43 protein-coding genes and 1 pseudogene are annotated in these 47,882 nt (G+C 42.2%); 26 read left to right on the top strand and 18 right to left on the bottom strand.

All coding sequences use genetic code 11. The features are described 5' to 3' along the window. Window positions 1–265 precede the first annotated feature (265 nt). From PN457_RS03365 to PN457_RS03325, 9 genes are all read right to left on the bottom strand, one after another. Window positions 266–625 carry a hypothetical protein gene (locus tag PN457_RS03365; protein WP_271731323.1) on the bottom strand — a complete coding sequence of 120 codons (360 nt, stop codon included), beginning with the start codon at window positions 623–625 and terminating at the stop codon, window positions 266–268. Between the two features lie 82 nt (window positions 626–707). Then, complete coding sequence (gene cysS / locus PN457_RS03360) at window positions 708–2,153, bottom strand: cysteine--tRNA ligase (protein WP_271731322.1); 1,446 nt, start codon at window positions 2,151–2,153, stop codon at window positions 708–710. 6 nt (window positions 2,154–2,159) lie between these two features. Then, window positions 2,160–2,507 (bottom strand): phosphoribosyl-AMP cyclohydrolase, encoded by a 348-nt coding sequence (gene hisI / locus PN457_RS03355; protein WP_271731321.1) that lies wholly within the window; start codon window positions 2,505–2,507, stop codon window positions 2,160–2,162. A 165-nt stretch (window positions 2,508–2,672) separates the two neighbouring features. Beyond that, complete coding sequence (gene folE, locus PN457_RS03350; protein ID WP_271731320.1) at window positions 2,673–3,323, bottom strand: GTP cyclohydrolase I FolE; 651 nt, start codon at window positions 3,321–3,323, stop codon at window positions 2,673–2,675. A gap of 119 nt (window positions 3,324–3,442) precedes the next feature. Continuing rightward, window positions 3,443–4,477 (bottom strand): CobW family GTP-binding protein, encoded by a 1,035-nt coding sequence (locus PN457_RS03345; RefSeq protein ID WP_271731319.1) that lies wholly within the window; start codon window positions 4,475–4,477, stop codon window positions 3,443–3,445. A gap of 115 nt (window positions 4,478–4,592) precedes the next feature. After that, window positions 4,593–6,446, bottom strand: coding sequence for a threonine--tRNA ligase (gene thrS, locus PN457_RS03340; RefSeq protein ID WP_271731318.1), 1,854 nt, complete (start codon window positions 6,444–6,446; stop codon window positions 4,593–4,595). A gap of 168 nt (window positions 6,447–6,614) precedes the next feature. Further along, window positions 6,615–7,871, bottom strand: a complete 1,257-nt coding sequence (gene csx2 / locus PN457_RS03335) for a TIGR02221 family CRISPR-associated protein (protein WP_271731317.1) — start codon at window positions 7,869–7,871, stop codon at window positions 6,615–6,617. Window positions 7,872–7,952: 81 nt separating this feature from the next. Beyond that, complete coding sequence (locus PN457_RS03330) at window positions 7,953–8,879, bottom strand: CRISPR-associated protein Csx3 (protein WP_271731316.1); 927 nt, start codon at window positions 8,877–8,879, stop codon at window positions 7,953–7,955. 12 nt (window positions 8,880–8,891) lie between these two features. Then, complete coding sequence (locus PN457_RS03325; RefSeq protein ID WP_271731315.1) at window positions 8,892–9,197, bottom strand: CRISPR-associated protein Csx3; 306 nt, start codon at window positions 9,195–9,197, stop codon at window positions 8,892–8,894. Between the two features lie 41 nt (window positions 9,198–9,238). Between PN457_RS03325 and PN457_RS03320 the strand changes: the two genes are divergently transcribed. Both PN457_RS03320 and PN457_RS03315 read left to right on the top strand, forming a co-directional pair. After that, window positions 9,239–10,669 (top strand): TIGR03985 family CRISPR-associated protein, encoded by a 1,431-nt coding sequence (locus PN457_RS03320; protein WP_334310745.1) that lies wholly within the window; start codon window positions 9,239–9,241, stop codon window positions 10,667–10,669. Further along, window positions 10,632–10,862 carry a hypothetical protein gene (locus tag PN457_RS03315; RefSeq protein ID WP_271731314.1) on the top strand — a complete coding sequence of 77 codons (231 nt, stop codon included), beginning with the start codon at window positions 10,632–10,634 and terminating at the stop codon, window positions 10,860–10,862. Before PN457_RS03320 ends, PN457_RS03315 begins: the two co-directional genes overlap by 38 nt. Window positions 10,863–10,989: 127 nt before the next feature. Here PN457_RS03315 and crn3 read toward each other — a convergent pair whose 3' ends face one another. Then, entirely contained in the window at window positions 10,990–11,889 is a 900-nt protein-coding gene (crn3, locus tag PN457_RS03310; protein ID WP_271731313.1) for a CRISPR-associated ring nuclease Crn3/Csx3, read from the bottom strand. 927 nt (window positions 11,890–12,816) lie between these two features. Here crn3 and PN457_RS03305 point away from each other — a divergent pair. Both PN457_RS03305 and PN457_RS03300 read left to right on the top strand, forming a co-directional pair. After that, window positions 12,817–13,124, top strand: a pseudogene (locus tag PN457_RS03305) (glutaredoxin family protein). 33 nt (window positions 13,125–13,157) lie between these two features. Beyond that, the gene (locus tag PN457_RS03300; RefSeq protein ID WP_271731310.1) at window positions 13,158–14,645 is read left to right on the top strand and encodes a UDP-N-acetylmuramoyl-L-alanyl-D-glutamate--2,6-diaminopimelate ligase; all 1,488 of its coding nucleotides are present in this window, start codon (window positions 13,158–13,160) and stop codon (window positions 14,643–14,645) included. A gap of 8 nt (window positions 14,646–14,653) precedes the next feature. Here PN457_RS03300 and PN457_RS03295 read toward each other — a convergent pair whose 3' ends face one another. Further along, window positions 14,654–16,093: a sensor histidine kinase gene (locus PN457_RS03295; protein ID WP_271731309.1), complete on the bottom strand. Its 1,440-nt coding sequence runs from the start codon at window positions 16,091–16,093 to the stop codon at window positions 14,654–14,656. Window positions 16,094–16,228: 135 nt separating this feature from the next. Next, on the bottom strand, window positions 16,229–17,035 hold the full coding sequence (locus PN457_RS03290; RefSeq protein ID WP_271731308.1) for an ion transporter: 807 nt from the start codon (window positions 17,033–17,035) through the stop codon (window positions 16,229–16,231). An 80-nt stretch (window positions 17,036–17,115) separates the two neighbouring features. Here PN457_RS03290 and PN457_RS03285 point away from each other — a divergent pair, with 80 nt between their 5' ends. From PN457_RS03285 to PN457_RS03270, 4 genes are all read left to right on the top strand, one after another. Then, on the top strand, window positions 17,116–17,541 hold the full coding sequence (locus PN457_RS03285) for a nucleoside deaminase (protein ID WP_271731307.1): 426 nt from the start codon (window positions 17,116–17,118) through the stop codon (window positions 17,539–17,541). A 373-nt stretch (window positions 17,542–17,914) separates the two neighbouring features. Next, on the top strand, window positions 17,915–18,376 hold the full coding sequence (locus PN457_RS03280; RefSeq protein ID WP_271731327.1) for a P pilus assembly/Cpx signaling pathway, periplasmic inhibitor/zinc-resistance associated protein: 462 nt from the start codon (window positions 17,915–17,917) through the stop codon (window positions 18,374–18,376). 74 nt (window positions 18,377–18,450) lie between these two features. After that, on the top strand, window positions 18,451–18,705 hold the full coding sequence (gene sipA, locus PN457_RS03275) for a regulatory protein SipA (protein WP_271731306.1): 255 nt from the start codon (window positions 18,451–18,453) through the stop codon (window positions 18,703–18,705). Between the two features lie 32 nt (window positions 18,706–18,737). Further along, the gene (locus tag PN457_RS03270; RefSeq protein ID WP_271731305.1) at window positions 18,738–19,316 is read left to right on the top strand and encodes a peroxiredoxin; all 579 of its coding nucleotides are present in this window, start codon (window positions 18,738–18,740) and stop codon (window positions 19,314–19,316) included. 69 nt (window positions 19,317–19,385) lie between these two features. Here the strand turns inward: PN457_RS03270 and hetF are convergent, their stop codons facing one another. Next, a complete protein-coding gene (gene hetF, locus PN457_RS03265) occupies window positions 19,386–21,881 on the bottom strand; it encodes a cell division protein HetF (protein ID WP_271731303.1) in 2,496 nt (831 codons plus the stop codon). A gap of 2,140 nt (window positions 21,882–24,021) precedes the next feature. Between hetF and PN457_RS03260 the strand changes: the two genes are divergently transcribed. Next, window positions 24,022–24,342, top strand: a complete 321-nt coding sequence (locus tag PN457_RS03260) for a thioredoxin family protein (RefSeq protein WP_271731325.1) — start codon at window positions 24,022–24,024, stop codon at window positions 24,340–24,342. Here the strand turns inward: PN457_RS03260 and PN457_RS03255 are convergent. Together PN457_RS03255 and PN457_RS03250 are read right to left on the bottom strand one after the other, a co-directional pair. Beyond that, complete coding sequence (locus tag PN457_RS03255; protein ID WP_271731302.1) at window positions 24,307–24,549, bottom strand: DUF5818 domain-containing protein; 243 nt, start codon at window positions 24,547–24,549, stop codon at window positions 24,307–24,309. The genes PN457_RS03260 and PN457_RS03255 overlap by 36 nt on opposite strands. A gap of 67 nt (window positions 24,550–24,616) precedes the next feature. After that, on the bottom strand, window positions 24,617–26,461 hold the full coding sequence (locus PN457_RS03250) for a S8 family peptidase (RefSeq protein ID WP_271731301.1): 1,845 nt from the start codon (window positions 26,459–26,461) through the stop codon (window positions 24,617–24,619). Window positions 26,462–26,566: 105 nt separating this feature from the next. On the opposite strand from PN457_RS03250, the gene PN457_RS03245 reads away from it, so the two are divergent. The 7 genes from PN457_RS03245 to PN457_RS03215 all read left to right on the top strand — a co-directional run bounded on the left by PN457_RS03245 (window position 26,567) and on the right by PN457_RS03215 (window position 30,789). After that, entirely contained in the window at window positions 26,567–26,998 is a 432-nt protein-coding gene (locus PN457_RS03245) for a hypothetical protein (protein WP_271731300.1), read from the top strand. Between the two features lie 30 nt (window positions 26,999–27,028). Continuing rightward, entirely contained in the window at window positions 27,029–27,877 is an 849-nt protein-coding gene (thiD, locus tag PN457_RS03240) for a bifunctional hydroxymethylpyrimidine kinase/phosphomethylpyrimidine kinase (protein ID WP_271731299.1), read from the top strand. A gap of 24 nt (window positions 27,878–27,901) precedes the next feature. Beyond that, window positions 27,902–28,444: a hypothetical protein gene (locus tag PN457_RS03235; protein WP_271731297.1), complete on the top strand. Its 543-nt coding sequence runs from the start codon at window positions 27,902–27,904 to the stop codon at window positions 28,442–28,444. A gap of 165 nt (window positions 28,445–28,609) precedes the next feature. Next, window positions 28,610–28,948 (top strand): P-II family nitrogen regulator, encoded by a 339-nt coding sequence (locus tag PN457_RS03230; protein WP_271731296.1) that lies wholly within the window; start codon window positions 28,610–28,612, stop codon window positions 28,946–28,948. A 446-nt stretch (window positions 28,949–29,394) separates the two neighbouring features. Beyond that, on the top strand, window positions 29,395–29,607 hold the full coding sequence (locus PN457_RS03225; RefSeq protein ID WP_271731295.1) for a hypothetical protein: 213 nt from the start codon (window positions 29,395–29,397) through the stop codon (window positions 29,605–29,607). A gap of 500 nt (window positions 29,608–30,107) precedes the next feature. After that, complete coding sequence (locus PN457_RS03220) at window positions 30,108–30,374, top strand: hypothetical protein (RefSeq protein ID WP_271731294.1); 267 nt, start codon at window positions 30,108–30,110, stop codon at window positions 30,372–30,374. Then, on the top strand, window positions 30,367–30,789 hold the full coding sequence (locus PN457_RS03215; RefSeq protein WP_271731293.1) for a type II toxin-antitoxin system VapC family toxin: 423 nt from the start codon (window positions 30,367–30,369) through the stop codon (window positions 30,787–30,789). Before PN457_RS03220 ends, PN457_RS03215 begins: the two co-directional genes overlap by 8 nt. A 278-nt stretch (window positions 30,790–31,067) precedes the next feature. On the opposite strand, the gene PN457_RS03210 is transcribed toward PN457_RS03215, so the two are convergent. Continuing rightward, window positions 31,068–31,289, bottom strand: coding sequence for a DUF4327 family protein (locus PN457_RS03210; protein ID WP_271731292.1), 222 nt, complete (start codon window positions 31,287–31,289; stop codon window positions 31,068–31,070). A gap of 567 nt (window positions 31,290–31,856) precedes the next feature. Here PN457_RS03210 and PN457_RS03205 point away from each other — a divergent pair. From PN457_RS03205 to PN457_RS03175, 7 genes are all read left to right on the top strand, one after another. Beyond that, entirely contained in the window at window positions 31,857–33,758 is a 1,902-nt protein-coding gene (locus PN457_RS03205; protein WP_271731291.1) for a CheR family methyltransferase, read from the top strand. Between the two features lie 10 nt (window positions 33,759–33,768). Next, the gene (locus PN457_RS03200) at window positions 33,769–35,862 is read left to right on the top strand and encodes a hybrid sensor histidine kinase/response regulator (protein WP_271731290.1); all 2,094 of its coding nucleotides are present in this window, start codon (window positions 33,769–33,771) and stop codon (window positions 35,860–35,862) included. 72 nt (window positions 35,863–35,934) lie between these two features. Further along, entirely contained in the window at window positions 35,935–36,300 is a 366-nt protein-coding gene (locus PN457_RS03195) for a ferredoxin thioredoxin reductase catalytic beta subunit (protein WP_271731289.1), read from the top strand. Beyond that, window positions 36,297–36,683 (top strand): DUF309 domain-containing protein, encoded by a 387-nt coding sequence (locus tag PN457_RS03190; RefSeq protein WP_271731288.1) that lies wholly within the window; start codon window positions 36,297–36,299, stop codon window positions 36,681–36,683. Before PN457_RS03195 ends, PN457_RS03190 begins: the two co-directional genes overlap by 4 nt. 263 nt (window positions 36,684–36,946) lie before the next feature. Continuing rightward, window positions 36,947–37,402, top strand: a complete 456-nt coding sequence (locus PN457_RS03185) for an LptA/OstA family protein (protein WP_417006589.1) — start codon at window positions 36,947–36,949, stop codon at window positions 37,400–37,402. A gap of 36 nt (window positions 37,403–37,438) precedes the next feature. Continuing rightward, entirely contained in the window at window positions 37,439–38,167 is a 729-nt protein-coding gene (gene lptB, locus PN457_RS03180) for an LPS export ABC transporter ATP-binding protein (RefSeq protein WP_271731287.1), read from the top strand. A gap of 101 nt (window positions 38,168–38,268) precedes the next feature. Then, window positions 38,269–39,384: an LptF/LptG family permease gene (locus PN457_RS03175; protein WP_271731285.1), complete on the top strand. Its 1,116-nt coding sequence runs from the start codon at window positions 38,269–38,271 to the stop codon at window positions 39,382–39,384. Window positions 39,385–39,396: 12 nt separating this feature from the next. Here the strand turns inward: PN457_RS03175 and PN457_RS03170 are convergent, their stop codons facing one another. After that, window positions 39,397–40,812, bottom strand: a complete 1,416-nt coding sequence (locus PN457_RS03170) for a carotenoid oxygenase family protein (RefSeq protein WP_271731284.1) — start codon at window positions 40,810–40,812, stop codon at window positions 39,397–39,399. A 628-nt stretch (window positions 40,813–41,440) separates the two neighbouring features. Here PN457_RS03170 and PN457_RS03165 point away from each other — a divergent pair. The 3 genes from PN457_RS03165 (at window position 41,441) to PN457_RS03155 (ending at window position 47,273) form a co-directional block, all read left to right on the top strand. Next, window positions 41,441–42,637 (top strand): RNA-guided endonuclease InsQ/TnpB family protein, encoded by a 1,197-nt coding sequence (locus tag PN457_RS03165; RefSeq protein ID WP_271731283.1) that lies wholly within the window; start codon window positions 41,441–41,443, stop codon window positions 42,635–42,637. Between the two features lie 83 nt (window positions 42,638–42,720). Next, complete coding sequence (era, locus tag PN457_RS03160; RefSeq protein ID WP_271731282.1) at window positions 42,721–43,695, top strand: GTPase Era; 975 nt, start codon at window positions 42,721–42,723, stop codon at window positions 43,693–43,695. Window positions 43,696–43,751: 56 nt separating this feature from the next. Then, window positions 43,752–47,273, top strand: a complete 3,522-nt coding sequence (locus PN457_RS03155; RefSeq protein ID WP_271731281.1) for a helicase-related protein — start codon at window positions 43,752–43,754, stop codon at window positions 47,271–47,273. Window positions 47,274–47,508: 235 nt separating this feature from the next. On the opposite strand, the gene PN457_RS03150 is transcribed toward PN457_RS03155, so the two are convergent. After that, a partial coding sequence (locus PN457_RS03150; RefSeq protein ID WP_271731280.1) for a DUF4351 domain-containing protein occupies window positions 47,509–47,882 on the bottom strand: 374 nt, incomplete at its 5' end.

The following is a 47,882-nucleotide window of genomic DNA, read 5'->3' as shown; positions in this document are numbered from 1 at the left end:
CTTAGTAAGAAAAATAGCCCATTAAAAGACCATTGTCCGTATAAAATCTTCCTTGTCCACTTTCCTTCCTTGTCTTCGGTAGTCTTGCCTTCACAGATCATATTAAAAACCTACCCTTGTAAGGAAGGGGGTGGGGTCAAATAATATTCGATACACTAATCATGAATTGACAAACAACCTCTGGGAACTCTCAAGAGTTTTCCTCATCCTCAATTACCCAACCCCTCTCCTTAGCAAGGAAAGGGGAGAGTTTTTCAACAGATGTCTAATAAACTAAGGGTGACATACCGCGCATTTGACGCAAAGCATTAATACACTGTGGACAGTCACAGTTAAATAAGTCAACCGCCATATCACTTTCTTCAATATTAAACCCTAGCAAGGGAACTTCATTTTCATCGCTAGAAAACTCTACTCCGGGTTGATATTCAGGGATTTTAGCCAATACAGAAGCTCTCACACACACAGGACGCCATATATGGTCATTTTGTATGCAGCTGAGTTTGTCTGTGTTGTCTGGTTCTGTTTCTGCGGCCTGGGCTTGATTTGCCATTGCTCCCATAGCGAGAATTGAGCTAACTAGCATGGGAGTAGAAAGTAAACTCAGTATAGTCTTTTTATTCATCGGGGTTCCTTGTAAAACAATCTAAAACGATCCTGACTGCTGAGATTATCCGATTAAATCTTACGATTTAAGTAAATCTTAATCAGGAATGCCAACGAGTCGTACCATCTGGTTGATCGATTAAAGTAACGCCGAGTTCCTGTAATTTTTGACGAATGCGATCGCCCTCCGCAAAATTCTTAGATTTACGGGCTGTTTGTCGCTGTTGGATTAAAACTTCAATTTCCCCATCAGTTAACCTGCTAGGGGCGACAGTGGGGGCTTCTGGTGCTGCTTCCAGTCCTAATACCCCAGCTAAGGTGACTAAAGTTTGCCATTGCTGCTGAATTTCTCCTGGGGTCAGGTCTGTTTTTCCTTGGTGAGTTAACAGATTACTTTGACGGCGTAACTCCTTAGCCAGTTCAAATAAAACCGCCAATCCTCCCGGTGTATTAAAGTCATCATCCATAGACCCTTGAAAACTCTCGATATAGGGATTAGGGATTAACTCTTTCCCGGTTTCCAGTCCCAGCTTGTCACCGTACTGATAGCCAAACAGTAACCCTTCCTTGAGGGTTTTCCAGGCATTTTCCGCCGAGGCGATCGCCTCTTTAGTAAAATCCAAAGGGCGGCGATAGTGTCCCTGTAGGATAAACAATCTTACCACCATCGGGTCAACACCTTGATCCAGCAACTCTCGAATTGTGGTAAAATTCCCCAAAGACTTAGACATTTTCTCACCATTCACCGTTACCATACCATTGTGTATCCAGTAACGCGCCAACGGTTTACCAGTCACCACTTCCGATTGGGCGATTTCATTTTCATGGTGGGGGAATACTAAATCACCACCACCGCCGTGAATATCAATAGTATCCCCTAGTAATGACCTGACCATAGCCGAACATTCAATGTGCCATCCTGGACGACCTGAACCCCAAGGTGAACTCCATGCTGGCTCCCCCGGTTTAGCCCCTTTCCACAGAGCAAAATCCGCCGAGTTTTGTTTTTTCTGTCCTGATGGGTCTTCTACATCTACCCGCCCACTAGCCCCGGCTTGCATATCTGACACATCCCGCCCTGACAGTTTACCATATTCACAGAATTTATGCACATTGTAATAAACATCACCATTGGTGGCGTAGGCATAACCTTTTTTTTCTAATTCCTGAATTAATTGGTGAATACTGCTGATATTTTCCGTTACACGGGGATATGCTGAAGCATCCATCACATTTAACCGTCTGATATCCTCAAAGTAAGCATCTATGTAGCGTTGGGAAACTTCCTCCATGGAAGTTCCTTCTAAATTAGCGCGGTTAAGAATTTTATCATCAATGTCGGTAAAGTTTTGCACATATTCAACCTCGTAACCGCGCCATTGAAAATACCGGCGTACTACGTCCCAACCTATATAAGAGCGTGCATGACCCAGATGACAGTAATCGTATACCGTGACACCACAGCAATACATTTTCACCTTACCAGGTTCTTGGGGTTGGAATGGTTCTTTTTTATGGGTGAGGGTATTGTAGATGGTCAGGGTCATAATTAATTAGTAATTAGTCATTTGTACAGAATTAAAGAAACAGCTTCTCGCCCCTGTGTGACAAGCAATGTCACCGATTTGCTCAACTTTGATCAAGATAGTGTCGCCGTCACAGTCATACAAAAATTCTTTGACTTTTTGAATGTGCCCAGATGTAGCCCCTTTGTGCCACAATTGGGAACGCGAGCGACTCCAGTAATGTGCTTCACCTGTGGCGAGGGTTTTTTCTAGGGATTCCTGATTCATCCACGCCATCATTAACACCGTACCATCTTTATAGTCTTGGGCGATCGCCGGAATTAATCCTTGACTATTAAATTGTAATTCTGAAATTACCATAGTTTCTCTCCTCACTGAATTTTCACATTAGAGTATTTAATCAATTTATTTAATACTTAAGCAAAAATACTTTTTATGGTATATTCAGTTACATTCTATTTTGATTCATGTAGAGACAAGAATTCTCCCATCTCTACACTTACTACCGCAGCTATATAGATACAGCCCTATGATAACTATTTAATGAAAGTTAGCACTATGGCGGATTAAATTCATAAATTCTTCGCGAGTCCGACCATCTTCAGCGAAAATTCCCCGCATAGCACTGCTAACAGTCCAAGAACCGGGTTTTTGCACCCCGCGCATCACCATACACATATGGGTTGCTTCCACTACTACCGCCACACCTTGGGGTTTGAGTAGTCTTTGCAATGCGTCAGCAATTTGGGTAGTCAGACGTTCCTGTACTTGTAAACGTCGGGCGTACATTTCGCAAATGCGGGCTATTTTAGATAAACCGATGACTTTACCATTAGGTATATAAGCCACGTGAGCGCGGCCAATGATCGGTAGGATATGATGCTCACAGGAACTGAAAATATCGATGTCCCGAACCAACACCATTTCATTGGCGTCTTCTGTAAATACTGCACCATTGAGCAGTTCATCCAAAGATTCAGTGTATCCCTTTGTAAGAAATTTCAAGGCTTTCATCACTCTTTTGGGAGTGTCTTTGAGTCCTTCGCGGTCTGGATCTTCACCTAATCCAATCAACAAAGTCCGTACAGCCTGCATCATTTCTGCTTCTGTTACTTTTGGTTGCTTTTGAGCAACTAAAGACGATAGTACCTGATCGGCAGAAGTTAGATCGGGACGAATCGATAAAGTCATTTTTTGAGTTTTATAAGGAATGTTTTACTGAAGTGGTCAGTTGTTCAGATGTCGGTTGTGATTTACCGCTGACTTACCCTGACTCATGAATGAGTGTAACATAACTTTACACCCTCTCATCATATCAAACATTTATGCAAATGAGAGTTAATTTCACTAGGGTTCAAATTTCTCCCAATAAAAACGAGTTGATTTTTACGTGGACTACACCAGTTGTCAGCGTGTAAATTATAACGTGGTCCGCTGAGTTGAAAAATATGGCGTAAATCACTATCATCAAACCACAGTATACCTTTAGCACGAAATACACCCGGTGGCATTTCCTCAGTCAGAAAAGCTTCAAACCTGTGAACATCAAAGGGGCGATCGCTCTGGAAGGAAATAGAAACAAACCCATCATTATCTAAATGATCTGAGTGATGATGGTGATGTTCATGGTGATGATGGTGATGATGGTGATCATGCCCCTTGTGTTCATCTTCTTCTACAATTGAGAGATAATCTTGTTTAGGTGTTAAATCTGTATCTAAAAGTAATGGTAACGGCACCTCTCCATATTGAGTGTGCAAAATTTTTGCCCCAGCTTTGACCTCATAGATGTAGTCTTCCACTTCTTGAAGTTTAGCAGGAGTTGCCAAGTCAACCTTATTGAGAAGAATAATATCACCATACGTGATTTGCTTCAAAGCCGATTCACTTTGAAAATGTTCAGCGTCAAAAGCTTCTGCATCCACCAAAGTAATAATAGAATCGAGGTTAGTTAAATCTCTGAGTTCCGTACCTAAAAACGTGAGGATAATCGGTAGCGGGTCAGCTACCCCAGTAGTTTCAATCACCAAATAGTCAATACGGTCTTCTCTTTCTAATACCCGATAAACAGCATCAACCAAACCATCATTAATGGTACAACAAATACAACCATTACTGAGTTCCATCATGTCTTCATCTATAGAAACCAGCAATTGGCTATCAATATTAATATCCCCAAATTCATTCACCAAAACAGCAACTTTTAAATCTTGTTTATTTTTGAGGATTTGATTTAGGAGTGTAGTTTTACCACTTCCTAAAAATCCAGTAATCAGAGTTACCGGCATTCCCCGCTTAGGAATCTCCGGTATAATCTTTGTTTGAGATGGTGTGAAACTAGTCATATGATCTGTGTTGGTGATCAAGTAAGTTTTGTCATTCCTGGGGGGTAGAATACCAACCCCATAAGATGTATAATTTTCAGGATTGAAAGGATTATCCGCACAAAGAGTGAAAAATCTAGATTAAGCCCTTAGAAGCGATCGCTTCCTGTAGCCGTGGTAAAATTTCATCGATGGTCAATACACCTAAATCGCCATTTTGTCTAGTGCGGATACTCAAAGTCTGATTTTCCACTTCCTTTTTACCGATAACCGCCACTACGGGGATTTTTTCTAATTCAGCTGTGCGGATTTGCTTACCCAGTCGTTCACCACTATAATCTACTTCTACCCGCATCCCGGACTGTTTGAAAGTAGTAGCGACAGATTGCGCATATTCGCGGACATCATCACTAACGGGTAAAAGTCTGATTTGTACTGGTGCTAACCATAGAGGAAAATCCCCAGCATAGTTTTCGATTAATATCCCAAAAAATCGCTCTAAAGAACCAAAGATAGCCCGATGAATCATAATTGGTCTTTGGCGATCGCCTTCTGGGGTAACATATTCCATATTAAAGCGTTCCGGTAAGTTAAAATCAACTTGAATAGTGGAACATTGCCAACTACGACCAATGGCATCTTTAATTTTAATGTCGATTTTAGGGCCATAAAACGCCCCACCACCTTCATCAATAAGATAGTCCCAACCCTTAGTATCTAATGCTTGTTTAAGTGCAGCAGTAGCTAACTCCCAAACATGATCATTTCCCACTGATTTCTCAGGACGGGTAGATAAATTAACTTCGTAATTAGTAAAGCCAAAGTCTGACAAAATCTGTTCTGTGAGATTTAAAACTCCCAGAATTTCCGGTGCTATTTGTGCAGGTAAACAGAAAATATGACCATCATCTTGAGTAAATCCCCTTACCCGCATCAAACCGTGTAAAGCACCAGAACGTTCATAACGATAAACAGTACCCAGTTCACACATCCGAATGGGTAGCTCTCGGTAGGAGTGGAGTTGATGCTTATAGGTGAGGACGTGGAAAGGACAATTCATCGGTTTGAGTTGATATGCTTGTTGTTCCACATCAATGGAATCAAACATATTTTCTCTATAGAAATCAAAGTGACCCGATGTTTTCCACAGTTCCAAATTAGCTACATGGGGGGTATATAGTAGTTGATAGTCGGCTTCTAAGTGCGATCGCTTCCAGTAATCTTCAATGATATGGCGGATTTGCGCCCCTTTAGGATGCCAAAAAACTAACCCACCACCAGCATCTTCTTGAATACTAAATAAATTCAAATCTTGACCGAGTTTTCTGTGGTCACGCCGTAATGCTTCCTCTCGTTGTTTTAAATAAGCTTGTAAATCTTCTGGAGTTTCCCAAGCTGTACCATAAATGCGTTGTAGCATCGGCTGAGTTTCATCACCTTGCCAATATGCACCCGCCACATTTAATAATTTAAAAGCATCGGGGTGAATTTCCCCGGTAAAGTTGATATGGGGTCCAGCGCACAAGTCCCACCAAGAGTTATGATTAACCATCCCCCCTGATGCAACTGTAAATAATGACGGTTCAGGCTGCACAGGAACATCAGGACTACCGATAAAATAACGGGTAATAATTTCATCTAGGGGGATGCGTGCTAAAATATCCCCTTTGTAAGTTTCCCCCAAGTTAGTAATTTCTGTTTGAATTTCCCCACGTTGTACCTCTTCGCGGATGATGGGTAAATTAGCCTGAATAACCCGCCGCATTTCCAAGGTAATTTTTTCCAAGTCCTCCGGGGTAAAACTCACAGGAGCATCAAAATCATAATAAAAGCCTGTTTCTGTCACCGGTCCAGTTGCTACCTTAGTCCCTGAAAATAGCTTCTGTACAACCATAGCCAAAATGTGGGCGCAGGTGTGACGAATCCTGATGAGCTGTTCATGGTCTTGCTGGTGCAGTTTCTCCTCAGACCGGATGATTGAACTAACCATAGCCGTAAAATAATGATAACCGTTATCATTATATCCCACAATTAACCAGATGAGATTAATCTTTCCTGAAAATCATCCCCAAATCAGGATGGTGGAGCGATCGCCCACCAGAGTATAAATTATAACGGCAAAATCAGGCATTTCTAGATCATTAACTCAGAAGTAGTTTTACACAGTTTCATCCTGCAAATTCCAGACCTTTGCAATGGCTTCAAGTTCCTTAATAATCAATTCCGTTTGATGCAAAATATTTTGGGCATTTTTAGGATTTTTCCGAAATCCTGCGTGTAACACATCATTACGCAGATTAGCCAAGTTTAATTCACCACCCCAAAGTCTGTTTAATTGTTTCTTTTTTTCCTTGGGAATATTAGACCATTCTACCAGATATTGAGATTCCTTAATAAGGATACCATCTTTATCCTTAATTTTACCTCCAGTTAATAATAGTTCCATTTCCTCCCTATATCCTTTATCTAATGGATCTAACTGAAAGTGATAACATAACAAAGAAGGTAGCCATTCCCGCGCCATAGATAAGGCTTGAACAATTTGTCCTTTCGCCGCGTACCACTCGACAATTTTCAATTGTCGTAATAAAGATGATTGTGGGTAATAGCGATAATCTGTTGAGTTAAACAAGCCAAAACTACCATAATCTTTTTCTACACGCTGCAACAAAGCTGCAAATGGTGGTACAGTTTGAGAAACCATTGGTGCTGCTGCTGCAATACGTTCAGGTAATATTGCTGATTCTTGAATAACATCCATGGGACGTAAAAGCTGTAAACCTTGTGCAATTCCTTCGATACTGACTGCTAAATCCTTAGCTGTAGAGTCACCTTGATCAAGTAAGCTTGCTAATGCTTGTCCATTTCCTGTTTTAATGAACTGGTCAGTAGCAGTCGTCCACTCCAATAAGCTAACTATGGGTAAAAGGTCAAATATAGGGGTTTTATTATTAGTTTTGGCATCAAATGCACCATATATTAGGCCTTGAATCTCGACTTGACGGACAACACGTAAATAACTAACAGCAATTAATGCTAAAACAGGTAGAGAACGAAAGCCATTTGTAATGTCAAATACTACTCTATCACCCTCTTCTAAACAGTCCGTTAACATTTCAAATAGTTTCCAGATATCTGAGGTACTGTGTCCTTCAGGTACATTATTTATTGGTTGTAAATTAACTTTATCGCCAAGTTTCTTCTTGAGTGTTTCCCAACTAGATTCCGTCTCATTATCTGGAATACCTGTAGCTGCTGTATTCGTCAATAAAACATAAAGAGTATCAGGTTGGTAAAATTCTACTAAAGCTTCTTGAATAAATTTAGTTTTATATTCCCCAGGAGCAATGGGATTAAGGTAAGTAGTTTCTTGATAACCTCTTTTGTTAAAGCCGAGAAATGAAATCGCCTTCATAATATTGAGTCCTTGATTCTTATTTTTTTTTACAGAAGTTTGTCCCATATCCAAATAAGTTTGAGTAGTAAGCTTGCTAACTTACTCTCTTCTACACAACCCCACCAAAACCTGCGCCAAAGCCTGTACCATGGGACGAAAAGAAACATCTTCTCCCCGTTCCAGGTGATGAATACTACCAGTTAACAAAGGAGATTTTGTAAAAATTTTATCTTCCTTACCATCGTAGTCACTATAAAGATTAGCAACAATCTGTATATTTAAATCACGACAAAACTCTTCCCAAAGGGGAACTTCCTCCTTACCCTTATCCCCAGCTAAAATCACCGCATGAGTAGCTTCACGCATAATCAGCCGATTTTCTGGTGTAATTTTACCACCCACATCAATGATATTTAGTGGTGTATTGGCACTCCGTACCCAGCCCGCCGCTTTAATGGCAAACTCTGGGGTAAACTTAGCCTTGTAGTCTTGTTTTAGTTTTCTGGCTAAATCAATATCTCGCCGCGCAGCATCGGAAAACCAAGCACCTTCCCCATCTGGACAAGCAGTAATCACATAAGGATAAGGTGCGCCGGGAATATTGCCAATTGCCTGTTTCAAACCTTTACGCAGACAAGATTTACCAGATTGGGGCGGACCACACAATACAACTTTGAGATTTTGTTTACTTTTGTGGGTTTCACTGGTTTCAATCACTTCACCCAACCGATAAGCTGGAGTATGGGTAGCAACAACAATGTAAGTTTTATATCCTGGCTTACCAATTTTGGGGTCAAAAATGGCGATCGCACCATACAATTGAGATATCTTATGAGAGATGAGATAACTTACCGCCACAGAAGCAGGTCCATCAATCTTAAGTAATTTTCCCCCCGTAATTTCCCCCGATGCAAGCATTTGATCTAAACGCGCTCCCGCATCCCTAACAATTTGGTCACCGTGAGCAGGTTTACCAAACCTCACCTTTAACACATCCTCATCCAGACTAATGTGATAGCTAGTCATAACTTTAATCTCTCACTTAATCAAATCGCCCAATTTATACTCAGGATTATGTGTAATACAAACCACATATTTACCTAACTTGGGGTCAAAACAAGCGATCGCACCATAAAGATGAGCCAGTTTATGAGCTAAAACAAACGCCACCGGTACAGAAATAGGTCCATTAATCCTCAACAGTGGACCACCTCCTAGTTCCTCTGAATCTTGCATTTCCTGCAGTCGCGCCGCCGCATCCTGAATAATTTGGTCATTTTGAGCAGTTTCCCCAAAACTCACCCGCAAAATGTTCTCTTTCAAAGCAATTCTATAACTAGTCATCTGTGCACACTGTTGGGTCAATAGGTATATCATACATCCCAGTGGAAGCAGCCAATTCCAATATGTTGTATGCTGGTCTTAGCAATGAATCTACTCAATCAGTGTTTAAGCCAACTTTTGTAGACACTCCCCAAATAGAACTGCTGCAATGGTTAGCACGCGGTTCTCTCAAACAAAACCTCCCCAGAGCAATTCGTTTATGGGTGTGGTTACGTTATTTGTATGGACAAGACCCCTTAGCGCTGAGTAATTCCTTTACCTTTGCTCAGTGGCGGGATGCTTTTTTTACTTCCACCCACCCCAAAGGGGAAGCAATTCCTCAGTTACATGATGTAAACTGTCCTTGTAGTAAAACCACTGCTACATGGTTATTACAAGCGGGAATTGTCAAATCACAATGGCAAAAGTCCCTGTTAACTCACACTGGTATTTCTGAACCTAAATTAAATGAAATATTACAACAAAGACTATTTGGCGTTACACGTCGTTCCTTACAAGCAGACCTAGAAATTCTCGCCGAAATAGGATGGTTAGAATATCGACAACAGAAATATCATCGGGTCAAAAAATTCCCCTCTCGTCCCATGATCACCACATCTGGGACTAGCGACGAATTGAACTTTCTCAATCAAGAAGATTTAGCCGCGATCGCTCAAAATCATTCCCAGATGATCCGTAGCGTACAGCGATTTTGCTTTCAACTTGACTATGTAATCCCCCGTAAGACTATAGACTTAGTTGATGATTGGCAACATCAATTACGGGAAATCTGGGAACAAGAGCCAGTACCACCTCTAGAATTAACTTACAACAGCGCCAGACTTAAACACACTGTGCAATCTATAGTTTACCCAGTATGTATCTATTATGTCCAACGAGCAGTTTACCTTTGCGCCTTAGGCGAAAGTCCTGACCGCAAAACTGATTGGTATAACTATCGACTAGACCGGATTCACCATATTACACCCATAGACTGGACAAATCCATCTATTCCCCAGGTTTTACAACAACGCTACTACAACGGTAATTTACCCAGTCCCGATGAAATTGAACGGGAAATGTCTCAAGCTTGGGGATTTGATTTTTATTTACCCTCCCGACTGATGCTGTTGCGATTTGACCGAGACCACCATGACCGCTACATTCGGGATACTGTTCGTCATCGGACCTTTGAGGCCGTTACCTATCAGGAAGCAAAATATTTAATTCAACAACATACATCAGTACTCGAACAACAAGCATTACTGCAAGTTCTCAATCAGCGCTCCTCACAAGATGCTTACTACCGTGTGCAATATCGCCATCTAGATTACAACGTCAGTATGCGTATACGCGCCTGGCGACCAAAAGCTGAAGTTATTATGCCTCTAGATTTACGCCAAAGTATCGGGGCTGATGTCGCCGCTGAATATTTGCTCTATCTGGGTCAAGAAAATGATCAACACCCCAAAATTAACGGTAAAAGCAGATAAGTTACATAATGCCAGATCATTACTTGCAGATTCTCGCCAATATGGTAGTAAGATATGGCAGGAGTTCCAATTTGGTAAAGAGGGTACTCTCTGGTTTTACCAAGAGTTATTACAGATTTACATCACCACCGGCTCAGATTTTTTAACTGAGGAATTTTCACGAGTAGTTAATTATTTATCTCAGGAAGGTTAGTTTTCAGTTTAAAGCCTGTTGCATTTGCTGTAAAACTCATTTCCCCAAGCCAAACACCAAGCGATCGCCATTGTCATAAAACCAGTATCTTGCATTTGACACTCCCCTAGGTTAGATTAATGTGAATTTATTTATTTAAAAGTATTAATCTTCTCAACCGTTTTAAAAAAGCTTGGGGAACAGCAGCAGGTTCTCCCGGTATCCACGGCCCAGCAGTCATTTCTAAATAGGGTTTCTGCTGATGAATGATTTCCATGGGAGTCAGCACACTATTAATCACACCGATGGGTTTTAAATTACCACGCTCGCCACAAAATTCATGCCAAGCATCAATAGCTTGACTATGGCAACTGATAATCAGATAATGACTACAAGCCTCTAAAATCGGTAACTTTTGCGGTTGTTCCACCCCCCCCACATCCACAATTACCAAAGACTTCTCCCGTCGTAACTGAAGGATAACCTGAGAATGGTAGGGGAAAAACTCATCTGTCAAAGAACCGCGATCGCCCCTATTAACAGCCTCCGTACCCAAATCTAACAGGTAATTACCCTCACCATCCCAACGGGCGCGTTGCAGATATATATCAGGAGTTTCACAAGACAAAGCTGTAAACAAAGCATGAGAAAACACACTTTTACCACTATTTGGTGGTCCGACAATCATTAACGCTGGACATAATTGCTGGTGGTAACAATAAGGGGGATGTATATCAATTACTTCCCCAATGTCAACCACATCACAGTTAGTTGCTACCACCACCGCACCTAAATGCGGTTCATAACAAGCTACCCAAGCCGTAAACTGTAGTTTGTCAGTTAGGTAAGCATACAACCAAATGGGGGCGCGTCCAGAAATTACCACACCAGCAGTAGTATCAATACCAGATGGTAACTCTAAATCTATTAAATCTCCTGGTTCAATCAGGCCATCGCTTTTGGTTGAAGAAATTAATAAAAATTGGTATTTCTTACCTTGCTTAATCACTGGTTCACTTAACTGTAATCGACCCCCGTCCTGAGTCATCAGCCTTTTTCCTTTTTTGCAGTCTGGGTAAAACTACATCAGCATCATCAATATTTTCGGAATCTCAACGCGGTACACTACCAGTTTTTTCGCCACAAATAAACCCATAAACAAAATATCCTCTCTTGAAATCAGTTCATTATTACACACCCATGGAAGAGGACTATTCCAATTTTTTAAAGTTTGTATAAATTAATCTCATAAAAGTATTATTTGCGTAATAATCACCACATTCCCCCAAGGGGACGGAAATCACAAACCCCACTGTTACTAATGAAAAATGCCCACAGGCGCGGGCATTAAGTAGGCTTTCTGTCACTTTTATTGGCTACAATCATGTTGGATCATGATGCTTTTATTCTTCTGGATTTTCCCAAATAAATCAAGTACTTAAAACTGTAATTTTAGACATAAATAGCGAAATTATATCTTTTTATTTATTCATTCTCCAGATGACAATAGAGCCAAACTTAGAATTTATGTGACAACTCTAGTATCTGCTGATTGTCTTTGAAAATTTCCGGTAATTATCTGGCGATAATTGTAATTATATCACAAAGATGAATTGGTATTTACCACTACCATAAACATCCCGTTGACCAGCAAACATTTCACGACAAAACTGAGATATTTATGTCAATTAACCTGGAGAATTGCCGGGAATTTTATATTAAAACTATAAGTATGGTCAGGTTGAAAACCCCAGGTATTCCCAGTCTTGGGGTTTTACTTTTTTCCCCATTCCCCATTCCCAATTACCCCCAATGCTCAAGATTAGCCGAAAGATAGATGAAATTAGATCACCAATTGCCTTATATTATCGCTCAAACAAAGAGCGTCAGGTTTGAGGGTGTATCTGCTAGCCAGAGTAATCTGAATCCGCTCCGTTAAGATAGAGTTTAACTACCCTATCAATGTTTTCAGAAAATGCGATTGATTTTATACAGCAAGCCCGGATGTCATTTGTGTGAGGGTTTACAAGAAAAGTTAGAACAACTCGAAAACCTCAATTGTGAGTTAGAAGTTCGGGATATTACCACTCGTGAAGACTGGTTCTTGGCTTATCAGTATGAAATACCGGTTCTTTGTTTATGTAACCACACAGGAGCAGAAGACACCGAGGGAGGGGTAATTGAGGAGCGTTTACCACGTCCTTCTCCCCGTGCTAGTGTGCAGCAGTTAGCCCAAATGTTGGGTAAGTATTTATCCATTTAGAAAAAAATAATGCAGAATAAGCGCAAGAGATTTGTGTGACGAGGTGCACTAAAATGAAATTGCGTGAACTACTGGCGGTTGTGGATGGTGTTAATTACTCTTTTGTCCCTGATGTAGAAGTCAAGGGCTTAAAGACTAATTCTCATGCTTGTAGTATGGGTGATTTATTCATTGGAATGCCGGGAACCCGGGTAGATGGTGGGGATTTTTGGCCCAGCGCCATCGCCTCCGGTGCTGTAGCGGCCATTGTTTCACCCCAAGCATTACAAAACAATCCTCCCACACAAGGGGCTGTGGTTGTCAGTGCTGCGGATATGACTAAAGCCTGCGCCCAATTAGCGGCAGCTTTTTACGGTCATCCAGGCAAAAAACTCCAGCTGGTGGGTGTAACTGGCACTAATGGTAAAACTACTACTAGTCATTTAGTGGAATTTTTCCTCAGTCAAGCTCATCTACCTGTGGCTTTGATGGGAACTCTTTACACTCGTTGGCCTGGTTTTGAACAAACTGCCCTCCACACCACACCCTTTGCAGTGGAATTACAAGAACAGCTAGCAGCAGCCGTGAATGCCGGTTGTGAGTTTGGTAGCATGGAAGTTAGTTCCCATGCTTTAGCCCAAGGTCGAGTTTTAGGGTGTGAGTTTGAGGTGGGGGTGTTTACTAATCTCACTCAAGACCATTTGGACTATCACAGGGATATGGAGGATTATTTTGCTGCCAAGGCTTTATTATTTACTCCCGAATATCTCAAGGGACGCGCAATAATTAATGCTGATGATGCCTACGGTCAGCGTTTAATTGCGTCTCTAAGTATATCAGGACAGGTGTGGAGTTACAGTGTTAATAATCACAGCGCCGATTTGTACATGAGTAATTTAATGTACGAACCTAATGGTGTCAGCGGTATCTTACATACCCCAACGGGTAATGTGGCTTTTCGTTCTCCTTTGGTGGGGCAGTATAATTTAGAGAATCTTTTGGCAGCTGTGGGTGCGGTTTTACATTTAGGACTAGATTTACACTTGCTGGCTGCGGCTATACCACAGTTTCCTGGGGTTCCCGGACGCATGGAACGCGTACTTAGTCCTGAAAAAGAAATCACCGTAATTGTGGATTATGCCCACACCCCTGATAGTTTGGAAAATTTGCTCAAAGCAGCACGGCCGTTTATTCCCGGGAAGATGATCTGCGTGTTTGGCTGTGGAGGCGATCGCGATCGCACTAAGCGCCCTAAAATGGGTAAAATTGCCGCCGAATTAGCAGATATAGCCGTTGTCACCTCAGATAATCCCCGGACAGAAGACCCAGAACGGATTTTACAAGATGTTTTAGCAGGAATTCCTCATACGGCTCAACCAATAGTAATATGCGATCGCGCTACAGCTATTCGCACTGCCATTTTACAAGCCCAACCCGGCGATGGAGTCTTATTAGCTGGTAAAGGTCACGAAGACTACCAAATTCTCGGCACTGAAAAAATCCACTTTGACGACCGAGAACACGCACGGGAAGCTTTACAAGAAAGACTCAAGACCCGTTGATCTCAAAATCAAACACCTAGCTTCTTCTTACTGCTGACTTCCAAAGGTAAGAAAATAGTTAAAACTTCTCCGTAGTGTTGGCGTTGGCGGACAATCAGTTTACCGCCAATAGCCTGAAATAGATGCTTTGTGGCAGCAAGATTTAAAGTAATCGTACCGGTTTCGGGTTGAAACATCAGTAATTGCCCCAAGGCCTTGCGAATTGGTGGTGTAACATTACCCGTGGCCACGCTAGTACCTTGACAATGTAATTGGGGTGATAATTGTAACTTCAGTTGATCCCCCGCTGGAATCACCTGCACTTGAATATGACTTCCTGGGGGTAAACTGCGGGTGAAATTCTCCATCAACCCCGTGAGTACCTGATCTAACATATTGGGATTACTCACCACTGTTGGTAATTGCTGCGGTAAAACTACATCTAAAGTCAAATTTCGCCGATGTGCCGCTTGTTGCCAACGAGGGACACTCTGCCGCAGTACCTGATCTAAGGACATGGGTGTGAGTTGACTACTTGCAGATTTCACCGCCGGAGAAGTTTCTAATTCTGCGGCTTTAAACAATAACTCCATGCGGTCAATTTGCTCGGTACACTCGTGATCAATAATTTCTAAGCGATTAGTAACTTTAGCTGGTAAATCTTGCCGTTTGAGTAGTAAGCGAGTCAGGGTGCGAATAGTCGTTAAAGGTGTCCGCACTTCGTGAGCAAAAGCTTGGAGTAATTCTACATCGGGTACTGGGGATGGCTTGGGGGCTACCCTTTCCTTTTCAGCATCTGCAGTCTCTTCTAATACTTCTTTATTGGCGGGGAATGCTGTTAATTCCTCCAGTAACAACCTGCTAAACTCCATGATCATCCGGTAATCTGGTGTGATTGCAGCATAGTTTTCAACTAATGTCTCCAGTTCGGCGCTAAATTCTGGATTACTCAGCATTACCCTCGCACTCAGCGATCGCCAAGCTTGCTCTACCACTTCCGGCTCAAAGGAAAATGAAAATGTTTTATTACCTCTGTGATCTTCTGCCAAAACCAACACTAATCTCAATTTTTCTGTAAAAACTAAGCAAAATCTCTCTCTTACCAGTGGATCTGCTGGTAGTAAAGGTAGTACTGTTTTCTGGGGAGCCATTTCTTGACCTCCTGTAGCAATCACACCAGGCCTCTGAAATGGCATCAATGCCAAGGGGTTAAATGGCTGCGCTGTAAATGTGACACTTTGCAAGCTCTGATTTAATTTTGCCTGAGTAAATAAAGGTGCTGGTGCTGCTAATACTAAGCCTTTAGTCCCATCAAGTGAAGCAGTTGCTAAACTGTTGATCAGTAGTTGTTCCGTTGCAGCCACACTCACCCGCCACTGTCGCTCTGCTTTGGTTGGTGAGCATTCAGCCACAGTTGCCTGACTGGCAGCTACAATTTCACTCAGGCTTGGCAAGATCCATTGATACACAGGTATTCACCCCTTAATTGAAGAGCGACGGCAGCGTTTAAATTAGACATTTGACTACTACCTATGAGGTTATATTCTTTTGTGTACTCGCAACAGTAGTATAACCGAACATTATAGGGGCAATTTCCCCTGTTATCAGTTCAATTCCCAGATTGTCAACTCACCCTTGAGTAACTCAGTCCCACACCGTTTACAAAACTTAGCATCTACATCATGGAATGCTAAACCGCAACCAGAACAAACTATTTCTAGCTGATTAGCACTTTTCACCAATCGCTTAATTAAGTCCCCTACTTGCCAAGGAATTAAAGAAATACCTGTCAAAATCATTAATACTGTCAGCAAGCGACCTAATTCTGAAATCGGGGTCAAATCCCCAAATCCCACTGTTGTCATCGTCACCACCGAAAAATAAAACGCATCCAAAAATGTGCCAAAAACATCAGGGTTGACTGGATGTTCTACCTGATAAATTAAGCCAGAGTAAATAAATATAATGGCAAATAAAGTAAATAAAATTCTGGCTAATATTTCCCCATCTTCCGTAGTGATAGTACCAAATAAAAATGGTCTATCTATTAATTTAATTAACCTTAAAATTCTAAAACAGCGCAAGAGGCGAATAAACCTCAAATCAACTCCCCCTATAAAAAATGTTAAAATTGCTATTAAGTCAATAGTTGCGTAAAAACTAAAAATATAGTTAAATTTATTTTCAGCACTCCACAGGCGCACTGCATATTCTCCAGCAAAAAATATCAGGATTACAATGTCAAGAACATTTAAATCCATGAGAATATCCTCAGGAATATTATAAGTCTCAGCGACAAACATACCTGATGAGAGTACCACCAAAACCATAAGTGTTAAATTAATCGCTTTACCTGTTGGTGTTTCTAGGTCTTTTAAGTAAAATTCTGTTTGTTTTCTGCTTACTAACATATTCAACACCTTTGACAAAAGACAAATAAAAGTTAAATAGGATATGATGAGAATTTATCATTAATAAATGACTAATTCCGATGCAACCAGAAGATTTTATGCGCCTAGCACTCCAAGAAGCTCAAAAAGGAGATGCTCCTTATGGTGCTGTAATTGTTAAAAACCAAGAAGTTGTCGCTGTCGCTCATAATACCGTCAATCGAGATAGCGACCCATCAGCCCATGCAGAAATTAACGTGATTCGCCGCTTAACAGCTAAACTTAAAAGCCCTTCCTTAGCAGGTTATACAATATATACCACTGGTGAACCTTGTCCTATGTGTGCTACGGCCTGCGTGTGGGCGGGGATATCTGAAATTGTCTATGGTGCTTCCATTCAAGATTTAGTCTCGGTGAATCAATCACAAATTCTTATATCCTGTGAACAGGTAATTACTCAATCATTCAGAAATATTAAAATCACAGGCGGGATTTTAAAGCATGAATGTTTGGCATTATTTAATTGAGCAAAATATCTTTTGAGAATTGTTAATATTTTTAACAAGGCTCTAAATAAGCTAAAAATCTGTTAGCCACAATAGCCGCTTGAGTGCGATCGCTTAAGCTTAAGCGGTTAAACAAACTGGCGGACAACTGCGATCGCCAGTAATACCCACTCCAAATACAGCAAAAACCGAAAAGGATGATTATTAATTGTAATAGGGCGATTCATACAGATACTTTATAGGCTTACCGTAGTGTACAGGGAATTACCCATGATATTTTGCATTACTCCTAGTGACTTTAGTCATGGGTGTAACCATGACTTTATGCTCATCTCACTTTCATAGGGGATTTATTATCATGGTGACATCAAGCCAAGATACTACAAGAGATATTATGAAACTTAAACCATTATCCCTACTAGCTGCAGCAATTGCCTTAACTGTAACTACAATACCTGTTGCTGTTCAAGCGCAAACCAGAACCTCTTCACCCATAGAAGTAGCACAAACACCTAGAACACAAAGAGGTCAAAAAGGTGATTGGGGTTGGCGGCGCTTGAATTTGACAGATACCCAAAAAGCTCAAATGCAAGCCATTAAAAGCAACACCCACGCTCAAATCGAAGCAATTCTTACCCCAGAACAAAAAGCAACATTGACCGATAATCGAGGAAAATGGGGTTGGGCTAAGTTAAATCTAACTGAACAACAGAAAACCCAAATGCGCCAAATCCGGGAATCTTCTCAACAACAGATGTTAGCACTTCTGACCCCAGAGCAACGGCAACAAATGCAGGAAATGCGCCAAAATATGCGATCGCGCCGTCAGCAAGGCAATTTCCCAAATAGAGAATAAAAAATTAACTCAATACCTAGTAAAAGTTAGGAGTTATGAGTTATGAGTTAGTCAAGACTCCTAGCTTGATAAACATGACTCCAGAATTCGCCATTGGTAGTAAGGTCAGAGTTGTAGCACTACCGCCCTACGTCAAAACCGCAGATCCCATGCCCACGCTGCGCCCCCCTGATGTGATTTCTTTAGGGGAAGAAGGTACATTAATTGACCGAAAACCCGGAGGATATTGGGTTATACACTTTACTAAGGGCAATTTTTTGTTGGATAGCCAATATATTGAAAGCACAGATATCCCACCCGCAGCTCACCAGGGTAACCAAGAATTGTAAACTTGTGTAAAGTTGTCATTTTGGTCAGCACCATGATTTCTCGGCGCAATTTTTTCAATCTATTACTTGTCAGCTGTTTTGCCCTCATCAGTTGGCTGCATCTTACCCCAGCGGCCCATGCAATGGGTGGTAAACTTCCGGCCATCAATCAGCCCGCACCAGAGTTTACTTTGCCCACCAATACAGGTGATGGTACAGTTTCTCTTTCCGATTGGCGGGGTAAGTGGGTAGTCCTGTATTTTTATCCCCAGGATTTTACCTCCGGTTGCACTATTGAAGCTCGTCGTTTTCAGCAAGACCTACCCAAATACATAAATAAAAACGTTCAGATTATTGGCGTGAGTGCCGATGATGTTGATTCCCACGCCGAATTTTGTGATTCCCATGGGTTGAAATTTCCCCTATTAGCTGATACCACTGGGGCTGTGAGTAAGGCTTATGGTTCTTGGCTCGGTGTTGTATCCATGCGCCATAGTTTCATCATTGATCCCGAAGGAATTTTGCGTGAGATTTTCCTGAAGGTCAACCCCTCAATTCACAGTACAGAAGTTCTGGCGCAACTGGAAAAGTTGCAATCTCAGACTATCCCAGTCCAGCTATCAGCTTCTTAGTCCTGAAGAATCCATCCCTCAACCTAACTTTTGACCGGATTTTGACGGTTAACTGTCAAATTGTAACCGTCAATTTTCTTCACCTTTTTCCTGCAGGAGCGATCGCCACTTCGACAGGGCTTCTTTTGACCACAACCAATTCTGAATCAATTCATTACTCTGGAAATTCACTGGTTGATTGGCGATTACCATATCTCTCAACTTCACAGCCTCATTAACATATTGTCTTTGTTTATTAATAGAAGGTTGATTATATGCAGATGTATACATCCCCAGCGCTAATCCAGCATAGGAAGTTAAAGCTTCTTCGGTGAGTTCCGTACTCATAGTTACAAGTCCAGTAGAGGCAATCCTTTGCTGATTAAGAGCTAAATTCAAGGCTTGGAACCAAGAAGAATTAGCTTCATTGAGATTACCGTCTGCATAGTGGGCAAATCCCAAAGCATTATTATATAAAGGTGAATTTGCTTCAGATTCTAACGCACCTTCCCAATAACGACGGACATCATTAATACTGTATTTCTGGTTTCCAGTCTGAACAAACTGCCATGCTAATCGCCCTTTTAAAAACTTCACAGATGAATCATCTAGTTGGTTTTGCGGAACTAAATTCAGTAAGGCTTCAGCAGCAGTCAGTTCACCACGATTGAGTAGTTCTGTGATCCATCGTAGTCCTTCGTCTAAGTCACCCCCGCCTAATTTTTCCTTAGCCTTAGTAGTTATGATTCCAGTGGGGGCATTTTTAATGTTGATTTCAGGCTGAATGTCTCTAGGTACAGACTCCGGAACAATTGACGGTGTAACCGATATAGGTGTTTCTTGTGGTTTTTCTCCTACAACAATTAAGCTAATAATTATACATATAACACTTACACCCACTATACCAATAACAGGCCACGGCCGGGGTGATGATTTTCTTGGGGTGAGAGTCTTCCGGTTTTGTCCCACATATTTAGCCGCCGGGGGTGGGGATTCTAGTGTTTCTTCACTTAATTTCAGTTCCTCATTCTCAGAAGCAGTATCTTGGGGCAGATAATATTCCCGAACTTGGTTATCTCTCATCCCTTGTACAGGTTCCTGATAGGGAATTTCCTGATGTAGCTGACGAAACAAATCTGAAACTAAAGCCGAATCTTCCGCATAGTCCGGCTCATCATCAGACTCAATTTCATCTACTAGGTCGCCCCATGTTTCTTCACCTAGCCAGTCTATATCTGACAGGTTGGGTGGTGTTGGTATAGAATCATCAGCTAAACCACAATAAATCATCTCATCAATGGGTAAAACTATGTCTGTCTCATTTGTCATGGCAACATACATAGCAGTAGGATTTTCCCTCAAAGGCGGCTGATGAATATACTCTTTGAGTGATTTCGCACTTAAATATTCTGGACTTAAAGATATTTCTGGACAGAACGAACCATCAAAATCCTGTTGGAGATATAAAATTGGTAAAGCCCAGTAGTTCTGGTGAGAACCATAGGTAGAAATTAATCCCTGGCGTACTAGATTGACACACAAATCTACAGGGCATCCCTGACTGAGCTTGTGGTAAAACAATTGTGTCAGCGTTAGTGCTACTTCATCGGGAATGCGTTCTGACATAGCCAACACGCTGCCAATTCCTCGCCTCACCAGGCTTTGCGTCAAGTTACCTTGAGCCGTCATGTCCCCACCCGGGTCGGATGTAGCTGTGTATGCTCCCCAACAGGAATTAAACACAACCATTTTAATATTATTGTTAACTAGCAACCCTGCTAAATCATCACCACTCAGAGTTTCCGTTAACCCAGTTCTTCTACTGACAAGGTAAATTTGTCCACCTTGGGGACTTCGGCTACTATGACCAGAGTAGTGTAGAATTTGGTATCCCCCTTGTTCTAACGCTTGGGTTAATTCTTCGCGCCCTGGTTGATCTAGTATGGTCAGCGAAATCTCTGGTAAATGATGGCCACTTCTGTCATTTCGTCTTTTCTGACGCTGAAGTTCCTCCTGGAGGTTGATAGCTTCTTGTTTGAGTAAATCAAGACGGACTTGATCCGGAGGAGAAGCTAGTACCATTAAGACTTTGACTTTTCCAATTTCTGGGAGTTTTGATTTGCTTCTCAATGGCAAACCAGATCCAGCCATTGTTCCGGTTTGGTAGCGAGAAAAAGCAATATAAGGGCCAGTAGCCAGAGGGCGATCGCCTGCGTGCATCACTTCCCAGGGTAGACGTGCTAACCTGACATCTTTTAGCCCCAATCGTAAGTGCAGCAATTTTTGGTGGTTTTGGGCAATCCCTTGGGCAGTAATCCAACTGTCTCTGATAGTGCCTTGAAATAGTGCATTGTACAATTGCTGTCCCAATGTCACCAGATTAAAAGAGTTTTTAGCGATCGCGTTTCCCTGGAACACCGATTTGAGCGGGTCATTCATCAGATGTCCAGCAGATACTAACCACTCAGTTACAGGCCAGGTTACCAGTTCTTCTGCTAATGGCACCCCAGTCGCGACTTGTTCCGTCCGCACCAAGTAGTCATTTTGCCCTACTGGGGTTACGGAAATATGAAATTCCTGGGTCACAACTTTTCCTGTTCGCCTCCTTAATCGAATTGAAACTTTGAGTTTCAGATCTAGACTTTCGCTCCTTCTCACACTTTAGATGCTTTCTGCGACTGAATGTTTCTCAGCCGGGTTATTTTTGCGGTTCCTTGGTTATAAGTTTATCCCCATTAGTTACCCACTGGCTAGCTAAATTTAATTCATTGAACTGCGATTAGCTCTATTTTGTGCTTTCCTCCGGAAAGACGTAAATGTGTCGCGGACGTTAAATTAGTAGATGCACCCTGATAACTAACTCCCCTGATTGGCTAACACCGGTTAGGGGATTTTTTTATGCTTCTCTCCGGAAAAAGGCAGATGTGTCCCGCAGATTAAATTGGTAGATGCACCCTGATAACTAACTCCCCTGATTGGCTAACACCGGTTAGGGGATTTTTTTATGCTTTCCTCCGGAAAGACGTAAATGTGTCACGGATATTAAATTAGTAGATGCACCCTGATAACTAACTCCCCTGATTGGCTAACACCGGTTAGGGGATTTTTTTATGCTTTTCTCCGGAAAGAGGCAGATGTGTCACGGATATTAAATTAGTAGATGCACCCTGATAACTAACTCCCCTGATTGGCTAACACCGGTTAGGGGATTTTTTTATGCTTTCCTCCGGAAAAAGGTAAATGTGTCCCGCAGATTAAATTAGTAGATGCACCCTGATAACTAACTCCCCTGATTGGCTAACACCGGTTAGGGGATTTTTTTTGGGCTTCCCTCCGGAAAGAGGTAGATGTGTCGCGGATATTAAATTAGTAGATGCACCCTGATAACTAACTGCCCTGATTGGCTAACACCGGTTAGGGGATTTTTTTGTACAGTTGACAGAAATTTTTCCGGATAAATGGTAGATGTGCGACGAAGACTAAATTAGTAGATACACCGTGATAATTAATTCCCCTGGGTGAGTAACACTCACTGGGGGATTTTTTTATTCTGCGGACAGCAACCATCATATCATTAATGATAATTTTGTCGAGAACAAACTCAACTCTTTAGTCTCAAAACAGATTACTGATCAATGCGTGCTGATAATTAACTCCCCTAGACTGCCACCACTGGGGGATTTTTTTGTTGGGTATGACCAACATTCCCATTTGTGACAATTTTACCTGGAACATACATTTATTCCTAGACAAGTTTATTGATAGATACACACTGACAGCTCACTCCCCTGTCTGGCAGCCACCCCACTAGGGTATTCTGTTATCGGAACAGAATAATAACAAATCTCAGGCAAGATTTATCCGGAGGGCTGAACCTAAACTAAGAACATTTAATTAGTAGATACACCCTGATAACTAACTCCGGTGGGAGGTAAAGACTTGATTGAATTCTTGATGAAAAAACTCTTCTTCTGACAGCTTAACTCATTTGTAGTTGCTTAGGAAAGTATTATAACGCAACATTTCTAAAAATGTTCTACTATGGATAGTTTTTTATTCTTATTATAAGTATTATAGTTTCTTAACTGATTAACAGATTCGTTAAGTTATTACTTAATCATTGACGATATACGCTGCTAAAAGCTGGTATATTCACAATAATCTAAGTCATGCTTTAACCGTAGTCTTACTGTGTGATTTCCTAGTAAGTTCCTAATAACTCACCCAGTTACCCTGATTGGGTTAATTTATATTTTTTTTAATCTAGTCACTTCGAGTATTGGGTTTAGACTTTCCCAGAGTCTCCCGGTCGGTTTTAACCTTAACTTACCCAATATGCTCATCATATCACGTTCGTGGTGATTTGAAGCAGCCTTGAAGCTAAATATCTCAGTTCAAAATCTAGAGTTTTGCCCCTGTTCTGTGAGATGATTTAAGTGCATCTGGTAGATGTATTTATTCTATCCTTTCCTAACATATCATAACCGCTGCTGAATATCTAGATTTTTTTAGCTAGATTTAAAATATGGTAATCTCCGTGAGATACTCCCACAGTAGTCCAAGCATACAGTGTGGGCTGCAGGGTAACTACAGGTATCGGGTATGACATTAACTGAATCTCTGTTTACAGTTAACCGAATGTCCCGCCGCCAATAACAATACAAAGATGTTGAGCATTTTTGTATTGCCGGAATTTTATCTAGCACAGAAAGTGACACACAGACTCATGAATTTAGCTGTTATTAAATTTTCTTCAGAAGATTGTGGCATCTGCCACAAAATGTCTTTTTATGACCAAAAGGTAGCTGAAGAGCTAGGTTTACAGTTTATCGATGTGAAAATGCAAGATACGGCTAGTTACCGTAAGTATAGAAAAGTCTTGTTGTCTCAGTATCCAGATAAATCACAAATGGGATGGCCAAGTTATATTATCTGTGATTCTCCAGAGGCAGAATTTCAGATTATAGGTGAAGTTAAAGGGGGTCATCCCAAAGGTGAGTTTAGAAGTCGTCTACAAGAGGTTCTCAATTCCATAGACTTCAAATGATTTAACCTCCAGGACAGGACCGATCATGGCTATGGTCATGATGTCTTCGCGCACCTGTCCTGTAACTGTTACTGTTTGTCCGGGTTGCAGCAAGTTTTTGTCGGCACTTTTGAGGATTTCATAAGTCGTACCATCATCTGTGACTAACGCCCAAGCGCCAGTACCAATATCTCGGCGTTGAATAGTACCTTTAACTGTAATGCTCATGTTTCAGAAATTGGAGAGGGGTAGGGAGTGGGGTTTTGTTCGGGGGTAAAAATACCCCATTGTCCTATTATGCTGTTTGAGTAGCGCTTTTCAATGCTAAATGAGCTAGTCCATAACAAAGTAAAGCGTTGGTAACCAGGAAAGTCCGCGCTAGATAGCTACTTCCTAAGCCCCAAACTCCTGGGTCGTAAATGGCGCTAACTGTTAAAAAGGCGGCGTAGCCAAGACTCGAACCAATGGCGAACCATTTCCAGCTAGGATGTCCCAAGAATAAGGCTATTAAAACTATGGGGATGAGAACGCTAGCAAAGATGGGATTTAAGGGGTTAGTTCCTTGTAGGGTGTTACCTAGTTCGGGAATGGAACTACCTAAGAGCCGGAAAGGCCATTGGGGGAGGTCAAAGATATATATTCCTTTGAGGAAGAATAAACCAGAACTACCAGCAATTAAGCCACCGGATAAAGACCAACTCCAGGCGAAGGGGAAGTAAACTCGCAAAAACCAAGCCAGGAGATAGGAACCAAAGACCATCAGCAGCTTTGGTATTAGGGCTACTGCACCGCCATCAATCCAAAAACCGGGATTGAGATAGCCGTTGTCTCGTAACCACCTAAAGAAGTCTGGGAAGCTAAGTCCCTGGGAGGCTAGTTTAACTGCGGCTTCGGCATTCAGTTGTCCAGCGCCATAATAGTTGAAGCTATCATCCTCGATCGCCCTTGCTGATTGTTTGAGGACTTTTAACACCTCCTCTGGTGCTGTGACTCCAGAAGCTTTAATTAATGCGGCGACACCTGCAACGTGGGGGGAAGCCATGCTTGTTCCCTGGAGTCCTAAAAATACCCCTTGGTTGTTGTTTTCGGGGTCAATGGTTTCTTGGAGAATTGTCCCGGCCTCACTCCCACCGGGGGCAGAAATATCTACCCCAGCGCCAAAGTTAGAATAGGGGGCTTTTTCTCCGTCTGGACCAAATGCGGCTACGCCAATGACGTGGGGGTAACGTGCGGGATAACTTGCCCCATTCTGGTTTTCGTTGCCGGCAGCGGCTACAATGGTTACACCTTTTTTATGGGCGTACTCAATGGCTTGTTTCATCAGTTGGCTTTCACCACCACCGCCTAAACTCATATTAATGACATCCGCACCGTTATCAGCAGCGAATTTAATTGCTTCGGCAATATCGGCCACTGTGCCGCCACCATAGGCACTAAGTACTTTTAATGGCATCAGATTGGCTTCGTAGGCAATGCCGGCTACACCATATTTATTGTTGGTGGTTTGGGCAATAGTACCAGCAACGTGAGTACCGTGTCCATTGTCATCTGTGGCTTCTTCGCGATCGCTCACAAAATCATAACCCTTAACAAATTTCGTATCTACCAGGTCACGCACAGGAGTTATACCAGTGTCAATTACAGCTACTGTCACGCCGCTCCCCTTGGTTTGACTCCATGCCCCTTCTATGCCGATCTTGTGTAGATTCCACTGTTTGCTGTAATATTGGTCATTCGGACCTGTTAATGTAGGATTTACCTCGTCTACAGATGGTAAAATCCCGTCAAACTTTGCCGACTGTGGTAAGGGAATCGTTCTATAGATGTAATTTGGCTCGATTAATTGTGTAAATTGGGCGAAGGGAGATTTTTTCAGCTTTCTTAGTCGCTGGCGATCGCCTTCAATAATATACACATTATCCGACCCTGAGAATTGATTGTCCAATCGGGGCGTGACATTGTACTCTTGAGCGATCGCCTGTAAGTTCTGCTCTAATACTTCCGAGGGGATATCTTGGCGAAAATCTAACACAATAGTCTCAAATTCGCCTTTAGCTGCTAAACCCTGAAAATTCAGGAACCCGAAAACAGCCCCCCCCAGCCCGATGACAAACAAGCATAATAATATAAGTCTTTTCATATTAACTGATCACCGCTTTTTGCCAGTTTGCTCACTACCATAACTTATCTGCATAGCTGGTTGGTACACTTTGAACAATTTTTACGATTGAGGACTGTTTAAACAATGGAACGTGGTCTGTTATGGTTACCCTTGCTAGTTGTGTTTTTCTGGTTAGCTTGGCAAGGCTCAAAGGAATACCAGAAGGTGGAATCATATCGCCTTTGGTCCGAGCAATTTGAGAAATCCAAATATGATATCTACGCAGTTATCGGTCTCAAGCAGAACAATATCACCTGGGGTAAACCCAGTCCCCAAGGTCCCCTTAACTTAGAAACTTTTTCTTTGCTGGATGTTAAAGATATACGTCTTTTAGTAGATGACAAACTAGTACAATTAGAAAACTATCCCCAAAAAGGTCGAGTCATTCAGTTAGAATTGATCTTGTCTGAATCTCAGTCAGTACGCATTCCATTTACAGAAATCCCTCTAGCTGCAAATTGGGTGAAGTATTTACAGGGAGTCTGGGAAGATTTAAATACACAACCAAATCAGTAATAACCCACCGAATCTTTACCCAAATTTTCCATGAACACTCAAATAACTAACAGAGTACCCATAGCTTTAACCATTGCTGGTTCAGATAGCGGTGGCGGTGCGGGTATTCAAGCTGACCTACGTACTTTTGCTTTTCACCGTATCCACGGTACCAGCGCCATTACCTGTGTCACAGCCCAAAATACCCTAGGGGTAGCGCGGGTTGATACTATACCCACCGAGGCGGTCATAGAGCAAATTCAAGCAGTGGTCAGTGATATTGGCGTACAAGCTGCAAAAACCGGAATGCTACTCAACCAAGAAATCATCTCTGCTGTAGCCCAGACAGTAGAAGCATTACAAATTAATAACTTAGTAGTTGACCCGGTTATGGTATCACGCACAGGGGCGCAACTCATTGATGATAATGCGGTGCAGACTCTGGCTCATACCTTGTTACCTCAAGCTACCATTGTCACACCAAATCGCTACGAAGCGCAGATATTAAGTGGTTTACCCATCAATACTTTAGATGATATGCGGGCGGCTGCTCAAGTCATACACCGCAATCTCAGGGTAAAAGCCGTTTTAGTCAAGGGAGGCGCAATGACGGGTAACTGTCGTGGTGTTGATATCTGGTTTGATGGGGAAAAACTGGCAACCTTGACCACAAAACAAGTAGAGACAAAAAATACCCACGGTACCGGTTGTACACTATCAGCAGCGATCGCCGCTAACCTAGCCCTGGGTAATGATTTGTGGACATCCGTACAACAGGCCAAGGAGTATGTTACTAATGCCCTGACTTATGCCTTAGATATCGGCAAAGGTCAAGGACCAGTAGGACATTTTTTCCCACTGTTACAGTTTGATAGCATATCTCTACCATCTATAACTTAATTTTTGATCCCCACCTATTTATTTATGCAAACAACCCCAACTTCAGTGCACGGACATCCAGCAAAACCGCCAACATCTCAAAATTACCCTACCTCTGTACCACTGTATGTATATCGGCAATTAGCAACCGAATTACAGTTAACACAAGTAAAATTAGAGACCATCACCAGTCAAAATCACCAACTAGAGCGAGAAAATCAATTACTACGCCAAGAAATTACCAAAGTAGTTCAGTCCTTTTCGCACCTGCAAAATTATGTTAATACTGGTTTTAATCCGAGTCATCCCCAAGCTACTCGTGCCACTGGTGAAGCAAGCAGTCCAGCACCCGTGGCTAACCAAACCAGCCATCACCCTGAGTTATCCACACCTGTAGAAATCAATCACCAGATACCAACAACATTTTATATAGAAGAGCAACCAGTCAACCATTATCCCCCCATAGAGAAAAAAGTCAAACAATTGAGTAGCTGGTGGTTAGCTATGAATATTGTATTGTTGATGCTCACCGCATTTGGAGCAGCATATTTGATTGTGCCTCTTGTGTTTGAAGCTCAAAACCCCTAGTTTACACTTCCACAACTCCGAGTGACAACTAGGTAGGGGGTACACAGTTTAAAAAAAAGTTGCAATTTTTACATATTTTTGAAATTTAGCGGTAATGGTAAAAGTGGTTGACTTATATCTGCTTAGATAGATAAACAAACCTATTAGAAGTTAGGAGTGAAGATCATGAAAAAAGTAGAAGCCATTATTCGCCCATTTAAGCTTGACGAGGTGAAAATTGCCTTAGTTAATGCTGGCGTTGTGGGTATGACAGTTTCTGAAGTCCGGGGCTTTGGAAGGCAAAAGGGGCAAACAGAAAGGTATCGCGGTTCTGAATACACTGTTGAGTTTCTGCAAAAACTGAAAGTAGAAATTGTGATTGAGGATAACCAGGTTGATATGGTTGTCGATAAAATTATTGCCGCCGCCCGTACAGGTGAAATCGGCGATGGTAAGATTTTTATCTCTCCGGTAGATGGCGTTATACGTATTCGTACTGGCGAGAAGAATACAGAAGCTGTTTGAGTATGGGGTGGTGTGAAGTATGACCCTGAGTCAAGGAGTTCCGATATTGCCAAACAATGGCAGTGGGAACGCCGTTATTGCCGACTCGAGGCGGAGTCAGACCAAGAAACCGCAAGGTAGACGGGTATCTGTCAATCAAGCAGGCATCCTACACCGTAACATCATGTGAGTCAAATCAAAACATATCCCTGATTTTCTACTATTATAGCGGGCAAAATGCCCGCTCACCTCCCAAAACTCTACTGGTCATTCACTCAGCAATTAAAATTAAGTTTAGTCAAGAATAGTGTAATTTTAAGTCGAAATATTCTCAAATATTGCTGAATATAAGTTGAATTAAGACCCGATCATAATTCCTAATTAGAATTGATATATAGAAATCTGCCATGAAGGAGCAATTTATTTCCTAAATAAATATTTTCTTGACAATGAAATTGGAGAAAATTATGAATTACTGTCCTTGTTGTTCCGGATTACTGTTAAGGCATATACGCCCTCCGGGTTTGGCTTGGTTTTGCCCCCATTGTTGGCAAGATATGCCAGTATTTAATCTAGAAAATCCCAGTTCATTAGAAAAGACTTTTGCCGCAGGTAGTTTAGTGGAGAAAATTAACTACCGCAATGGTCATAGAATGTATGAAATTTCTTCTCAGCCTTGATGTGAAAAAGGACTCTTAGAGGATGTTTGATAAGTTTTCCACAGGTAATTTTTATCTTAGGGAACAGGGAACAGGGAACAGGGAACAGAGAACACACCGAATGGGGACTAGAGTCAAAGTCCCCCTTCTCAAGGGGGATTTAGGGGGATCTAAATTAGATACACCATGAGGGACTTTTCAAACACCCTCTTACAACAGCCCCCCACTTTTAAAACATCCTCTTACTCTCATGTTATTTGATATTTTCAACTCATATTGCGATCGCCCTCCAACTTGTTAGTTCGCTTTTTGGGGTGTGGGAAGAGCGTTAGCGGTAGCTTACCGAAGGAATCGCTCTCTTCCCCCTTACAAAGGGGGGTTAGGGGTGATCAACTTTGGAGATGTGGGAAGTGCGTTAGCGGTAGCTTACCGAAGGTATCGCCTTTTGGGGATGTGAGGGGCGATCGCTTTTCTATTCTTATTTGCTAAACTAGCAATTATGACAACAGCAATAAAACTCTATGTACTCTACCAGTCCACACCAAAAACTACTGGAAGCGATCGCAAACCTTAGTGAGCAACAAATTCCACTTGTTTTACAATTTATCTCATCTTTAGAAACACCAGTTAGCGATTATCAAACTCCAGCTAAAACAGTATTAGAAAGAATGGGTGGTTATCCCAAATTTTTACTAGAAGGATCAGGAGATTTGTCAGATAGAGATGTACGCAAAAAAGCAATTTCTGACATAATTCAAGCAACAAATCAAACAAGAACTCATGAATAATTATCCCCTAATATTAATTGATACTGGGATTCTTGTTGCTTTCTATGATCGTCAAGACAACTATCACCAAAAAGTTATTAACTTTTTTAGTACCTGTACCAGTCAACTAATCACAACAATTGCCTGTGTTACAGAAGTGATGTGGTTACTTGCCCCAAATACAAAAGTACAGAACGAATTTTTATCTGCTTTATCACTGGAAGTATTTATATGTGAACATTTCCTGCCATCCGATTATAAAAGAATCCAGGAACTTAACACAATTTATCAGGATCTACCAGGAGATTTTACTGATTTATCGCTGATTGCTATTTCCGAAAGATTAAATATCTCTGCTATTGCAACTCTAGACAAAGACTTTAATATTTATCGGCATTATCGCAAGCAACCATTTGAGCGGATATTTTTACCTTAATTGAGAATAGTAAAACTGAACTTATATTATTTGCAAAGAAATGAATCATAGTCGATCGCTTTTAGAGGATGTTTGATAAGTTTTATCAGGTGATTTTAGACACTTCTTGACCCCCCCTAACCCCCCTTACTAAGGGGGGAACTAGAGTCAAAGTCCCCCTTCTCAAGGGGGATTTAGGGGGATCTAAAAATATTAGATACACCATGAGGGACTTGACAAACATCCTCTGAGAAGTTCTTGGCTATCTTCCTTAATGCCCCTATGTAATAGTATTCGGTTTAATCTTCTTCCCAGGTTTCATCACTCAATAGGTCAATAATTCTATCTCTGAGTAGATATTCATGCCTTTCCAGCTCCTTCTCAAACAATATCCAGTCACGATTAGGAACATACTTACATAGGGAGTAAATTGGTTGTTGGCGGTCAAGTAGTCCCTTTTTGACTAGTTGGCGTGCTTCCTCTCTAATCATTCCAATATCATATCTAACAACAGTATCCATAAATCATTCTTTTTCTTTTTTGAAGGAAATAAGTTTTCTGCGTGTATCTTCAACTGAGCAAAAAAAATAGGAAAATTATCAAGGATCAAGAAACACCAACCCCACCACAGCCATCTTGTCTCCTGTAGATAGCAGTTACACAGATAAATTCCCCTTTTGGGTCAAGGTAGAGGAACTTTTTACCTCCACACCTTGCTCAGAATCGCATATCTAGGCAGGAATTGGTATCAGTCTTTAGGTAGACCCCTGGAAAACTCTTGTTGAGACTCCCAGACCTCAAAAAGTTTGACACCCCCCAGGGGATTTTAGTTTCCCCCTTGTACCAAGAAACCCTAGGGTAGACGGTTATCTGTCAATCAAGCCGGAAGCCTACACTGACCTAACGGTACTGTGTAGGTAGTTCACATTACCTAGAGATGAGATATCACCAGCCCTAGTACCTTGAGGAATAAGTTAAAGTACATAGGGCATTCAGCATTGGGTGTTAGGCAAAGAAAGCAATCTTACAGATGGGGGAAGAACGACTTTTCCCTGATCACCTAGTCCTTCATTCCTCATTCCCTATTTATGACTGCTCCAGAAAAAAACCCTGAGTTTGAAAATCTACTGACTTATCTTAGACAAAGCCGGGGCTTTGATTTTACAGGTTATAAGCGTTCAACTTTGATGCGTCGGGTACATAAGCGCATGCAATATCTAAGTATAGAAACCTTTGGGGAATACTTGGACTACTTAGAAGTTGATCCAGAGGAATTCAATCACCTGTTTAACACAATCCTAATTAACGTCACGGCCTTTTTTCGAGATATTTCCGCCTGGGAATACTTAGCTAAACAGGTGTTACCGAAGATTGTAGCCCGGAAAAATAACTCTGATCCCATCCGGGTTTGGAGTGCGGGTTGCGCTTCTGGTGAGGAGGCTTACACTGTGGCTATCCTCATGGCTGAACTTTTGGGAATCGAGGAATGTCGGCAACGGCTAAAAATTTATGCTACAGACATAGATGAAGAAGCTTTGAATCAAGCCCGTCAAGCTGTGTATTCGGCTAAGGATGTCCAGTTAATACCATGGGGACTGCAAGAAAAATATTTTGAGAGTACGGGTAATAACTATGTTTTCCGTCAGGACTTGCGACGTTCAGTAATTTTTGGTCGTCACGACTTGCTGCAAGATGCGCCCATTTCTCGCTTAGATATGCTGGTATGTCGCAACACACTCATGTATTTTAATTCTGAGACTCAGTCGCGGATTATGGCTCGGTTTCATTTTGCTCTCAATGATGGGGGTTATCTGTTTTTGGGAAAAGCAGAGATGCTGTTAGTGCACTCCAATTTATTCAATCCCCTAGAGTTGAAAGATCGGATATTTAGTAAAGTATTAGTAGCAAATATACGCGATCGCTTGCTAGGGATGGCAAATACAGTAGAGCCAGAATCTAGCTACCGAGGATCTCGACATATCCGACTGCGAGAGATGGCTTTTGATTCCGCATCTGTAGCCCAAATAGTGGTAGATATCAATGGAATACTCGTACTAAGTAACCACCAGGCTCGCATTGTGTTTGGTCTTTCACCCCAGGATTTAGCTCGTCCTTTTCAGGATTTAGAACTTTCCTACAGACCAATAGAATTGCGATCGCCCATTGAACGGGCTTATACCGAACGCCGTAATATTACTTTAACAAATGTCCATCGCTATTTACCCAATGGAGAACAGCAATATTTAGATGTAGCAATTATACCTTTAGAAGATGTTGACAAGTCCCTGCTAGGTGTGAGTATCACTTTTCATGATGTGACTCGTTTTATTCAACTTCAAGAAGCCTTGCAACGTTCTGGACAGGAATTAGAGACTGCTAACGAAGAACTCCAATCTACCAACGAAGAATTGGAAACTACTAACGAAGAACTCCAATCTACCAACGAAGAATTGGAAACCATGAACGAAGAACTTCAATCTACCAACGAAGAATTGGAGACCATGAACGAAGAACTCCAATCTACCAACGAAGAATTACAAACAATTAATCATGAACTGAGCGATCGCACCACAGCACTCAACCGTACTAATCTATTCCTGACTGGCATTCTCAAAAGTCTACAAATGGGAATCGTAGTCATTGATCGCAACTTGAACATCGTACTGTGGAATTACATGGTAGAACATTTGTGGGGCTTAAGAACAGAGGAAGTTTTAGGAAAATCCTTATTTAGTCTCGATATTGGTCTACCTCTCGAGCAACTGCGATCGCCTATCCGCGATTCCTTATCTGCAAAGCAGAGCTTCCAAGAAATGATTTTAGATGCCACCAATCGCCGGGGAAGAACAATAGAATGTTATTTGGCTATTACCCCCCTATGTAGTACAGAAATTGAAGGAGTGGTATTAATGATGACAGATATAGAACAAGTTAAAAGTATGATTTCTCACGAAGCAATTGCTCAAAGACGACAACAGCAACAGAAGTAATCCAAACATAATGACCAGAAACCTAGAGGAAGCCATCACCGGGGCGCATCAGCGACTAGAAAATTTATCCCAGCGTGCTAGTCAAATAAGACAGGAGAATGATCCCATAACAGCACTATTGCAAGAAGCCATCAGCGAAACTACAATTTCTTTGGAAGAGCTCGAAGTATTAGCCGAAGAACTCGCACAGCAAAACCGGGAATTAGTTGCTACTCGCCACCTTTTAGAAGTTGAGCGCCAGTGTTACCAGGATTTATTTAATTTTGCCCCCGATGGATATTTAGTTACTGATGTCAATGGTGTAATTCAAGAAGCTAACTATGCTGCAGCCAACTTACTGAATGTCCGCCAGTCTTACCTGATCGGCAAACCCCTGGCTGTATTTGTACATCAGACAGAATTACCCAAATTCTACCAAATCATCGGACAATTGCCCCAGCAAACAGAGAAACGCACAGAACAGTTACGGATATTTCACCAAGAAGGTAGAGTTGACTTTGCAGCTGAATTCACCCTGGGGGTAGCCAAAGATTATTCTCAGGGCAAAATCAAGGGTTGGAGATGGCTACTTAGGGATATTAGTGAGCGGATCAAAGCAGAGGAACAAATTCGCCAACAAGCCGCACTACTTGATATTACCACAGATGCCATTCTAGTCAGAGATTTGCAAAACCAAATTTTATATTGGAATCAAGGCGCGGTAAATATTTATGGCTGGCGGGCAGAGGAAGTTATGGGCAGGAACGCCTGGGAAATTTTATTACCAGAAGCTTCTCCTGAACTTCTAGGGGCGCTGAACACTGTTTTAGAGCATGGATCATGGAGCGGGGAATTACGGAAAGTCACCAGAAGGGGTCAGAAAATCATCGTTAATAGCCGTTGGACACTCATGTATGATGCCGCCAGGTTACCCAAATCTATCATGAGTGTGGATACCGATATCACCGACAAAAAACAACTAGAAACAGAAATTTCACGTACCCAGAGATTGTCAACCCTCGGTACACTGGCTCAGGCGATCGCCCATGATCTGCAAAATATATTCTCCCCCATGATCACAGTAGCGCAACTTTTGCCCCTCAAACATCCCGAGTTAAGTGAAAGTTCCCTACAAATGCTGAAATTATTGCAAAGCAATAGCAAACGGGGGATGGATTTAGTCCAGCAAATTCAGTCATTTACCAGTAACTTTCAAGTTCAAAGCTCAATACCGTCAGTATCACATCTGCTCCAAGATGTAGAGCAGACAATCAAACGCATCTTCCCCAAATCCATAGACATTGATATTCATACAGATATCCCTACCGATATAGAAATCCTACAGCCATACCATACCGAACTACATAAACTATTAGTTAAGTTACTAGTAAATGCCTGTGATGCAGCGCCTCAAGGTGTGAAGGTGGGAATCTCCGCTAACCAGACCTTCATTGACGAAAGCTATGTGAAACGGCACATGGGCGCTCAGGTGGGTTACTACCTAGTAATTACAATTACTCATACCGCACTAAATATTAATCCTCAAGTCATCGATGACATTTTCACACCATTTCGCCATACCCAAACCGGCAGTAAAAATCCTGACATAGGCGGTTTTGTGGAAGTATCCAGTCAATCAGGAGTTGGGAGGAAATTGAAAATCTACATCCCCAGTAGTGAAAGTCACACTTCCCCCAGACTAGACCAGGGTAAACTGCCCACAGGCAAAGGAGAATTAATTTTAGTTGCAGATAAAGAGACGGCAATTACCCAAATTACCAAAACTACATTAGATATTCATAACTACAGGGTATTAATCGCCGAGAATGGGATTGAAGCCCTTGCCCTATACACCCAGCACCAGCAGGACGTTAAACTGGTGTTAATAGATCTAATGATCCCATCCATGACAGGGGAAACTGTCATTCGCACCTTGCAAATCATCAACCCGGATGTACCAATTATTGTTATGAGTGAATTGGCTGCTGCTGAGGCTTTAGCACGAACTACTCTCACAGGGATTCAGGGATTTTTAGCAAAACCCTTTACTGCGGAGCAATTATTAAATGTCATACATCATGCCCTTGTGTGTACCACAACACCAACCTGGCAACAGCAGCGCTGAAGTTGGGGTAATAGCCCAGTGACGCTGATGTACAATGCAAACAAATATTTAAATTATGAGTGGCCAGTTCATATGATTTCATCAGAAAATAACACAACATCCACCGATAAAAGCCTGGAAGCCATGCGGCACTTTTCCGAACAGTACGCTAAACGCACCGGCACATATTTCTGTTCTGAACCCTCTGTAACCGCAGTGGTGATTGAAGGACTGGCAAAACATAAAGACGAGTTAGGAGCCCCTTTGTGTCCCTGTCGCCACTATGAAGACAAAGAAGCCGAAGTTAGCGCCACATATTGGAACTGTCCCTGTGTACCCATGAGAGAACGCAAAGAGTGTCACTGTATGCTGTTTCTGACCCCAGATAATGAGTTTGCTGGCGACCAACAAAAAATTAGTTTAGAAACTATCAAAGAAGTGCGAGCCAGCATGGGATGAGCGACATGATCCCCCCAGAGTTTTGGCAAGGTGTGGAGCAGTTTAATTCCAGACAGTTTTACGCCTGTCATGACACTTTAGAGGCTTTGTGGATAGAAGCCGGCGAACCAGAAAAAACCTTTTATCAAGGTATTTTACAAATTGCCGTCTCACAGTATCATTTATCTAATAGTAACTGGCGAGGTGCAGTAATTTTACTAGGAGAAGGCAGCAATCGACTGCGACCTTATCCCTCTGTTTATCAGGGTATTGATGTAGATCAATTATTGAATCAAACTGCAGCCCTGTTGTCAACATTACAACAAATGGGAGCAGATAACTTTCATGCCTTGGCAGATCCTCAGGCTTTACCCAGTCCCACAATTGTCCTAGTTCACAACTAAAATTTCACCCCGTAGCCTAGCCTACGGGGCTGTTGTTGCCAAAATATTGCATTTCCAGGTTAATCTGGCGGTTGTAGCGGCGGTGTTCTCAGGGAATTTGACGAATGTGTATATGGGTGAAACCTAGAAACTAGATCAAGCGTCAATATTTCAGGAGTTATCCCAACTTGCGCCTAAATCTTAAATGTAGATTTTATATTCGGAACAAGAAATTGGGATAATTAATATACAATCTGATATCCTAAACTTATGGCTACAGTATTATGTCCTGCTACAAATTTCCAGTATCACAAATGCGTCGCCTGGGATTAGCCTTGATGCTACCAGTTGCACTCCTGGGTGTGGTAACATTTCCTAGCCATGTGCAAACTGTAACGGCACAAACATCTCAGCAAAATGGTCGCCTGACCATCAGCGCCGATATGCAAGAATATAACGCCAATACTCAAGTAGCAACCGCACGCGGTAACGTCCAAATGTTGTATCCTGCTCGCCAAATTAAGGCTACATCTGCTCAAGCACAATTTTTCAGCCGGGAACGCCGTATTGATTTGAGCGGTAACGTCCATATTGTCCAAAATGGAGTCAATAGCATCCAGGCCGAGAAAGTCAGTTATCTGATTGATGAAGGGCGTTTTGTGGCTTTACCTCAATCCCGGGGTCAGGTACAGTCCATCTACATGGTCAATGATTCTGAACTGGGAAACCAATCTAATTAATCTGATCAGGATAAATTACCACTACGGGCGCGAATAGTGAAAATTATCTTAGAGAATATTTACAAATCTTATGGTAAGCGCAGTGTTGTCAATAACGTTAACCTCTCCATTTCTCAGGGTGAGGTGGTGGGGTTACTAGGTCCCAATGGTGCGGGTAAAACCACGACCTTTTACATTGCTACCGGTCTAGAAAAACCTAATCAGGGAAAAGTCTGGCTTGATAGTACCGAAATAACCGCAATGCCAATGCATAAAAGAGCACAATTAGGCATCGGCTATTTAGCCCAAGAACCAAGTGTTTTTCGTCAGCTATCTGTACGGGATAATATTCTCTTGGTACTGGAGCAAACTCATGTCCCCCGATGGGAATGGTCAAAACGAATACAGGCTTTACTGCGGGAGTTTCGCTTGGAAAAAGTCGCTAAAAGCAAAGGAATTCAACTCTCAGGTGGGGAGCGACGACGCACAGAATTAGCTAGGGCTTTAGCAGCGGGTAGGGATGGTCCGAAATTCTTACTCTTGGATGAACCATTTGCTGGTGTTGACCCGATTGCCGTTTCCGAAATTCAGCACATTGTCGCACAATTGAGCGATCGCGGCATGGGTATCTTAATTACAGATCATAATGTTCGTGAAACCCTAGCCATTACAGACCGCGCCTATATTATGCGCGAGGGACAAATTCTTGCTTCTGGACATCCAGAAGAACTATATCATAATCCCCTAGTACGACAATACTACTTGGGCGATAACTTTCAAGTCTAAAGGAGGCCGGTTAAAAAAAATGGTAGTCCTATAGTTATTTTATGAGATTCAAAAAGCTCAATTTATTATACAGACTGAATTCCCTCTTACCCTTGACGCTCATGGACCGCTACCTGACCAAAGAATTGGTAGCACCTTTTTTATTTGGTGTAGGTGCATTTTCATCCTTGGGTGTCACTATCGATGCTGTCTTTGAGCTAGTGCGGCGCATTGTCGAATCTGGATTACCAATCAATATTGCAATTCAGGTTTTTTTATTAAAGTTTCCCAATTTTATCGTTTTAGCCTTCCCCATGTCCACACTCCTGGCTACTTTGATGACTTATAGTCGTCTTTCCAGCGAGAGCGAACTAATTGCTCTGCGTGGGTGTGGGGTCAGCGTCTATCGCATGGTGTACACCGCTGTGATCTTGAGTATGCTAGTCACAGGGATGACATTTGTCTTTAATGAGCAAATAGCACCCGCAGCCAATTACCAAGCAACTATTACCCTGGAAAAAGCCCTCAAGTCAGACAAACCCATCTTACAGCAGTCAAATATCTTTTATCCTGAATACCAAGAGACAGAAGAGCCAGATGGTACTAGAAACAAGAGACTGGCACGTTTATTTTATGCTGACAAATTTGATGGTCAGAAGATGAAGGGCTTAACAATTATAGACCGGACTGGAGAAGGTTTAAATAAAATTGTCGTCTCCGAATCTGCCCAGTGGAACACTGCTGAAAACGTTTGGGACTTTTATAATGGTACCATTTATTTAGTCGCTCCTGACCGTTCCTATCGTAATATTTTACGCTTTGAACATCAACAGCTGCAATTACCCCGCACACCATTGAATCTAGTCGAGAGAAGCCGAGATTATGCTGAAATGAATCTTGCTGAATCTTTACAACAGTTAGAAATCGAACGGATCGCTGGCGACACTCAGAAAATTCGCAAACTTGAAGTACGTATTCACCAAAAAGTTTCTCTACCATTCGTATGTGTAGTTTTTGGTTTGGTAGGTGCTGCTATGGGAAGCAGACCCCAGCGCAGCGGAAAAGGTACAAGTTTTGGTGTGAGCGTAATCGTAATTTTTACTTATTATTTAATTTTCTTTATTAGCGGTGCCGTAGCACAAGCTGGTATTTTCTCACCCTTTATAGGAGCTTGGCTACCTAATTTCCTGTTTTTAGGAATAGGTTTATTTTTATTGATGCGCATAGCTGAACGTTAATAAATTGACAACTTACCCTATTCCCCTATTCCCTGTTCCCCAAAACAACCTCTTATCGTCAGAAACCCAAGTACCATGGAAACCATAGGGTACCCTTTGGGGAATTAGTACCCGCGCTCTAAGTCCCGCAGTGACATCTTGGGCGTTGACTATCACTAGTTCCGAAGTTTGTGAAGTCTCATCGTAAACAAAAGTAATTAACCAGCCATCATCTTCCTTTGTAGCATTAACACTCGGCGCAAATACTGCTTCACCGCCATAACGTCCCGAACCAAATTCATGGGTTTCAGATCTCTGATTATTAAAATCGTATTTAATTATACCATTAAATAGCGGGAGAGGCCTTTGGTCCATTCTCCCAGCATAACCGTATTGGGTTCGTTGCCCTAAAAAGTTTTCGTTAATGCGGGGAAATTCCGCCGGGACATCATCTAGCATTTCTTCTTGCACTTTCCCGCTGCTCAGATCAAATCGCCAGCGATATAAACGCGGTATATCTGCTTCTCGGTCCGTTGGGGAATCATTAACCTTTAACACTGTGGTCGAGTTCATGCGACAGGCTATGAGTACTATTTCCTCTTCATCTTCGTAAGCGTTAAGCGTATGAAATATGTAACAGGGCGAACTTTCAAACCAGCGGATATTACTGTTATCCCCATAACGGGGGACAATACCAAAGCGACTGGGTCTATGGCTCTCGAACATCAAACCCGGTTCCCCCCTTTGCATTCTTTCCCCACTGAAAGTTAAGGGTAAATCCATAAAAATTGTATAGTTCTCGGTGATGGCAAAATCGTGCATCATTACCCCCATCGGTAGCTCAATTGGCACTGTCCGCACTATTTCCCCTGTATCGGAAACTATGCTATATTGCAAGTATGGTGGAGCGAAGGAGTAACCAAAAAACATCATTTCACCCGTCTTTGGGTCTACCTTGGGATGGGCTGTAAAGCCAGAAACCAGCTTACCATTATACGTGTATTCACCAATTGTCTGTAAATCTGGTAACTGGATGGCGTGAGGCGCACCCCCTTCGTTAAGTGCTAACATTTGCCCCGCGTGCCACACTAGGGCAGTGTTGGCAGTGTTTTTGTAGGCACCATGAGGATTATCCATCTGCGGTGGTTCTAATAACCCAGACCAGAGCGCTTTCCCCGCTTGGTGTTCTATTTGCCATCCTTTCGTGCGCACGTAGCGATTACAATATGTGGCCTCACCGTCCCTAATTCTCACACCGTGCAACATTCCATCGCCATCAAACCAGTGATACTGACCAATGGGTGACCACTGGGGATTGGGTCCATTACGGACAAACATCCCTGATAAATTGGCGGGTAACTCACCTATGACTTCTAAAGCCAGCGTGGTGATTTCTGTTTGCACCGGGGCAAAGTTATAATTGAGATACGGGTTCAGTGTCCTTGTCATGGTGTCTATGTCTCAACAAGTGATGAAGTGATCATATTAGCGATCGCTGTGATTGTTTCTCCCAATATCGGCAGATTTTTCTAGTATAATTGGGAAATAAAGCCTTTTTCCGGCTCATGAAGTACACACCAATTCCCAATTCCCAATTCCCTGTTCCCTCAAACTAAAAAAAATTGTACCTCACGAGCATGGTAAATGCTATAACTGTCGTTTTTGATATAATCTGACTCTGGCTCACAGGCGATCGCCCAAGACCAGAAAATTAACAAATTCACGCTAAGAGGATGTTTGTCAAGTCATGATTACTGTATTAAATATTGTTTGACCCCACCCTCATCTTTCCCTTTATAAGGGAAAGGGGACTGGATTTGATTGTTTCGGTTCCCCATTCCCCATTCCCCATTCCCCATTCCCTGTTCCGGTGTTCCGGTGTTCCCTGTTCCCTAAAATAAAAATTACCTGTTGAAAACTTATCAAACATCCTCTAAGACTTAAATAGATTAAACTTATATAAAGGCAGTCCCTGAACATGCCAGGGTTTCAGCCGTCAAGCAAATATCTGAACATTTCTAGTAAACCCTTTACAAATCTCCCTATGGTATGCTAATATTAAACGAAGGAAGAAAAAATGATTTTAGTTGAAAGACATATCATTAAACAATCTCACCAACATTGGAAAGAGATTGATCAACTATCTTTCCTCTCAAAAAATTTATACAATCTAGCTAATTACATTTGTCGTCAGCACTTCTTTGCTACTGGTAAGAAATATAGTCTCACTGACCTTTATCATTTAGTTAAAGATTATGTAGACTACCGTGCTTTACCTACTAAAGTCAGTAAGCAAATTATCAAACGACTAGTATCTACTTGGACTGGGTATTTTGAGGCTCATAAAGAATGGAAGAAGAATCCTTCTAAGTTCTTAGGAGAACCTAGAATACCAAGCTACAAAGATAAGACTAAAGGACGCAATGCAGTTATTTATTATCATGAGTCAGTATATAAAGCTGGACTCAAGAAAGGTATCTGTCACCTATCAATGAGTGATATTAAGATTCCAACCAAGGTAGATAACGTCATAGAAGTACGATTAGTACCACGCCCTACCTGTTATGTAGTTGAAATTGTGTATGAAAAACAGGAACAAGAACAATGTACTAGCAATTATGTAGCGGGTATCGACCTTGGTTTAACTAACTTAGTAGCGTTAACTTCAAATCAACCAGGATTCAAAGCTTTGTTGGTTAATGGACGACCACTTAAATCAGTAAACCAGTTCTATAACAAAACCAAAGCTAAGTTACAAGCTCAATTAGGTGATAAACGCAAGACTAGTAAGCGGATTCAATTGATGACTGCTTATAGAAACAACTACGTTGACAATTATCTACACAATACAAGTAGAACGATTGTTAATCTACTTAAGGCTTGTGATATTGGTACGTTAGTTATTGGTAAGAATGATAACTGGAAACAGAATATCAATATAGGTAAAAAGAATAATCAGTCATTTACACATATTCCCCATGCAAGATTAATTGACCAACTAACTTATAAATGTCAATTAGCAGGAATCAAAGTTGTAGTAACTGAAGAATCTTATACCTCAAAATGCAGTGCTTTAGACCTAGAACCTATACAGAAACACTCCTCTTATCTTGGTAAGAGAGTAAAGCGTGGTCTATTCAAATCGGCTAAAGGAATCCTCCTAAATGCAGATTGCAATGGGTCAGCTAATATTGTAAGAAAAGTATTCCCAAATGCTTTTGCAAATGGGATAGCGAGTGTCGCCGTTACACCAATAAAGGTTATGCCTTTATAAAGTGTCATTTTGAACAGATGGAGATTTGTTCAGTTTAACACGAACGGTTCAATTATGTTTGTTGCTCATTGCATCTCTAATATATGACGGTGGAGCTAAAGGTGACTAGTACTGATTATAACCTCTTCTCTGTTTCAGGAGAAGTATCTATCCCCCAGGCTCCTCCTGAATTTAAATCAGGGTTTATTGGCATCATTGGTCGCCCCAATGTCGGTAAATCTACTTTGATGAACCAATTAGTAGGACAAAAAATCGCGATTACATCACCTGTAGCACAAACTACACGTAATCGGTTACGAGGGATTTTAACTACCCCAGCCGCACAGTTAATTTTTGTCGATACACCGGGAATTCATAAACCCCATCATCAATTGGGGGAAGTGCTGGTGAGAAATGCTAAAAATGCCATTGAGTCCGTGGATGTAGTCTTGCTTGTCGTAGATGGGTCAGTAGCTTGTGGTGCAGGCGATCGCTTTATTGCTGATTTACTGGTAAAAACCCAAACACCAGTAATTATAGGGGTAAATAAAATTGACCAACAACCACCAGATTCTCAGAGCATTGATGATACTTATCAAGCTTTAGCCGCAGGTCAACAATGGCCTGTAGTTAAATTTTCCGCCCAGACCAGCGCCGGACTACCAGAACTGCAACAGTTATTAATTGAAAATTTAGAGACCGGACCATTTTATTATCCCCCGGACTTGGTGACAGACCAGCCAGAACGTTTTATCATGGGGGAATTAATTCGGGAACAAATTTTACTGTTAACCCGGGAAGAAATTCCTCACTCAGTAGCGATCGCCATTGATTTAGTAGAAGAAACACCCAGTATTACCCGTGTACTAGCTACCATCCACGTTGAGAGAACTTCTCAAAAAGGTATCCTAATTGGCAAAAGCGGCTCAATGCTCAAAGCCATTGGTAGCGAGGCTCGCCAACAAATTCAAAAGCTGATTGATGGTAAAGTTTATCTAGAGTTATTCGTGAAAGTAGAGCCAAAATGGCGACAATCACGGATGAGTTTAGCAGAGTTAGGCTACAGAGTAGAAGAATAGATAACCTTGTAATGTGGGCATATTGCCCACTTGAGTATAAAAAGTCTGTATGCTAAATGCGACTAGAAGAACTAACCAAAGCCAGCGCAGTTAAAGGGATTTTACCTAACCAGGTAGTCACAGTCGTCGATGTCAAATGGTTTGGTAGCGATGTGGTTGAATTAACCTACAAAGACCCAAGCGGTCGCCTCGGTCAAGAATTGCTATATCGCCATAACGAGGATACATTAGAAATCGTTACTCAAGAGCGCCCCTGGAGTTTCAACGCCGAAGGTCGCCTATTGCGGCTAGTATCAGAAGCCCATCGTATTCGCCTAGCACATCTGTTTGACCCCCTCCTCGCCGTACACACATCATTAGTAGAACCCCTCCCCCACCAAATTACCGCCGTATACGGAGAAATGCTCACCAGGCAGCCGTTACGTTTTTTACTAGCTGATGACCCCGGAGCAGGTAAAACCATCATGGCGGGTTTACTCATGGCCGAACTGCATTTGCGCGGTGACCTGCGGCGTTGCTTAGTAGTATGTCCTGGTAGTCTAGCAGCCCAGTGGCAAGATGAATTATACCAGAAATTTCATCTCGACTTTGAAATTCTCACCAATGACCGCATCGAAGCATCTCGCAGCGGTAACGCCCTCGCAGAAATACCCCTAGTCATAGCACGGTTAGATAAATTAAGCCGTAGTCATGACCTCCAAGCCAAATTAACACAAACCGACTGGGATTTAATTATCTGTGACGAAGCCCATAAAATGTCGGCTTCTTTTTTTGGCGGAGATGTCAGAGAAACCAAACGCTACAAACTAGGTAAACTCCTGTCTAGTATTACCCGTCATTTTTTATTAATGACCGCTACACCCCACAACGGGAAAGAAGAAGACTATCAGCTATTTATGGCCCTCTTAGATGGAGACCGTTTTGAGGGGAAATTTCGCGATGGCGTTCATGTGTGCGACACCTCCGACCTCATGCGGCGGCTAGTTAAAGAAGATTTGTTAAAATTTGACGGTACTCCCTTGTTTCCAGAACGCAAAGCTCATACAGTTGATTACCAGCTCTCCAGCCAGGAAGCAGTTTTATACAAGCAAGTTACAGAATATGTGCGCGAAGAATTTAACCGCGCCGACGCCTTAGATAATCAAGGACGTAAAGGAACCGTAGGCTTTGCCTTGACTATTTTACAACGGCGTTTAGCATCCTCCCCAGAAGCAATTTATCAGTCACTGCGACGGCGACGGGAAAGACTACAAAAACGCCTGCGAGAGGAAGAAATATCCAAGCGCGGACTCGATGCCCTAGAGTTATCCAGTAGAATCATTGAAGATGTCAACGAATTTGAAGAAGATACCCCCAGCGATGAACGCGAAGCCATAGAACAAGAAGTTGTTGACCAAGCATCAGCAGCGCGGACTATCACGGAATTGAAAGTGGAAATTTCCCAATTACAAAAATTAGAGCAGTTGGCTTTAGCAGTGCGTCGCAGTGGTAGAGATAGAAAATGGGAAGAACTTTCTCAAATTCTACAAAATCAAGCCGAACTCTTTGACGCTCGTGGCTACCGCCGCAAACTGGTAATATTTACAGAACATCGCGATACCTTAAATTACTTACACAAGCAAATTAGTAACCTTTTAGGCAACCCCAACTCAGTCGCTACAATTCAAGGCCGTATGGGGCGCGAAGAACGCCGCAAATCCCAAGAAGCTTTTACCCAAGACCCAGATGTCCAAGTGCTTATTGCTACCGATGCCGCCGGAGAAGGTATTAACTTACAACGGGCGCACCTCATGGTAAATTATGACCTACCTTGGAACCCCAACCGTTTAGAACAACGTTTTGGGCGCATCCACCGCATCGGACAGACCGAAGTGTGTCATTTGTGGAACTTAGTCGCCAAAGAAACCAGAGAAGGTGATGTTTATTTAGCACTGCTCAAAAAGCTAGAAAATGAACAAAAAGCTCTGGGGGGTAAAGTATTTGATGTTTTAGGGACAGCTATTGATGGTGTCCAGCTGCGACAATTACTCATAGAAGCCATTCGCTACGGTGAATCCCCAGAAATTAAAGCCCGGTTAAATGAAGTTGTGACGGGATGTCTCGACCCTAAACGGTTGCAAAAACTCCTAGAAGAAAAAGCCTTGGCGCGCGATACAATGGACATCTCTAGAGTGCGGCAAATTCGCCAAGATATGGAACGAGCCGACGCCAGAAAATTACAACCCCACTTTGTAGCTTCCTTTTTCATAGCCGCTTTTCAGAAGTTAGGGGGGACTATTAGGGAACGAGAACCCCAACGCTACGAAATTACCCATGTCCCCGCCGTCATTTGTAACCGGGGACGAGTAGTGGGGACACGAGATGCAATTTTGACCCGCTATGAGCGCATTTGTTTTGATAAACAATTAATTAGCATCGCAGGTAAGCCCTTGGCGGCCTTAGTCTATCCCGGTCATCCCCTATTAGATGCAGTGATTGATTTGATCTTAGAACGCCATCGGGATGTTCTCAAGCAAGGTAGTATCTTATTAGATGTTAACGACCCCAGCGAACAAATTAAAGCTCTAGTTTATTTAGAACATTCAATCCAAGATGCTCGCACAGATCCTGCTGGTAATCGTCGGGTGGTGTCCCGCAGAATGCAGTATGTGGAAATTCTAGCATCTGGAGAAATTTATAATGCAGGCTATGCTCCTTATTTAAATTATCAGCCAGTCAGTCACCCTGACCAAGCATTGATAGAACCAATCTTACAACAGTCATGGTTACTTAATCATATTCAAGCACAAGCAACAGCCTATGCGATCGCTCACATCGTCCCTCAACACCTCCAAGAAGTCAAAAAACACAAAGAAGAACTCATAAACAAAACCATGGCCGCAGTCAAAGAGCGACTAATTAAAGAAATTAATTATTGGGACCATCGCGCCGCAGATTTACAACAGCAAGAAATCGCCGGGAAAATCAACGCCAAAATTAACTCAGCCAAAGCCAGAAGCAGAGCCGATGAACTCCAAGCGCGGTTACAAAAGCGCATGGAAGACTTGCAACAAGAGCGCCGCCTTTCTCCCCTACCACCAGTAGTAATTGGTGGGTCCTTAATTGTCTCCCTGGGATTACTCCAACGGCTACAAGGTCAGCAAAAACCCAATCCCCACACCTCCGCCCAAGAAAAAAAGCGAGTAGAAACACTAGCAATGCAAGTAGTAATTAATACAGAACGCCAATTAGGCTATGAACCAAAAGATGTCAGCGCCGACAATTGTGGCTATGATATAGAATCGCGCATCCCCGGTACAGGAAAGCTGCGGTTGATTGAAGTTAAAGGGCGCATAATGGGAGCAGACACAGTTACAGTCACTAAAAATGAAATTCTCACCGCCCTGAATAAGCCCGAAGGTTTTATTTTAGCACTAGTGCAAGTACCATTATCCCCAGAAATTACCACCCCCAGCCATCATGACTGCATCCTACGCTATATACAGCAACCCTTTGAAAAGGAGCCAGATTTTAACGTTACCAGCGTTAACTACAATTGGCAGAAATTGTGGGAACGGGGAAATTTACCCAAAACCTGACAACCTCCCCAGAGAACTTATTGATTTCGGTGGTTGAGCGAAGTCGAAACCACGCACCCCCCAACACCCCCTTATATTCCTTCAACCTCCCCCAGAGAACTTATTGATTTCGGTTTCGATCCTACTCAAATAAATAAAATACACACCTTAACATCATAAATCTTGTGGGGTGGACATCCTGCCCGCCCCTCAATACCTCACTCAGATAAAATGTGCCGTAATTCCCTGTTCCCTATTACTGCGATTGACTTTCTAACCACTGCTGCAAATCAGCAACACAGGAAAAATCTAACAGCGCCTCACCCAGTAAATCTAACCCGTCAAAATCCAACGTATAAATTGCTTCTACTAAGGATGCTTCCACCCCTCCCAAGCGGCGATGTAATTGTTTAATAATCAGCTGTTGTTCCCGTTCCAGTCCCCGTTCAAGACCCCGTTCAAGTCCCTGTTCAAGACCCCGTTCAAGACCCCGTTCAAGACCCCGCTGTTCTCCCCGTTCCATTGCGAGTTGTTCCGTCGGACTGATTAAAGGCATTTTTCTCTCCTCCTCCAAGCTCCTAATTTTCCTTACCAATCCTGTTTGTAACTCCTTCGGCAATGTCATCATTG

The sequence above is a fragment of the Anabaenopsis arnoldii genome (genome assembly GCF_028331025.1).
GTDB lineage: Bacteria > Cyanobacteriota > Cyanobacteriia > Cyanobacteriales > Nostocaceae > Anabaenopsis > Anabaenopsis arnoldii.
This window is presented reverse-complemented; position numbering and strand designations above follow the sequence as displayed.

Excerpts from the sequence above, each read along its gene's own strand:
- PN457_RS03365 (WP_271731323.1), bottom strand. The coding sequence starts at position 625 with ATGAATAAAAAGACTATACTGAGTTTACTTTCTACTCCCATGCTAGTT.
- cysS (WP_271731322.1), bottom strand. The coding sequence starts at position 2,153 with ATGACCCTGACCATCTACAATACCCTCACCCATAAAAAAGAACCATTC.
- folE (WP_271731320.1), bottom strand. The coding sequence starts at position 3,323 with ATGACTTTATCGATTCGTCCCGATCTAACTTCTGCCGATCAGGTACTA.
- PN457_RS03345 (WP_271731319.1), bottom strand. The coding sequence starts at position 4,477 with ATGACTAGTTTCACACCATCTCAAACAAAGATTATACCGGAGATTCCT.
- thrS (WP_271731318.1), bottom strand. The coding sequence starts at position 6,446 with ATGGTTAGTTCAATCATCCGGTCTGAGGAGAAACTGCACCAGCAAGAC.
- csx2 (WP_271731317.1), bottom strand. The coding sequence starts at position 7,871 with ATGAAGGCGATTTCATTTCTCGGCTTTAACAAAAGAGGTTATCAAGAA.
- PN457_RS03330 (WP_271731316.1), bottom strand. The coding sequence starts at position 8,879 with ATGACTAGCTATCACATTAGTCTGGATGAGGATGTGTTAAAGGTGAGG.
- PN457_RS03325 (WP_271731315.1), bottom strand. The coding sequence starts at position 9,197 with ATGACTAGTTATAGAATTGCTTTGAAAGAGAACATTTTGCGGGTGAGT.
- PN457_RS03315 (WP_271731314.1), top strand. The coding sequence starts at position 10,632 with ATGATCAACACCCCAAAATTAACGGTAAAAGCAGATAAGTTACATAAT.
- crn3 (WP_271731313.1), bottom strand. The coding sequence starts at position 11,889 with ATGACTCAGGACGGGGGTCGATTACAGTTAAGTGAACCAGTGATTAAG.
- PN457_RS03300 (WP_271731310.1), top strand. The coding sequence starts at position 13,158 with ATGAAATTGCGTGAACTACTGGCGGTTGTGGATGGTGTTAATTACTCT.
- PN457_RS03290 (WP_271731308.1), bottom strand. The coding sequence starts at position 17,035 with ATGTTAGTAAGCAGAAAACAAACAGAATTTTACTTAAAAGACCTAGAA.
- PN457_RS03285 (WP_271731307.1), top strand. The coding sequence starts at position 17,116 with ATGCAACCAGAAGATTTTATGCGCCTAGCACTCCAAGAAGCTCAAAAA.
- PN457_RS03280 (WP_271731327.1), top strand. The coding sequence starts at position 17,915 with ATGAAACTTAAACCATTATCCCTACTAGCTGCAGCAATTGCCTTAACT.
- sipA (WP_271731306.1), top strand. The coding sequence starts at position 18,451 with ATGACTCCAGAATTCGCCATTGGTAGTAAGGTCAGAGTTGTAGCACTA.
- PN457_RS03270 (WP_271731305.1), top strand. The coding sequence starts at position 18,738 with ATGATTTCTCGGCGCAATTTTTTCAATCTATTACTTGTCAGCTGTTTT.
- PN457_RS03260 (WP_271731325.1), top strand. The coding sequence starts at position 24,022 with ATGAATTTAGCTGTTATTAAATTTTCTTCAGAAGATTGTGGCATCTGC.
- PN457_RS03255 (WP_271731302.1), bottom strand. The coding sequence starts at position 24,549 with ATGAGCATTACAGTTAAAGGTACTATTCAACGCCGAGATATTGGTACT.
- PN457_RS03250 (WP_271731301.1), bottom strand. The coding sequence starts at position 26,461 with ATGAAAAGACTTATATTATTATGCTTGTTTGTCATCGGGCTGGGGGGG.
- PN457_RS03245 (WP_271731300.1), top strand. The coding sequence starts at position 26,567 with ATGGAACGTGGTCTGTTATGGTTACCCTTGCTAGTTGTGTTTTTCTGG.
- thiD (WP_271731299.1), top strand. The coding sequence starts at position 27,029 with ATGAACACTCAAATAACTAACAGAGTACCCATAGCTTTAACCATTGCT.
- PN457_RS03235 (WP_271731297.1), top strand. The coding sequence starts at position 27,902 with ATGCAAACAACCCCAACTTCAGTGCACGGACATCCAGCAAAACCGCCA.
- PN457_RS03230 (WP_271731296.1), top strand. The coding sequence starts at position 28,610 with ATGAAAAAAGTAGAAGCCATTATTCGCCCATTTAAGCTTGACGAGGTG.
- PN457_RS03225 (WP_271731295.1), top strand. The coding sequence starts at position 29,395 with ATGAATTACTGTCCTTGTTGTTCCGGATTACTGTTAAGGCATATACGC.
- PN457_RS03220 (WP_271731294.1), top strand. The coding sequence starts at position 30,108 with ATGTACTCTACCAGTCCACACCAAAAACTACTGGAAGCGATCGCAAAC.
- PN457_RS03215 (WP_271731293.1), top strand. The coding sequence starts at position 30,367 with ATGAATAATTATCCCCTAATATTAATTGATACTGGGATTCTTGTTGCT.
- PN457_RS03210 (WP_271731292.1), bottom strand. The coding sequence starts at position 31,289 with ATGGATACTGTTGTTAGATATGATATTGGAATGATTAGAGAGGAAGCA.
- PN457_RS03205 (WP_271731291.1), top strand. The coding sequence starts at position 31,857 with ATGACTGCTCCAGAAAAAAACCCTGAGTTTGAAAATCTACTGACTTAT.
- PN457_RS03200 (WP_271731290.1), top strand. The coding sequence starts at position 33,769 with ATGACCAGAAACCTAGAGGAAGCCATCACCGGGGCGCATCAGCGACTA.
- PN457_RS03195 (WP_271731289.1), top strand. The coding sequence starts at position 35,935 with ATGATTTCATCAGAAAATAACACAACATCCACCGATAAAAGCCTGGAA.
- PN457_RS03190 (WP_271731288.1), top strand. The coding sequence starts at position 36,297 with ATGAGCGACATGATCCCCCCAGAGTTTTGGCAAGGTGTGGAGCAGTTT.
- PN457_RS03185 (WP_417006589.1), top strand. The coding sequence starts at position 36,947 with ATGTCCTGCTACAAATTTCCAGTATCACAAATGCGTCGCCTGGGATTA.
- PN457_RS03175 (WP_271731285.1), top strand. The coding sequence starts at position 38,269 with ATGGACCGCTACCTGACCAAAGAATTGGTAGCACCTTTTTTATTTGGT.
- PN457_RS03170 (WP_271731284.1), bottom strand. The coding sequence starts at position 40,812 with ATGACAAGGACACTGAACCCGTATCTCAATTATAACTTTGCCCCGGTG.
- PN457_RS03165 (WP_271731283.1), top strand. The coding sequence starts at position 41,441 with ATGATTTTAGTTGAAAGACATATCATTAAACAATCTCACCAACATTGG.
- era (WP_271731282.1), top strand. The coding sequence starts at position 42,721 with ATGACGGTGGAGCTAAAGGTGACTAGTACTGATTATAACCTCTTCTCT.
- PN457_RS03155 (WP_271731281.1), top strand. The coding sequence starts at position 43,752 with ATGCGACTAGAAGAACTAACCAAAGCCAGCGCAGTTAAAGGGATTTTA.